Here is a 40,458-nt window from a genome sequence, read left to right on the forward strand (position 1 = left end):
GGCGAGCGCCGAAAACGGCGATGCTGCCGTAACCGCGGCGGCAAGACAGGCGCTGAGAAGCAGGAAACGACGCATGGAAACCTCTGGCTGGCGAATCAGTGCGGCTATTTTGTCGCTCCGCAGCGGAAATGAAAGCCCCGCTCTCATTCCAGTCGAGTGCGGCGAAAATGGGACCCGAAGACGGTTTCGTCCTGCCGCGGATAGGAGTAAAAGGCGCCCGCGTGCTGCTTCCGCCGCAGGGTGGAGGGAGCGCAAAAATGCCGCACGGGCATGTCGGGGCAGATATTGCGGCGGCCGGAAAACTGTGATTGAAGCAGGATTATATACCTTGGATTCTGCGTTCGATTGATCGAGATCAAACGCATGGGGAGAAAATAGCGATGAACAGAGCTTATGCAGTGATGACGGGGCTCATCTGTCTGCTCTTTGCGTCCGCCGCAGCGGCGGACAAGCCTGTGGACTGGCAGATGGGTCTGCAGCAGGCGGCGACGCCGATCATGCGGGAAATCCGCTGGTTCGAGCAATATACGCTCTGGTTCATCGTTCCCGTCACCTTGCTGGTCCTCGCGCTGCTTATCTACGTGGTGCTGAAGTTCCGCGCGAGCGCCAACCCGGTTCCCTCGCGCACGAGCCACAACACGATGATCGAGATCGTCTGGACCATCGGTCCGGTCCTGATTCTCTTCTTTCTCGCCATTCCTTCCTTCAACCTTCTCAACGCCCAGCTTCAGATCCCGCAGAATCCCGATCTGACGATCAAGGCGACCGCGACCCAGTGGCTCTGGAGCTACGAGTACGAAGGTGGCGAAAATCCGGTCTCCTTCGATTCCTATCTGCTGAAGGACGAAGACCGCGCCGCCGCCGGCAAGGAGGACCGCTCCGCCTATCCGCGCCTTCTCGCCGTCGACAACGAAATGGTCGTGCCGGTCAACAAGACGGTCCGCCTGCTCGTGACCGCGGCTCCGACCGATGTCATTCACGCTTTCGCGATGCCGGCCTTCGGCCTCAAGATCGACGCCGTTCCCGGCCGTCTGAACGAGACCTGGTTCCATGCCGAGAAGGAAGGCCTCTACTACGGCCAGTGTTCCGAACTCTGCGGCAAAGACCATGCCTTCATGCCGATCGCGATCCGCGTCGTTTCGGATGAGCAGTATGCGACCTGGCTCGCGACGGCTGCATCCGACGTGCCTGCCGCGAACCGCGCTCTGATGGCTTCGGTCGACGGCGGCAAGCCGGCCGTTCTCGTCGCCGAAACCGAATCCAAGTAATAAGAGGAGTGAGGACAATGGCTGGACATTCCGCTCACGACGATCACGCTCATGCCCGCACCTCTCACGATGATGCGCATGCCCATGACCACCACGATCACAAGCTGAGCTTTTTCGATCGCTGGTTCAAGTCGACAAACCATAAGGACATTGGCACGCTCTATCTGATGTTCGCCATCATGGCCGGCATCGTCGGCGGCCTCATGTCGGTCGCCATGCGCATGGAGTTGCAGGAGCCCGGCATCCAGATCTTCCATGGTCTGGCGGCGATGGTCTACGGCTTCCAGGGTGACGCCGCGATCGACGGCGGCAAGCACATGTTCAACGTCTTCACCACCGCGCACGCGCTGGTGATGATCTTCTTCATGGTCATGCCGGCTCTCATCGGCGGTTTCGCCAACTGGATGATCCCGATCATGATCGGCGCGCCGGACATGGCTTTCCCGCGCCTCAACAACATTTCGTTCTGGCTCCTGCCGCCCGCGTTCCTGCTGCTGATCCTCTCGATGTTCGTCGAAGGTCCGGCGGGCGCTTACGGTGTCGGCGGTGGTTGGACGCTCTATCCGCCGTTCTCGTCGACCGGCATGCCGGGTCCCGCGGTGGATCTGGCGATCTTCGCACTGCACGTTTCGGGTGCTTCCTCGATCCTCGGCGCGATCAACTTCATCACCACGATCCTGAACATGCGCGCTCCGGGCATGACGCTGCACAAGATGCCGCTCTTCGCCTGGTCCGTGCTGGTCACCGCCTTCCTGCTCCTGCTCTCGCTGCCGGTGCTTGCAGGCGCCATCACCATGCTTCTGACCGACCGCAACTTCGGCACGACCTTCTTCGCGCCGGAAGGCGGCGGCGACCCGATCCTCTACCAGCACCTGTTCTGGTTCTTCGGTCACCCGGAAGTCTACATTCTGATCCTGCCGGGCTTCGGCATCGTCAGCCACATCGTATCGACCTTCTCGAGGAAGCCGGTCTTCGGCTATCTCGGCATGGCCTATGCCATGGTCGCGATCGGCGCCGTCGGCTTCATCGTCTGGGCCCACCACATGTACACGGTCGGCCTGTCGCTCGATGCGCAGCGCTATTTCGTCTTCGCCACGATGGTCATCGCCGTTCCGACCGGCATCAAGATCTTCTCGTGGATCGCGACGATGTGGGGCGGTTCGCTCTCCTTCCGCACCCCGATGATCTGGGCGATCGGCTTCATCTTCCTGTTCACCGTCGGCGGCGTCACGGGCGTTCAGCTCGCCAATGCCGGCCTCGACCGCTCGCTGCATGACACCTACTACGTGGTGGCTCACTTCCACTACGTTCTGTCGCTCGGCGCGGTCTTCGCCATCTTCGCGGCCTGGTACTACTGGTTCCCGAAGATGAGCGGCTACATGTATTCCGAAACCCTCGGCAACCTGCATTTCTGGGTGATGTTCATCGGCGTGAACCTCGTGTTCTTCCCGCAGCACTTCCTCGGCCTTGCCGGCATGCCGCGCCGCTACATCGACTACCCGGATGCATTCGCCGGCTGGAACTACGTGTCCTCCATCGGCTCCTACATCTCCTTCGTCGGCGTCCTGATCTTCCTCTACTGTGTGTGGGAAGCTTTCGCCAAGAAGCGCGTCGCGGGCGACAATCCGTGGGGCGAGGGTGCGAGTACGCTGGAATGGCAGCTTTCTTCGCCGCCGCCGTTCCACCAGTGGGAACAACTGCCGCGCATCAAGTAAGCGGCGGTTCATCGAAAGAGGGCGTCGCGGCACCCGCGATGCCCTGAAGCAATTCCAGGAAAAGTGGGAACCGGTTTTCCGTCCGGAATTGCTTAAAAAAAGAGATAGAGCATTTCAGGCGACCGTTTCACCGGAAATGCTCTAGGACGTGTAGCAGGATGGATCAATGACGGTCATCGACAATCACGAGGTACTCGGCACCGAAGCGGGTTCGCGCCTGTCGGAAGCCGGTGCGCGTGATTTCTTCGAGCTTTTGAAGCCGCGCGTGATGTCGCTCGTGGTCTTTACGGCGTTTGCCGGCCTGGTCCTGGCGCCCGGTCACATCAATCCGGTGCTCGGCTTCATCTCCATTCTCTGCATCGCGGTGGGGGCAGGGGCCTCCGGCGCGCTGAACATGTGGTATGACGCCGATATCGACGCCGTCATGAGCCGTACCGCCAAGCGCCCCATCCCGGCCGGCCGCATCCTGCCGCAGGAAGCGCTCGCCTTCGGCCTCACGCTCTCGGTCTTCTCGGTCGTCATTCTCGGCCTTGCGGTGAACTGGTTCGCAGCCGGCCTGCTAGCCTTCACCATCTTCTTCTATGCCGTCGTCTATACGATGTGGCTGAAGCGCTCGACGCCGCAGAACATCGTCATCGGCGGTGCTTCCGGCGCCTTTCCGCCAATGATCGGCTGGGCCTGCGTGACGGGCGGCGTCTCCTTCGACAGCGTGCTGCTGTTCCTCATCATCTTCCTGTGGACGCCCGCGCATTTCTGGGCGCTGGCGCTCTTCAAGATGCGCGATTACGGCTCGGTCGGCATTCCCATGATGCCGAACGTCGCCGGCGAGGCATCCACGAAGAACCAGATCCTCGCCTATGCGGTGCTGACCGCGCTGACCGCCGTCGCACCCGCCGTTACGGGGCTTGCGGGTTGGGCATACGGTGCTTTCGCCGCCGTGCTCGGCGCCATCTTCATCTACTGTTCCATCGCCGTCCGGCGCATGCCAGACGGCGACGAGAAGATGATCGCGGCAAAGAAGATGTTCGCCTATTCGGTCTTCTACCTGTTCGCGATCTTCTCCGCTCTTCTGGTCGATCGGCTGGCCGGAGGGCTTCTGAACCTCGCGGGAGGTACGCTATGATCGATACCGTCAAGCTCAACGACGCTCAGAGAAAGTCGCGGCGCAACCGCAATGTCGCGCTCGGCGTCGTGCTCGCGGCGCTCGTCGTGCTTTTCTATGTCATTACGCTGGTGAAGATCGGCGGGCTCGGGAACTGACGGGACAGGAGGCGGACATGGCGGAAATGGCTCAAGGCAACGGCAGAAAGCAGGTCGGCAACGGCGCGATCCTGGCGGCTTGCGTCGTCTTCGTGGCGGCCATGGTGGGTGCGGCCTATGCCGCCGTGCCGCTCTACCGGCTGTTCTGCCAGGTCACCGGCTATAACGGCACGACCCAGCGCGTCGAGCAGTTTTCCGATACGATCCTCGACCAGACCATGCGCGTCACCTTCGATGCGAACACGTCGAGTGGCCTGAACTGGGATTTCAAGGCGGCGCAGGCGATCGAGCCGAAGATCGGCGAGACTGTGCAGGTCAATTTCACCGCCACCAACCGCTCGCCCAATCCGACCACCGGCACGGCCGTCTTCAACGTGACGCCCATGGAAGCCGGCGCCTATTTCAACAAGGTGCAGTGCTTCTGCTTCACGGAAACGACGCTGCAGCCGGGCGAAACACTGGAAATGCCGGTGCTGTTCTTCGTGGACCCGGAGATCACCAAGGCGGAAGAGACGAAAAACATCAAGACGATCACGCTTTCCTATACCTTCTACCCCAGCGAGCCGTCCAAACCTGTGGCCGCGCTGCCGGAAAAGGGTAAGGGGGGAGACGGGAAACTTTAGAGTAGAGGGTTCGCCGGTTTCCGGCGGAGCAGGCATTCATCGGGGATTCTGACATGGCCGAAGCGCATCAGAAAAATCACGACTACCATATCATCGATCCGAGCCCGTGGCCGCTTCTGGCCTCGGTCGGCGCCTTCATCATCACCTTCGGCGGTGTCGGCTACATGCGCTACCTGCATGGCGGGCAGTTCAACCTGTTCGGCGTGAACATGGCCAATCCGTGGCTGTTCTACATGGGCCTGGCGATCATCCTCTACACGATGATCGGCTGGTGGACGGACACCATCAAGGAAGGCCGCGAGGGGCATCATACCCGCGTGGTATCGCTGCATCTGCGCTATGGCATGATCATGTTCATCGCCTCCGAGGTGATGTTCTTCGTCGCCTGGTTCTGGGCCTTCTTCGATGCGAGCCTCTTCACCAACGAGGCGATCCAGGCCTCGCGCGTTCAGGCGACCGGCGGCCAGTGGCCGCCTCAAGGCATCGAAGTGCTCGATCCCTGGCACCTGCCGCTCTACAACACCGTCATCCTGCTGCTTTCCGGCACCTGCGTGACCTGGGCTCACCACGCCCTGCTGCACAACGACCGCAAGGGCCTGGTCAACGGCCTTGCGCTCACCGTGGCTCTCGGCGTCCTGTTCTCCTTCGTGCAGGCTTACGAATATGCGCATGCGCCCTTCGAGTTCTCCAACTCGATCTATGGCGCGACCTTCTTCATGGCGACAGGCTTCCACGGCTTCCACGTGCTGATCGGCACGATCTTCCTGGCCGTCTGCCTGCTGCGCGCCATTCGCGGCGGCTTCACGCCGACCCATCACTTCGGCTTCGAGGCTGCCGCCTGGTACTGGCACTTCGTCGACGTGGTCTGGCTCTTCCTGTTCTTCTCCATCTACATCTGGGGTGGCTGGGGCGCTCCGATCGCCCACTGAACGGGAATTTAAAGGTATCGGGAGGGCGGCTTTGGGCCGCCCTTTCTGCTTTCGGGAATTGGGATGACGATATGGCCGTGAAGGATATGGCAAACGCAAAGGACGGCGGCGCGAGCGTGCCCGCGAGCCGGTGGAAATCCGTCGCGACGGTTGGCGTGGTCATCCTCGCGCTGGCGATCCTCCTTTCGCTCGGCACCTGGCAGGTGCAGCGCCTTCACTGGAAGGAGAGGCTGCTTGCCGATATCGCCGAGCGCCGCACCGCCCCGCCGGTCACGGTGGCGGAGATCGAGGAGATTGCCAAAGCCGGCGGAGATATCGAATATCGCACCGTTTCGGTGACCGGCAGTTTCGACCATTCGCGCGAGCGGCACTTCTTCGCCACGCATGAGGGCCGCACCGGCTTCTACGTCTACACCCCGATGACGCTCGCCGATGGCCGCGTGCTGTTCGTCAACCGCGGCTTCGTGCCCTATGAGATGAAGGAGCCTTCGACGCGTGCGGATGGCGAAGTCGCGGGTGAAGTGACCCTTACGGGATATGCGCGTGGGCGGCTTTCCGAAAAGCCGTCCTCGCTGGTTCCGGATAATGATACGGCCAAGAACATCTTCTACTGGAAGGATCTCGATCTCATGACATCGAGCGCCGGCCTCGGCGCCGGCAAGGTCCTGCCTTTCTTCGTGGATGCGGATGCCTCGGTGAAAAGCCCCGGCGGCTGGCCTGAGGGCGGTGTCACCCAGTTCGACCTGCCGAACAACCACCTTCAATATGCGGTGACCTGGTACGGGCTGGCGGCGGCGCTTCTCGCGGTCGTCTTCGGCGTCTGGTGGAAGCGCAGGCGCTCCGGCGGCGCGGAGCTTTGAGCAAACATTTTCCTTGGCGGGGCCGGATTGGCTCGCCTATATGGAGCCTGACGCATGTCGCGGAAAAGTGGGAACCGGTTTTCCGATCACGACATGCGCTAGGGAAAACGAAGCGTAACACGCTTCGGCGGTTAACGACGGAACGGGAATGAACATTCAGGTCACCAAACCGGCGCTCACGATAAGGCTTTGCGGCCCGCGGGGCTTCTGCGCAGGGGTCGATCGCGCCATCCAGATCGTCGTGCTGGCGCTGAAGGCCTATGGCGCCCCGGTCTATGTCCGCCATGAGATCGTCCACAACCGCTATGTGGTCGAAGGGCTGGAGGCCAAGGGCGCGATCTTCGTCGAGGAGCTCGATGAAATTCCGGACGAACACCGGGAGCAGCCGGTCGTGTTCTCTGCCCATGGCGTGCCGAAATCCGTGCCCGAGGATGCGCAGACCCGCAATCTCTTCTATCTCGATGCCACATGCCCGCTGGTCTCCAAGGTCCACAAGCAGGCCATGCGCCACCAGCGGCTCGGCCGCCACGTCGTTCTGATCGGCCATGCCGGTCATCCGGAGGTGATAGGCACGATGGGGCAGTTGCCGGAAGGCGCGGTCTCGCTGGTCGAGACCGTCGAGGATGCCGAGGCCTACCAGCCGGCCGATCCGGACACTCTCGGCTTCGTCACCCAGACGACCCTTTCGGTCGATGATACCGCTGGCGTCATTGCCAAGCTGCAGGAGCGGTTTCCGAATATCCAGGCGCCGGCCGCCGATTCGATCTGCTATGCGACGACGAACCGCCAGGAGGCGGTGAAGGCGGCTGCTCCCGGCTGCGATCTCTTCATCGTCGTCGGCGCTCCGAATTCTTCCAATTCCAAGCGGCTGGTGGAGGTCGCGTTGCGCGCCGGCGCCAAGCGGTCGCTTCTCGTGCAGCGCGCTTCCGAGCTCGATTGGAACGAGATCGGCGATATCGGCACGCTCGGCATATCCGCCGGAGCCTCCGCGCCGGAAGTGATCGTCGACGAGATCATCGACGCCTTCCGCGAGTGCTTCGATGCGCGGGTGGAGCTGGCGATCACGGCCGAGGAGAACGAGAACTTCCTGGTCAACCGGGAACTTCGCGGCGTTCCGCTGACCCGGGAAGACATGGCCTGGGTCAATGGGTGAGGGTGAGGAGCGGTCCGGCGAAGCCGGAGAAATCGATCCAGTGAATCGATTTCAGCGACGAACGCCCGGAGCTATAGCGAAGGGCCGGACGAGGCGGCGAAGGTAGCGGAGCAATTCGGAAACACTCCGAAGGACGAACGCCCGGAGCCATAGCGCAGGGCCGGGCGACGCTTCCGAATTCTACCTTTGAAATTTAAGAGAATAACGTGGCCGTTTACACCGATATCACCGAAGACGACCTCAAGCGCTTCCTCACCGAATACGATGTCGGTGAGCTTACCTCCTATAAGGGAATTGCCGAGGGCGTTGAGAACTCCAACTTCCTGCTGCACACCACCCGCGATCCGCTGATCCTGACGCTTTACGAGAAGCGCGTGGAGAAGGCGGATCTGCCGTTCTTCCTCGGTCTGATGCAGCACCTTGCCTCGAAGGGCCTTTCCTGTCCGCTGCCTCTGCCGCGCCGGGATGGGGCGCTTCTCGGTGAGCTTTCCGGTCGTCCGGCGGCGCTCATCTCCTTCTTGGAAGGCATGTGGCTGAGGAAGCCGGAGGCGAAGCATTGCCGTGAGGTCGGCAAGGCGCTTGCCGGAATGCATCTCGCTGGCGCCGATTTCACGATCGAGCGGCCGAATGCGCTTTCGCTCGAGGGCTGGAAGGCGCTTTGGGCGAAGTCCGCCGAGCGGGCCGACGAGGTCGAGCCTGGTCTGCAGGAAGAGATCGCGGCCGAACTGGATTTTCTGGCGGCGAACTGGCCGAAGGATCTGCCGGCGGGCGTCATCCATGCCGATCTTTTCCAGGACAACGTCTTCTTCCTGGGCGACCGGCTCTCCGGCCTGATCGACTTCTACTTCGCCTGCAACGACCTGCTCGCCTATGACGTCTCGATCTGCCTGAATGCCTGGTGCTTCGAGAAGGACGGTTCCTACAACATCACCAAGGGCTCGGCCCTGCTGGAAGGCTATTGCAGCGTGCGGCCATTGTCCGAAGCCGAGATTGCCGCCCTTCCGGCACTCTCCCGTGGCTCGGCGCTGCGCTTCTTCTTGACCCGCCTCTATGACTGGCTGACGACGCCCGCCGGCGCGCTGGTGGTCAAGAAGGACCCGCTGGAATATCTGCGCAAGCTGCGCTTTCACCGCCAGATCGCGTCCAGCGCGGAATACGGGCTGGCGCCGGAGATGGCCGGATCATGAAGCATGTCGAGATTTTCACCGACGGCGCCTGCTCCGGCAATCCCGGCCCCGGCGGCTGGGGCGCCATCCTGCGCTATGGCGAGGCGGAGAAGGAGATGTTCGGCGGCGAGGCTGAAACGACCAACAACCGCATGGAGCTGATGGCGGCGATCCAGGCGCTGAACGCGCTCAAAGCCGCTTGCGAGGTCGATCTCTATACGGACAGCGCTTACGTGAAGGACGGCATATCCAAATGGATCTTCGGCTGGAAGAAGAACGGCTGGAAGACGGCCGACAAGAAGCCGGTGAAGAATGCCGAACTCTGGCAGCAGCTCGAGGAAGCGCGTAATAAGCACAAGGTGACCCTGCATTGGGTCAAGGGCCATGCCGGACATCCGGAAAACGAGCGGGCCGACGAGCTTGCCCGCCTCGGCATGGCGCCGTTCAAGAAAAGGTAAGCGATCAAGGGAGCAGAAGAACATGGCGCAGAATATCTACGACAAGCCGGAATTCTTCGAAGGCTATAGCCAGCTTCCCCGCTCGGTGCATGGGCTGGCGGGTGCGCCGGAATGGCCTTCCATCCAGGCGCAACTGCCCGCGCTGAAGGGCCTGCGCGTCCTCGACCTCGGCTGCGGTTTCGGCTGGTTCTGCCGGTTCGCGGCAGGCGAGGGAGCCGCCTCCGTGCTCGGCCTTGATCTCTCGCAGAACATGATCGACAGGGCGCGGGCGGAAACCAGCGATCCCGCGGTTCGTTACGAGATCGCCGATCTGGAGCATGTCGAGCTGCCCGGGGCCGCCTTCGACCTCGTCTACAGCTCGCTCGCCTTCCACTATCTGGAGGATTTCGGGCGCATGGTTCGGAAGGTTGAGCGCGCGCTGGTGCCCGGCGGAAGCTTCGTCTTCACCATCGAGCATCCGATCTACATGGCGCCCACCCAGCCGGGTTTCCGGACGGACGAGGCCGGCCGCAGGATCTGGCCGGTCGATGGCTATTCCGTGGAAGGCAAGCGCACCACCGATTGGCTCGCCAAAGGCGTCATCAAATATCATCGCACGCTCGGCACCACGATCAATACGCTGATCGATGCCGGCTTCGTGCTTGATAGGCTGGTGGAATGGCATCCTTCGCCGGAGCAGCTTGCCGCAAATCCCGCCTTTGAGGAGGAGATGGATCGGCCGATGATGATGATCCTCTCCGCGCACCTGCCGGATTAGCACCGATGTCGTTCCGCATCCTCTCCCTGAACGCCTGGGGCGGCCGCGTCCACGAGCCGCTGATGCGCTATCTGCCGAAGGTCGATGCGGATGTGATCTGCCTGCAGGAGGTGACGCGCACCCCGTCGCGCGGGGCCGAATGGCTCGCCTATCGCGACGGATCGCTGGTGCTGCCGCAGCGCGCCAATCTGTTCGAGGAGGTGCGGGCGGCGCTTCCCGATTACGAAGCCTTCTTCGCGCCGGTCGCCCGTGGCGATCTTTTCGACGGCGACGAGGTGGTTGCCTCCGAATTCGGGCTCGCCACCTTCGTCAGGAAATCGCATTCGGTCATCGGCCAGGCGCTCGGCTTCATCCACGGCGCGTTCTCGGCGGATGGCTGGGGAGATCACCCCCGCTCGCGCAATGCCCACGGCGTCCGCGTCTTCAGCTATGGGCTGAACAGGGCGATGACAGTCGTCCAGCTTCATGGCCTGCGCGATCCCGCCGGCAAGGGCGATACTCCGGCGCGTCTTGCTCAGGCGCGTGCGCTGGTGAAGCTCGTCCGGCAGGTCTGGCAGCCGGGCGAGGGCCTGGTCGTCTGCGGCGATTTCAATGTGCTGCCGGATAGCGAAACGTTTCCGATCCTCGGCGAGCTCGGCCTAACGGAACTCGTCACCACGCGCGGCTTCACCGATACGCGCACCTCCTGGTATGCGAAGGACGGCCGGTATGCGGATTACCTGCTGACCACGCCCGATATCGGGATTGCCTGCTTCGAGGTGGTCGCCGAACCCGAGGTCTCGGATCACCGCGCACTGCTTCTGGAAATCGCCTGATCCCCAGTTGCGCTTGCGCCGTCAGCCACTATTCTGCCGCCAAAAGATCGGGAGGCTGGGACTATGATCCTTCATTGCGTGTTTCTTCGCTTCAAGGCATCCATGCAGGCGGCCGACAAGCAGGCTCTCTACGATGCCGTCGCGGCCTTGAAACAGGTCGTTCCCGGCATGCTCGACGTGAAATACGGACCGAATATCTCACCGGAAGGGTTGAACGGCGGTTTCGTGGATGGATTCGTGGTGACCTTCGAGAGCCCGGAGGCCCGTGACGCCTATCTGGAGCATCCGGATCATATGGCGGTCGGAGAGCGCATCGTCAGCGCGACCGACGGAGGGCTCGCCGGCCTGCTGGTTTTCGATCTGGCGGTGTGACGGCGGAGCCTCGCGGCCCCGCCCGAATGTCGGATCAGATCTGCTCCAGCATCGTGGCGGCGCTGGAGACGGTCGCCTGGCCGGGGCTTTCCTCGATGTTGAGCGACTTCACCACACCGTCTTCCACCAGCATAGAATAGCGCTTGGAGCGAACGCCGAGCCCGCCGCCGGAAAGATCCGTATCGAGACCGACCGCCTTGGTGAAGGCACCGTCGGAATCGGCGAGGAAATGGATCTTGCCGAAGCCGCCGGTATGCTCGGCCCAGGCGCCCATCACGTGCCAGTCGTTGACGGCGATCACTGCGATGTCGTCGACGCCGCGGGCGAGAATGGTGTCGCGGTTTTCGAGGTAGCCGGGCAGGTGGTTCAGCGTACAGGTGGGCGTGAATGCGCCCGGCACGGCGAACAGCACCACGCGCTTGCCCTTGAAGAGCTGTTCCGTGGTGACCTCGACCGGACCTTCGGCGGTCTTTTCCTTGAATTTGGCTTCGGGCAGCTTGTCGCCGACGGCAATGGTCATGGTGCTCTCCTTCGTTCGGGCAAGTTGGGATGGCCCGCCCCTTCGCGGCGCACTATAGACCCAGCCGGATTGATGGCAAGGAAAGATGGCCGCAGAAAACGGGCCGTCATTCGAAGGTGAGCGAGGTCTCCATGGCGCGGTTTCCGGCGATCACCAGAATGCCCCAGCGCTGGCCCTTCATCTCGTAATCTTCCGGCAGCTTTCCGATGGGCATGTCGAGGGAATAGCTGTTGCCTTTCCGCTCGCCGTTGAGGCTGTCGAAGAGCACGTGTCCCTCCGGCCCGGTGACGAAGACTTGGGGCGCTTTCTCAACATCGGCCGGCAGTTCCAGGGTGAGCTTGAGGAGATCGCGGCTTTGCGTCACGGCGTAATGGGTGACCGAAAAATCGTCGGAAGGGGCCTCCGGCAGCGTCAGGGCTGCTTGGGAGAGGATCATCGCCTCTTCCACCGGCGTGCCCTTGACCGAGCCGAGCGCCAGCGTGAATTCCGCCTGGAAGGGAATGCAGATGTTGCGGCACAGCCCGATGAATGCGGAGGCGCCGAGACTGACGGGCGTTTCCGGATCGCTCACCGTGAGCTCGAAGGGAAAGGTCACGGCCTGATCGTAGCCGATGTCGCGCAGCTTGCCGCTGTCGATGCGTTTCGGCACGGGGTAGGAGATGCTGTCGAGCGTCACGCCGCCGGCCTTCGAGAAGACCATTTTGGGCGGGATTCCAGCGTCGCCAGGCTCGCGCCAATAGGTGATCCAGCCCGCCTTCGGCTCGATCTGCAGCGCCCCGCGCACCTTGCCGTTAGGCTCCGGCGGCAGCGCTATGATGCGCATCCGCCCGCCTTCGTTCTGCGCCCATGGCGTCATCTCGGCATTGGCCGTTGGGACGTGGTAGAGCAGCCCGCCAGCGGCCAGGGCGCCGGCAAGCGTCAGCGAGCGCCATCGGGAAGATAGGCGATTGGTTAAAATTCTTCTCATGCCGGCAATGCATTTAGCCGATCCGGCCGTCGCGGGCCAGTCACGAGCCCGAGAAGGCGATCATTTTCGGTTGATTGCGAAGGCACTCTGCCCCATCTTCATTTTATTGTTGTTCTGAAGCCTTCCGCCCGAGCCGGGTGGAAGAGCGGACTGGAGGCGCGATGGCCTTGTCGAGCTTGAAGGATACGGACGAGCGCGGCTTCCTGGATGGCCAATTCCTGATTGCCATGCCCGGCATGCAGGACGGCGATTTCGCTCGCGCTGTCGTCTATATCTGTGCTCACTCGCTCGCCGGCGCCATGGGTTTCATCATCAACCGGCCCCAGAACATCTCGTTCACGGATGTCCTGCTGCATCTCAAGCTCTGCGATCAGACCGAAGCCATCATGCTGCCGGATCAAACCCGCGATTTTCCGATCCTCTCAGGGGGGCCCGTGGAAACCGGCCGCGGTTTCGTCCTGCATTCGGATGATTTCCTCTCCGAATCCTCCATTCCCGTCAGCGAGGAGATTTCGCTGACCGCCACGCTCGACATTGTGCGCGCCATCGGTGAGGGCAGGGGGCCTGCCCGCGCCACCATGCTTCTCGGCTATGCCGGCTGGGGGCCAGGCCAGCTCGAGACGGAAATTGTCGGCAACGGATGGCTCACTTGCCCGGCTACGGAAGAGCTCATCTTTGACCGTGTGCTGGAGGGCAAGTACGAGCGGGCCCTGGCGCTCCTCGGCATCGCGCCGGAAATGCTGTCCAGCGAAGCCGGCCACGCCTGAGCGCGCAATCCGGCTGGAACCGAACAGCACGCCCCGCGTTTCCTGCGCTCCGGACGATGAGCGTCCGCAAACAGGGAGATGTGAAATGGGCAGCACCAAGGACAAACTGGCCGGCAAGGCCAATGAAGTGACCGGCAAGGCGAAGCAGGCTGCGGGCGCTGCGACGGGCAAGGACAGCCTTCGCGCCAAGGGCGCAACCCAGGAGGCTAAGGGACATGCGCAGCAGGCCAAGGGCAAGGTCAAGGATGCCGCCAAGAGCACGCTCGACCGTCTCTGACAGCCTCTCATCTTTTTGACGTAAAGACCTGCTCCGAGGGCCGCCGGGGCGGGTCTTCTTGTGTTAACGTTCAATGGAATTGTGCATGCGTCTTTACGATTGCGACCACTGCGGTCGACCCGTCCACTTCGATAACCGCTCCTGCGTGAGCTGCGGCCATCGTCTTGCCTTCGTGCCGGAGCGGCTGGCCATGCATGCTCTGCGGGAGGATGGGGACGGGACCTGGCATCTGGTCGCTCAGCCGGACTACAGGGTTCGGCTTTGCGCCAACGCAGCCATGGATATCTGCAATTGGACGGTCGCGGCGGAAGATCCGCATGCCTATTGCTCGTCCTGCCGGCACAACCGGCTGGTTCCCGATGCCTCCACGGAAGCCGGGCTCAACCAGTGGCGCCGCATCGGCCAGGCCCAGCGGCACCTCTTCTACTCGCTCCTGCGTTGGAACCTGCCCCTGACCGATCGGGAGGAAGATCCGCAAGGCGGTCTCGTCTTCGATTTCCTGGTGGATGAGATCGGGGCGGACGGCGTCGTCATCCCCGCCAGAACCGGCCATGAAAATGGGGTGATCGCCATCCGGGCGGCGGAGGCGGACGACCTCACGCGCGAAGAGGTGCGGGTCTCGATGAAGGAGCCCTATCGAACCCTGCTCGGCCATTTCCGTCACGAGATCGGTCACTACATCTGGAACAAGCTGGTGCGCGACGCCGATCGGCTGGAGCCCTTCCGGCTGGCGTTCGGCGACGAGCGCGAGGATTACGGTGCAGCGCTCAGGCGCCACTATGAGAACGGCCCGCCGGCGGGCTGGCAGGAAAACTGGATCAGCGCCTATGCGAGCGCTCATCCCTGGGAGGATTTCGCCGAATGCTTTGCCCATTACGTGCATATCGTCGATACGCTGGAGACCGCGCGGTCCTACGGCATGGCGATCGAGCCGCGCGGGCATGAGGATCTGGCCGCCGTCGTCGTCTTCAATCCCTATGCCGCCCGCGATGCCGAGCAGCTCGTCGCAGCCTGGATACCCTTCAGCCTGGCCCTGAACGGTATCCATCGCTCGATGGGCGTGCCGGATTTCTATCCCTTCATCCTCACGCCGACCGTGGTGGCGAAGCTCGAATTCATCCATGCCCTTATCCGGGCGCGGCATAGATGATGCCGCAGCTCCCCGGGGAGCTGCGGCGGATGCGGAGGCGCGAGACGTCAGAACGTCGTCTTCGTATCTAGCCCGAGTGCGATCCGGCCGGCAAAGTCGCTTTGCGGGCCGGTCCTCATCGGATGGTAGCGTGCGCCCTGCACATCCCGGAAACGGCGTTCCAGACCCTTGTCCCGATAGAAGGCGCAGCCGCCTGCCGTTTCCATGGCGAGTTCGGTTGCCGAAATCGCGTGGCGTGCCACAAGCCCGCGGCCGATCATGATTTCGTTGGTCGTCTCCGGCGAGGGATTGCCGCGCTCGGCAGTCGCAATCATGGCGGCATGGGCGTATTGCGCTGCCCGGAGCTCCGTTTCCATCTGACCGGCAAGCGCTATGACATGCGGGTCCGGCGCCCGCTGCTTAGCAATGGCAACCGCAATGTCGCGGGCGCTTTCCGCCACGCCCAGGTAGGCGGCGTAGATCAACGGGAAGGCGAGCATCGAGACGATGTGGAAGAGCATGTGCCATTCGCCTTGATTGCGTTTCAGTGCCACCGCCTCCTCGGGAACCACGTGCCCTTCCACGATCACGTCGTTGGAGCCGGTGCCGCGCATGCCGATCGCCTTCCATGTGGGGGCTACCCGCACATGCGGCGATTTCATCGGCAGGCCGAAGTGCAGGACCTTCGCTCCGTCCGGCTCCTCGATAACCGCGCCAGTCATCAGGATGTCGCCGGCGGGCGAACCGGAGGTGAAGATCTTCTGCGCCGTGATCCGATAGCCGCCTTCGACCTTCTCGGCCTTGCCGGAGCCCCTGATCCAATCGGAACCGCCGCTGGAAAGCAGGACCAGCCTTTCGGCGGCCACCCGCTTGAGAAGCGGCATGACAGGTGCCGCCTGCTGGTGCGTCCAGCGCCAGGCGGGAATGGCGACCTGATGGGTATGCATGGAGAAGGCAAGCGCAGTGGAGCCGCAATGATGAGCCAGCTCCTTGATCATCGCGCAAAGCTCTGCGATCTCGATGCCCCCGCCGCCGAGATCGGCCGGAACACCGGCTTCTACAAGGCCGGATTCCTTGAGCATCTGATAGTTTTCCGCGACGAAGGCATCGCCGTCATCCGCCGCCTCGGCCCGCGCCGCAAAGCTCGGCCCCAGCGACCGGGCGATGGCGACGACGCCGAGCGCCGCCGGACCGGTATTAAGTTCACTGACTGCTGACATGGTCATGTTCCTCCCATTGAGACGGAGGCGATTGTCGGCGGGGGTGGGATACTCCTCAAGTACAGGAAGTGTACTTCGGCCGCGTCTGCTATTGCCACTATTGGTGGCGGAGGTTTGCGGGCTGGAAGGTACATAAAGTGTATTTTGCAGGCGGGCCGGAGGGTCTATATTTCTTCTTTGGCCAATGAGGAGGGTGCCGTCATGGAAATGACTGCAAGCTACGGCCAGTTCTGTCCCGTCGCGATGGCTGCCGAGGTGTTCTGCACCCGGTGGACGCCGCTTGTCCTGAGAGAGCTTCTCTGCGGCAGCCGCCGCTTCAATGATCTGAGGCGCGGCGTGCCGCGCATGTCGCCGACGCTTTTGTCGAAACGCCTCAAGGAGCTTACCCAGGCGGGCATCATAGAAAGCCGCAGAAGCGCGGACGGAAGTATGGAATATCACCTGACGCCCGCGGGAGAGGAACTGCGCGAAGTGGTGATGGCGCTGGGTTTCTGGGGACAGCATTGGGTCGAAAGCGATCTCGCGCTGAGGAAGCTCGATCCTTCGCTTCTGATGTGGGATATGCGCCGGCACCTCGATCCGGACCCCATGGTCGCGGGGCGCTGCACGATCCTGTTCCTTTATCCGGACCTGCCTTCCGCCCGGCAGAGATACTGGCTGGTCGTGGAGGGGCGCGACGTGGATGTCTGCTCGACCGATCCCGGTTTCGAGGTGGATCTCTATGTCGAGTGTTCGCTGCGCACCATGACGGCCATCTGGATGGGGCTCGCTACCGTGCGAAGCGAGGTGGAGGAGGGGCGTCTGGAAATTGACGGCGATCCCGTGCTTGCGGCCTCCATGCAGCAATGGCTTGGGTTGAGCCCCTTCGCCCGCGAAGGGAAGGCGGCAAGCACGGCGGCCTGAGCTCTTGCGCTCAGGCCCGTTTGGTCAGCGGAAAACGCTCTTTCAGCAAACGCAGCACCGCATCGGCCGGCGCAGGCGGGCTGAAGAGGAAGCTCTGGGCGAAATGGCAGCCCATCTTGGCGAGCTCGGCCGCATCCTCGTCGGTTTCCACGCCCTCCGCCACCACGGTCATCTCCAGCGCGCGGGCCATGGCGATCACCGAGCGCAGCAGCACGGCCCGTTTATCGGAGGTATCGCCGACGAGCGCCTTGTCGAGCTTGATCGTGTCGAAGGGGAACTGCGTCAGATAGGCGAGTGAGGAATAGCCGGTGCCGAAATCGTCGAGCGCGAGGCTGAGCCCCGTCTCTTTCAGCCGCGCGAGCACGAGGCGCGCCTGTTCCGGGTTTTCCATCATCACCGATTCGGTGAGTTCCAGCTTGAGCTGCGCGGGATTGACCTGCGTCTTGGCGAGCAGCGTGCGCACGTCGTTGTAGAGCTCGGCGTTGAGAAGCTGGGCGCTGGAAAGGTTGGCGGAAACGAAGATCGGCAGCTCTCCCGTATGCTGCTGCCAGTCCATCAGGTCGTTCGCCGCGCGGTCGAGCGCGAACATGCCGAGTTCCCCGATGAGGTCCGACATTTCCGCGATCGGGATGAATTCGGAGGGCGGAATGCTGCCGCGTTTGGGATGCTCCCAGCGCAGCAGCGCCTCGAAGCCGGCGATCTCGCCGTCCTTCAGCTGGATGATCGGCTGATAGGCCAGCGAAAGTTCCTTGCGCTCGATCGCCCGGCGAAGGTCCGTCTCGATCTGCAGCCGGTCGGTTCCGGAGGAGCGGAAGGCCGGCCGGAACGGCTCGACCCGGTTGCCGCCCGCGCGCTTGGCCCGGTACATGGCGAGCTCCGCGTCGGCGAGCAGGCTGGCGGCGCTTTCCTGCTGGTCCACCCAGGAGGCGAGCCCGATCGAGGCCGTCAGGATGATCTCGCGGCCCGCGAAATTGATCGGCACCATGATCGCCTTGGAAACCGCATCGGCAAAATCGGCCACCTTCACCGGATCGCGTTCGGAAACCAGGATGAGGCCGAACTGGTCGCCGTTGAGGCGGGCGAGCGTATCCTGCGGCTTGAGGAGACGCCTGAGCCGGCGCGTCAGCGCGATCAGGATGTTGTCGCCCGCCGCGATCCCGAGCGAATCGTTCACTTGCTTGTAGCGGTCGATGTCGATCGACAGCACGGTCGGCCGCACGGTGTCGCCGCCCGGCGCCAGCGTCAGCACGGCCTGCAGCCGATCGAGGAAGACCTGGCGGTTCGGCAGGCCCGTGAGGTTGTCGTGCACCGCATCCTGCAGCAGGCGTTCGACGGAGTTCTTCTGCTCGGTGATGTCGACGACGGTGCCGACGCAACGGATGATCTCGCCGTCGGAGCCGAGCACCGGCCGCGCGCGAATCTGCAGCCAGTGGAAATGCCCGTCCTCGGCGCGAATGCGGAATTCGTGGTTCAGTCGGCCACGCCGGTGTTCGAGCAGCACATCGAGCGTGGCGCGGAAGCGGTCGCGATCGTCTGGATGAAGGCGCGGCAGCCAGTTGCGGACCGGTCCGTGCATGGAGCCCGGCGAAAGCCCGAGGCGCGTGGATATGTCGGGCGTGGTGACGACGCGGTCGCGCGCCACGTCCCAATCCCACACGGTGTCGCCGCTGCCGGTCAGCGCCAACGACTGGCGCTCGAGATCGGAGAACAGGCCCTGCTGGTAGGCGCCGCCGGCAAAGGCGTGCTGCATCACCGTGAAGCCGATCAGGAGCACGATCAGCACCAGGCCGCCGCCGAGCGCCGGCTGGATGATGTCGTTGTCGAGGCGGCCCGTCACCGTCAGCCAGGCGCCGAACAGCCAGACCAGGATCAACCCCCAGGTCGGCACCAGCAGGATGGCGCGGTCATAGCGGTTGAAGCCGAGATAGACGATGAGCAGGATGCCCGCCGTCGAGGTGAGCGCGAAGGAAAGCCGCGCGATGCCGGAAGCGATGGAGGGATCGTAGATCGCCACGCCGAAGAGCAGCACCAGACCCACTATCCAGGCAAGCGTGGCATAGCCGAGATGCACGTGCCAGCGGTTGAGGTTGAGATAGGTGAAGAGGAAAATCACCAGTGAGGAGGCGAGCGCCACTTCCGCGCAGGCGCGCCATATTCGCTGGTCGCTGGAGGTGATGGTGATGAGCTTGTCGAGGAAGCCGAAATCCACGCAGATATAGGCGAGCACCGCCCAGGCGAGCGCGGCCGCGGCTGGCAACATGGAGGTGCCCTTCACCACGAAAAGGATGGTCAGGAACACCGCAAGCAGGCCGGCGATGCCGAGCACGATACCGCGATAGAGCGTGAACGCGTTGACCGTGTCCTTGTAGGCTTCCGGCTCCCACAGATAGATCTGCGGCAGTTGCGGGGTTGCGAGTTCCGCAACGAAGGTGATGACCGAGCCCGGATTGAGCGTGATGCGGAACACGTCCGCATCGGGGCTCGGCTCGCGGTCGAGCGCGAAGCCTTCGGAAGGCGTGATGGCGATGATGCGCTGCGAGCCGAGGTCAGGCCAGAAAAGCTGTGAATTCACGAGCCGGAAATGCGGCGCCACGATCACGCGTTCGAGCTGTTCTTCGGAAACGTTGGCAAGCGCGAAGACGGCCCAGTCGCCCTGATGCCGGGGAGAACTCGCCCGTACCTCGATGCGGCGGCGGATGCCGTCGGCGCCGGCGGCCGTCGAAACCTGAAAGGCCTCTCCCTGGTTGGTGTAGATGTCGGTCGTCTCGGTGAGATCGAGCGCCGTATCGTCACGGGAAATCTTCACCGGCTCGGCCGCCCGTGCGGGGTGCGCCCCGAGCACGGCCGTCACCGTCATCAGGGCAAGAAGCGCTGCGAGCCAGCGGAGCGGAAGGACAAGACCTAGGCGGCGGGTACTCATGATTTCAGCATCTTCCCGAATTCGCCATCCTCCGGCAGCCGGGAATACATCACGTGATCGCGCCACTCGCCGTTAATCTTCAGATATTTCCGCAAAAGACCTTCCCGCACGAAACCGGCCTTCTCAAGAAGCCGCACACTTTTCCAGTTCTCCGGAATACAGGCTGCCTCAATCCGGTGCAACTGAAGTTCGCCGTAGATGTAGGGGATGGCCAGATTGAGGCCGGAAAGCATGTGGCCTTGCCCGGCGTGACGCTCTCCCATCCAATAGCCGATCATGCAGCTTTGCGCCGCCCCCCGGCGGATATAGCCGATGGTGAGACCGCCCAGCAGTTCCATGTCCTGGCGGCGGAAGAGGAGAAGGGGAACGGCAAGCCCGGAATTGAATTCCTGCCCGCAGCGTATCACGCGGGCGCGGAACGAGCTTTCGGTCAGGTCGTCGCTGCGCCAGACCGGCTCCCAGGGCTGCAGAAAGGCACGGCTCTCGTAGCGGAGCGCATGCCACTGCCTGTAATCCGAATAGCGGGGCAGGCGCAGCATGTGGTTCTCGCCGTAAAGCTCTGGTGTGTCCGGCTGCCGCGACAAGAACCGAAACACCGATTTTGCCATGCCCTTGCTCCAGGCGCCCTTTAACTTGCGGCTTTCTGCGTCCTTGCCCCGGGCGAGGAAAGCGCAGCGGAGATTTCCGACATGGGTGCCAGCCTTTCGATGGGGCCCACGGCCGACAATGTCGGAACTGTATCGAAAAACAGCCGGCCGGCAAGATCGGTCAGGCGTTCTGTCGTAATTCCCTCGAGGCGCTCCATCATTTCCTGGTTGGGGATGATGCGCCCGTAAAGGATCATCTGCCGGGCCATCTGGCCGGCGCGTGCCGCCGGGCTTTCCTGCCCCATCAGCAATTGCGCCCTGATCTGGGCGCGGGCGCGGTCGATCTCCTGATTGTCGATCCTGTCGGAAGCCTTGCGCAATTCGTCAATGACGACCGGCACCAGGTTCGGCAGCTCGTCGCCGCTCGTTGCCGCATGAACGCCGAAGATGCCGGTGTCCGAAAAGCCCCAATGGAAGGCGTAGACCGAATAACAGAGGCCGCGATGCTCGCGCACCTCCTGAAAGAGGCGGGAGGACATGCCGCCGCCCAGGATATTGGCGAGAATCTGCGAGCAATAGAAGTCGCGCATATGGTAGGCCTTGCCCTCGAAGCCGAGGAGGAGCTGGGCATCCATAAGGTCGCGGCTTTCCCTTGCGTCACCGCCGATATAGCGGGCCGCATCGAAGACCGGAGGCGCGCTCGCACTTTGCGGCAGCTTTGCAAAGCCCTGCTCCACCTGGCGGCAGAAGGTCTCGTGATCGACAGCCCCGGCGCCGACGACGAACATGCGATCGGTCGTGTAATTGCGAGAGAGATAGCCGCGGATCTGGTCCGGCGTGAAGCTTTTCACCTTTTCCGGCGTGCCGAGAATGGGCCGGCCGATCGTCTGGCCGCGATAGGCGACCTCCGAGAAACGGTCGAAAACCACGTCATCCGGCGTGTCGTTGGCGGCGCCGATCTCCTGCAGGATGACGTGTTTCTCACGCCGTAGCTCTTCCTCGTCGAAGACCGATTCCGTCAGGATGTCGGCGAGGATGTCGACCGCGAGCGGGACATGATCCTTCAGCACACGGGCATAATAGGAGGTGGTTTCGGTGGAGGTGGCGGCATTCAGCTCGCCGCCGACATTCTCGATCTCCTCGGCGATATCGCGGGCGCTTCGCCGGGTGGTGCCCTTGAAGGCCATGTGCTCGAGGAGGTGGGCGATACCGTGTTCTTCTTCGGTCTCGTTGCGAGACCCCGATTTGATCCAAACCCCGAGCGCCACGCTCTCCAGATGGGGCATCGTCTCGGTCACTACCGTCAGCCCGGAGGAAAGCCGGGTGATTTGTACATTCATAGTCTGTCTTTCCGGGCGCCGCCGATACTCAGTTCCTTGCCCGCGCATGCTCGCCGATGAATTTTTCGACGGCCTTGAGGTCCGGTTCCAAGACGTTGAAGCGCTCCTCCCTGTCCATCAGATCGGCGAGCCATGATGGAAGCGCGGGATCAATTCCGCAAGCGGATTTTACCGCGGCGGGGAATTTGGCCGGGTGCGCGGTTGCCAGCGTGACCATCGGACTGGACGGTCTTGAGTTCTTTTTCGCGACGAAAACGCCGGTCGCGGTATGCGGATCGATGAGGTAGCCGGTCGCCTCAAGCGTCTCCCGGATCGTCGCCGCCACCTGGCGTTCGGTGGCGCGTCCGGCGCGGAATTCGCGCTTGATGGCTTTCAGCGCCGGCGGCTGGATTTCGAAGGCTCCGGACTGCTTGAGGCCCGCCATGGCGGAGCGGATGGAGGAGGCGTCGCGCCCATAGGCCTCGAACAGCAGCCGTTCGAAATTGGAGGAAATCTGGATGTCCATGGAAGGCGATGTGGTCGCCTTGACGCCCTTCATCTCGTACCGTCCACTCTTCAGCGTCCGGGCGAGGATGTCGTTGTCGTTGGTGGCGATCACCAGTCGGTCGATCGGCAGCCCCATCTTCTTGGCGACGTATCCGGCGAAGATATCGCCGAAATTGCCGGTGGGCACGGTGAACGAGATTTTCCGGTCCGGTGCGCCGAGCGAAACCGCGGCGGTGAAGTAATAGACAACCTGCGCCATGATGCGCGCCCAGTTGATCGAGTTCACGCCGGAAAGCTTCAGCCGGTCGCGGAAGGCGGTGTCGTTGAACATCTCCTTCACGAGGTTCTGGCAGTCGTCGAAATTGCCCCTGACCGCAAGCGCATGCACGTTGGTGGCGTTCGAGGTGGTCATCTGCCGCTGCTGGACGGGGGAGACCTTGCCGTGCGGGAAGAGGATGAAGATATCGGTGCGGTCCCGCCCGGCGAAGGCATCGATCGCAGCGCCGCCGGTATCGCCGGAGGTTGCTCCGACGATGGTCGCGCGTTCGCCGCGTTCGGCAAGCACGTAATCCATTAGCCGGGCGAGCAGTTGCATCGCCACGTCCTTGAAGGCGAGCGTCGTGCCGTGAAAGAGTTCCAGCACGAAATCGTTGGACCCCGTCTGGACGAGTGGCACCACCGCCGGATGGCGGAACGTGGCATAGGCCTCGTCGATCATCGCCTTCAGCTTGTCGGCGGGGATCTCGTCGCCCACGAAATGTTTCAGGATCTCGAAGGCCACGTCCTGATAGGGTTTTCCCCGCAGCGCCCTGATCTCGCGCTTCGTCAGTGCCGGCCATTCGCGGGGCACGTAAAGGCCGCCGTCGCGAGCGAGTCCAGCCAGCAGCGCGTCACGGAAGCCGAGCGCGGGCGCTTCGCCCCGGGTAGAAATGTAGTCCACGACCTTCAATCCCCAATCGATTTTTCTTCGCGCCGCTGGTATAGACCAGGAAAATTGGCCATGAAAGGCCACAAAACGTGATCGCAGACCGGTTGCTGCGGAACAACGGGAAGAGGTGAAGAGAGTTGAGTAAGGTGTTCGGCAAGATATCGCGCGCGCTTGTCTCCATATCGCTCCTGGCTGTCGCGGCCGGCTGCAATTCTTCCTCGGAAGGTGGAGGGCTGGGGCTCGGCCAGCAGGCTTCCGCGGAGGCGCAACAGCCGGCGACGCCGGTGGTTCAGGCTTTCTGCCCGCCCGTGGTGATGCGTGAGGAGGCGGCTTTCCATCGTGTCTATGCACGCGGTGGCCAGGACGATCCGGAGAAGCTCCTCTATCAGGCGTCGCTTGCGGACGCGACCCGCGCCTGCACCGCAAACGAAACGACCCTGACCATCAACGTGGTCGCCCAGGGACGGCTCGTCACCGGCGCGGCCGGGGCTTCGGGCCCGGTCTCCCTACCGATTCGGGTGGAAGTGATCGATGGCGACAACGTCCTCTATTCGCAGGTCGTCAATTTCAGGGTCGACCTGCCGCCGGGCGCGCCTTCGACCCAGTTCGTCTTCAACAAACCGGATGTCTCCATTCCGAACGGACAAGGCGGTGCCTCGCGCTTCACGCGTGTTCGCCTCGGCTTCGAGACGGGACCGGCGAAGAAGGCCCGGTCCTGATAGCGGATGTTTAGACCGCGCCCGCCCATTCGGTGAGCGCGGCGACCACCGCCGGCAGATCGACCATGCGCGAAATCACGGTTTCAGCGCCGGCATCCGTCAGCCGGTCGGAATGGCTCGCATAGGTGTGCGAGGCGCCGGTGAAGCCGACGACGCGCATGCCGGCCGCGCGTGCGCCATGGATGCCGTGGACCGAATCTTCGATCACCAGCACCTTGGACGGCGAGACGTTGAATTGCTCGGCTGCGTGCAGGAAAATGTCCGGCTTCGGCTTTGCCCGATCGGGGCCGAGATCCTTGGCCGAGAAGATGTGGGGCGCGAAATAGGGCTTCAGCCCGACCTTGGTCAGCATCATGTCGAGCCGGTGAGAGCTCGAATTGGAGCAGATGCAGCGCTGCGTGGTGAGGCGCGCAAGGGCGAACTTCACGCCATCGATGATCTTCACTTCGCGCGCGAGCTTGGCGTCGAGCAGCTTTTCCGATTTGTCGAGCAGCGAGGCGGAGAAGGGGATGTCCGCTTCTTTCTCGACCGCCAGCAGAATGTCCTTCCAGGTCAAGCCTGCGAAGCGCTCGCCCATTTCCTCGACGCTGATCGGATAGCCGGCCTCGGTGAGCAGCCGTGATTCCACCTGTGCCGCGATGATCTCGGAATCGACCAGAACGCCGTCGCAATCGAAAATGATGAGGTCGAATCCACTCATGATGAAACGCCTTGTTGGGGGAGGTACGGGGCCTTTTATACGAGGCGCGCGGCAAGCTCAACCGATGCGGCTGCATGGCAGGGGTGCAGCCCTCGACAACCCCAGGCAGGCCGTCTAATGAACGCACATGGGCAAGGAGCCGGAAGACACAATCGCCAGCCGCATCAGCAGGGAGCTTGCCGATCGCATCGTGCGCGGCGAACTGGCGCCGGGCGCCCGCCTCCGCCAGGATCACATAGCCGAGGAATTCCAGACCAGCCACGTGCCGGTGCGTGAGGCCTTCCGCCGGCTGGAGGCGCAGGGGCTGGCGATCAGCGAGCCGCGCCGTGGCGTGCGGGTCGCTTCCTTCGATCTGGCCGAAGTCCGCGAAGTGGCGGAAATGCGCGCCGCCCTCGAAGTGCTGGCATTGCGCCATGCGGCGCGCCACCTGACGCCCGCGATCCTTGAAGCCGCGGAAGAGGCGACCCGCGAGGGCGATGCCGCAGCCGACGTGCGGGCCTGGGAGGAGGCGAATCGCCGCTTTCACCGGCTCATCCTGACCCCCTGCGGCATGAACCGCCTGCTCGCCTCGATCGACGATCTGCACGCCGCGAGCGCCCGCTTCCTCTTCTCCGCCTGGCAGTCCGGCTGGGAAAAACGTACCGACCACGACCACCGGGCCATTCTGCTGGCGCTTCGTCAGGGGCGGACGGAGGAGGCCTGCGGCATCCTCGAAAAGCACGTGCAGTGGATCGGCCGCGCACCCCAGAGCGTGAAATCCGGCGCTGCACGCGAAGCCTTCGCCATCGTCGGTTGACGATTTCTCAAAAATTATAGATTTTTTTAAATCTGCATTTTCCCTGGAAAATTCAGAGGTTTTTGGCTCTTCTTTGCCTCGAAGTTTCGGCATCTTTCGGAACGGCGCTTGCCTTTGGGAAAAATCGTCGGCATGAAAATATATGGGAATCGAATTTTATCTATAATTTAAAAAAGGAGAGGCAAATGTCCCTGACCAATTCCTATGAGACCCTCGTATTCGACCCTCTGCGGCTGGCCGACCGCTCGCTCGCGACGAAGGCGGTTTTCGTCCTCGCCGGCACGCTCGTGCTGGCGCTCGCCTCGCGCATTTCGGTGCCTATGTATCCGGTGCCGATCACCATGCAGACCTTTGCGATCACCATGATCGGCGCGCTTTACGGCTGGCGGCTCGGTGGCCTCACGGTGCTTGCATGGCTTGGCGAAGCAGCGCTGGGCGCGCCGGTTCTCGCCAACGGATCAGGCGGGCTTGCTCCTTTCGTCGGTCCAACCGCGGGCTATCTCGCGTCTTTCCCGATCATCGCCGCACTTGTGGGCTGGCTTGCCGAGCGTGGCTGGACCGGCGAAAAGATGGTGCGGAGCTTTTTCGCGCATTTCAGTGCCAATCTGCTCTGCCTGGCGATCGGCGGTGCTTATCTCTCGTGGCTGATGGGAATTGAGAAGGGCTGGCTCCTGGGCGTCGCTCCCTTCATTCTCGGGGCCTTCCTGAAGTCCGCTTTGGCGGCTGCCGTGCTCAAGGGCGTGCGGGCCTATAGCGGTCGCACCGATCTCAATTGACGATCCGGCTTCGGGCCCATCATCTCCTCTGCATGCTGACATTCGTCGGTGAAGGCTATAGTCCGGCCTTCACCGCGAATTACCGCCGCATCGCCGAGCGGCTGTCGGCGGGGGAGGAGATCGAGATCGTCCATGGTCCGGACGATATCTGCGCTCCGCTCCTGGCCGATGCCGACGCGCATTGCTTCCGACAGAGCGTCGAAACGAGAGATCAACTCGCCGCGAGTGATGTCGGCGCGCTGCTCGGCATGGCGATAGTGGAGGGGTTGGTGATCCGGCCCGATGCGGCATTCCTGGCGAAGCTTCGCGAGGGATTTTCAAAGCATTCCGTTCGCGGGGCCTGTAGCGGCTGCGAATGGAGCTCCTTGTGTGATCGCATCGCGACCGAAGGCTTCGACGGCGTTCTGGTCGGTCCGGCCCGTCTCACTCGGCCGGAAACAGCGAGAGAAACTTCCGCTCGCCGGATGGGGTGAAGAGGATCGCGCGGCTATCCTCACTCCGCCGCGCCCAGCCGTTTTGGAGGAAGTGCGAAAGCAATGCCTTGCCGAGCGTGCCGGCAAGGTGCGAACGGCGCTCGCTCCAGTCGAGACAGGATTTGCAGAGCGGCCGCCTGCTCGAAGCGAGCGTATCGAGATCGATGCCGATTTCGGAAAGCCGGGCGCGGCCCTGATCCGTGAGCCGGAGGTTTTCGCCCTCCGCATCGATCGCCCCGCTCTGCACGAAGCTGTCGAGCATCCGCACCCCGTAATCTCCGGCAAGATGGTCGTAGCAGACGCGCGCTTTGCGCAGCGCGGGGTCTTTCGGTCCTGGCCGATGGCGCAGATGCCCGCGGCTTGCGGCAAAAACCATGATGCCTTCCAGAAGCGAAGCCGTTGCAGTATCCGCGAGCGCATAATAGCGGTGCCGGCCCTGCTTCCGCTGTGAGATGATGCCGCCGTCTTCGAGCTTGGAAAGATGAGAGCTTGCCGTCTGCAGCGTCACGCCGGCGGCCTGGGCAAGTTCGGTCGCCGTCAGCGCTCGGCCGCCCGTCAGCGCAGTCAGCATGTTGGCGCGTGCCGGATCGCCGATCAGCGTGCCTATGCGGGCTATGTCGGGACCTTCCTTCATACTTCGATCATAACCGAAGCATCTCCGTCGCACAACGTGTCAAAGTCATCCCATGAAAAACGGAGAGACAACATGATTACCTGCTTCATCCGCTACGAGATCGACCCTTTCAAGAAGGAGAAATTTGCGGATTATGCCCGCGCCTGGGGCCAGGCTATCCCACGTTGCGGAGCAGACCTGATCGGCTATTTCGGCCCGCACGAGGGCTCGGCCACCACTGCCTACGGCCTCTATAACATCGAGAACCTCGCGGCCTACGAGGCCTATCGCGCGCGTCTGGCGGAAGACCCGCTGGGCCGCGAGAACTACGAGTTCGCCAAGCGCGAGCGCTTCATCCTGAAGGAAGACCGCATTTTCCTGAAGAACATGTCCCTGCCGCACGGAGCTTTCGTAAAGCCATGATCGCCGTCATCTTCGAAGTGCTGCCCTATATGGGCGAACGCCACAGATATCTCGACCTTGCGGGCGAGCTTCGCTCCGAACTCGAAAAGATCGATGGCTTCATCTCCATCGAGCGGTTCGAGAGCCTGACGCTGCGCGGCAAGATCCTGTCGCTCTCCTTCTGGAGGGATGAGGAGGCCGTGCGGCAATGGCGCAATCTCGAGAGCCACCGCGCGGCCCAGCGCGCCGGCCGCAACGGCATCTTCGCCGATTACCGCCTGCGGATAGGCCATGTGGTGCGCGACTACGGCATGACCGAGCGCGCCGAGGCACCGGAGGATAGCCGGGAAGCGCATGCGGCTTAGTAGGACTGGTCCACCTGCTTTTGAATGGCCTCAATCGCGATCCGAAGTCTGGGAAGCTCATCGATGATAACGCCCCAGATGATCTTGTCGGACAGGCCATGATATTCGTGTCTCAACACGTTTCCGATGCCCTTGACCCGCGGCCAAGGTATTTCCGGCCGCGTATTCTTGAGCTCGGCCGGAATACTGCGACTGGCCTCCGAGATTATCTCGACGGCACGCTCCAGCCCGAGTTTTAGAATTGGGTCATTCTGGTAATCAGTGAATGACTTCCCTGCAATCGCCGTCTCGACGATAGCGATCGATTGAAGAATGTCATTGAGAAAATGCCGGATTTCACGCGCCATTAAAAGACCTGCACGGCGGAGTTTTCGATCTTGTCCTTCAGCATCGGATGCAGGCTGTCTCGCGTGGTTACATCGACCGGCAGATGCAACTCGTCTTCCAAAAAGAGTTTGATGCCAACGAGGTCGAACGCGTTGAAGCGGCTCTGCGGATCGTAATCGATGAACAGGTCGAGGTCGCTCGTTTCCGCGGCCTCGTCCCTTGCAACCGAGCCGAAGAGATAAAGCGAGGTCGCGCCGAGTGCCCGGATGGCATCGGCATTCCGTCTCAGTCTTTCGATCGCTTCGTCCTTTTTCATGGGCATCATTCTAGCGCATGGGCTCACGTCTTTCCATGTGTCCGGATTTTTTCTCGAAATCGCTCATGCGCTTCAGGTTTTGGTAACCAACTTGGGTAACCATAACAGCCAGTAAAGAGTATTAGCGTAGCGAGTATCCCATGGCGTCTGTCCTGCCGCTCGCCGACCTGAAAGTTCAGGCTCGGCCAGCCTCCTGGCTTAATTCCATCATCAAGGGCGATTGCGTGGCCGCGCTGGAAGCGCTGCCGGATCAGTCCGTCGACGCGATCTTCGCCGATCCTCCCTACAATCTCCAGCTCGGCGGCACGCTGCACCGGCCGGATCACTCGGTGGTGGATGCCGTCGATGACGAGTGGGATCAGTTCGCCTCCTTCGAGGTCTATGATGCCTTCACCCGCGCCTGGCTGCTCGCCTGCCGGCGCGTTCTGAAGCCGAACGGCACGATCTGGGTCATCGGCTCCTATCACAACATCTTCCGCGTCGGCACGATGCTGCAGGACCTCAACTTCTGGATCCTGAACGATATCGTCTGGCGCAAGACGAACCCCATGCCGAACTTCAAGGGCCGTCGCTTCCAGAACGCGCATGAGACAATGATCTGGGCCAGCCGTGATCCGAAGGCCAAGGGCTATACCTTCAATTACGATGCGCTGAAGGCCTCCAACGACGACGTTCAGATGCGCTCGGACTGGCTCTTCCCGATATGCTCTGGCCACGAGCGGCTGAAGGGCGAGGACGGCAAGAAGGTTCATCCGACCCAGAAGCCGGAGGCGCTGCTCGCCCGTGTCATCATGGCTTCCACCAAGCCCGGTGATGTCGTGCTCGATCCCTTCTTCGGTTCCGGCACCACCGGCGCCGTCGCCAAGCGCCTCGGCCGAAACTTCGTCGGCATCGAACGCGAGCAGGACTATATCGATGCCGCCACCGCCCGCATCGCCGCCGTCGAGCCTCTCGGCAAAGCCGAGCTGACGGTCATGACCGGCAAGAAGGCCGAGCCGCGCGTCGCCTTCAACACGCTGATCGAAAGCGGGCTGGTCAAGCCCGGACAGGTGCTGACGGACGCCAAGCGTCGCTACAGCGCCATCATCCGCGCCGATGGCACGGTTGCTTCGGGCGGCGACGCCGGCTCCATTCATCGTCTCGGCGCCAAGGTCCAGGGGCTCGATGCCTGCAACGGATGGACCTTCTGGCACTTCGACGACGGACAATCCCTGCGTCCGATCGACGACCTGCGCGCGGTTATCCGCAGTGGTCTTGCGAAACTGGACTGATCCACCGGTCCTCAAGCCCGATCTCGAAATTCCTTCTCTCGGTTTCACCTCTAGTCCCGAAGAAGGATAATTGACGCCCGGGGAGGCTGACCCCGGGCGTCAATAGTCTGCCGCCGTCCGCTTAGGGCGCGCGGCATCCGATGAGGTCAGGCCGCTTCCAGAGCGCTCATCGCCAGCCGGCGCGCGATCTCGCGAGCCTGCGCTTCGGCAAGTTCTACGGATACTCTGTGCCGGTCGTCCTTGAATTCCTGGTATTCGATCGCGACGGTTTCGATTGCGTCCGCTGAGACGCCGAAATAGTGGGCGCAGGCGGCAATCGCCGGGTCGAGCGCGTTCATATGCGCGCGCAACCCGCCCGGCGCGAAGCCGAATTCCCCGCGCGACGACAACACGACGAGCCGCTTGCCCGAAAGTATCGGCGCGATGGGTATGTCGCCCCGTGAAAGATCGAACGAGAAGGTGCGGCCGATTCGGGCGACATGGTCGATCCATGCCTTCAACGTGGATGGAATGCCGTAATTGTACATGGGCACGCCCATGACAAGGATATCCGCCTCAATGACCTCGTCGATAAGCCGGTCGGAAAGCGCCAGCTTTTCGGTCATCCAGCTTTCGCGCGTCTCCGGTGGGGTAAACGCGGCATGAATGAAGCGGTGATCTATCGGTGGAACCGGAAAACGCCCCACATCCCGCGTGACGATACGGGCCGAGGGAGCCTGCCGCCGATACTCCTCGATGAAGAGATTGGTCAGGCGGCGGGTCAGCGAGCGGTCTTCGAGTTGGGCGCTCGAATCGATGCGCAGCAGGGTGGTCATGGTATCTCCTTGTCTCTGGTCGCGGGCAAAAGCCCGCTTCGGGGCCAAGAGCTACCAGCGGCCGAAAGGCTTGGCGAAAGCGAATATTTCAGAGATAAGGTGAATGAGATTCATCTTCCGAGCTCCCGAAAAGAGATCGACATGCGCCGATTGCCGCCTTTGCACGCGCTCAGGGCCTTCGAAGCCGCCGCCCGGCATCTCCACTTCTCCAAGGCGGCGGAAGAGCTCAACCTGACGCCGACGGCGGTCAGCCACCAGGTTCGCCATCTCGAAGACATTCTGGGCGTCACGCTCTTCCACCGCTATCCTCGTCCGGTTCGTCTGTCGCCGGAAGGCGAGACGCTCTATCCGGTGCTGAGAGAAGCGCTCGATCGCGTTGCCGCGGCGGTCGAGGATATCTCGGCCGTGCGTCTGGATCGGCCGCTGACCGTCTCCGTCACGATGGCTTTTGCAAGCCGATGGCTGACGCCGCGCCTGCCAAGCCTGCGGGCCGAAACCGGCCTTGCTTTCGCGATCGAAGCGGAGGATCGGCCGGTGGATCTGCATGCCTCCGATGTCGATATCGCGATCCGCTATTCGGAAGCGCCGGGGCAGGGGGCGGAGTGGGTCCGCCTTTTCGACGACCGCATCGTGCCGGTCTGCGCGCCGCCGCTTCTGCAAGGGCGTTCCCCTGACCTGGACCCCGGAGAAATAGCCGGGCTGCCGCTGATACACTATCGCTGGAAGTCGAAATCGAAAGATGCCCCGTCATGGGAGCGCTGGTTCGCGCGTGCGGCCCAAGGCCTGCCGGGAAAGCCTGCGGTTCAAACTTTCTCGGAAGAGGTCCATGCGATCGACGCAGCCGTCGCGGGGCAGGGCGTGGTGCTGGCCTCCGAGGTGCTTGTTTCGGATTTGCTCGCGCGCGGCGAGCTTATCCGGGTATCGCAGATTACCCTTCCCGGACTGGCCTTCTGGGGCGTGTTCCTGAGTTCCAATCCACGAGCCGGCGAGTTGAAATTGTTCATGGATTGGATGCGAAAGCAGAAATAGGCCCATTCGCAGAAGCTGACGTCGGGCGTTACTCTTTCGGGGAATATTTTATCCCGCCATCAAGCCTCTTTATTTAAGTTTTGATTCATATATTACTGAAGATCAAGAATCTTCGATGCTTTTCAGCATATCTTGAACAGGCGCATACCTCAGGACCAATCGATATTCAGTTTCGGGCGCGGCGGATGATCGAGCATATACCGGAAGAGGAATTCGTAGAGACGATCTATGCCTGTCTCCTCGGCGAGCTGCCATGGCCGAGCCTGATGACGCGCATCGATGCGCTGCTGCCGAATGCGATCAGCAATTTCGTGATGGTGGAAAGCCGCGGCTCGCGTGCCAATGTCGAGCTCAGCACCAATTGCCCGGCCGATGCCATAGAAAGCTACAACAGCTATTATCATCGCGTGCATCCGTGGATGTCCAAGGCTTTCATGCAGCCTATCGGCATGGGCATGATCTCGGATCAGCTGATGCCGAGAAGCCAATCCATGCGGACGGAATATTATAACGACTTCATGCGGCCGCTGGGGGTAACATGCGGCGTCGGCGTCGTTCCGGTCCGCAATAGCGAGGGTGTCCTGCTTCTCAGCACGCTCAATGCAAGCGCGGAACCGGAAGAGATGCTCGCGGTTGCCGATCTTCTCACCCGTCTCTCTCCGCACCTGCAGCGCGCCTTTCACTTTTACCGGCGCCGCGCCGCAGCCGAAGCCGCCGAAAAAGAGGCCATGCTGACCGCGATAGGCGTGGGTACCGTGCTCGTCCGGCAGGGGCGCTTCGTCCGTTCCACGAGCGATAAGGCTCGGATAATGATCGAGGAAGGATGCGGCATCAGCATTTCGCCAACAGGCCGCGCCATGTTTTCCGATGACGAAGCGAGTGGACGGCTCGACCTGATGCTGAAGCGCGATTTCACCGGAAATTCCGTTTTCTCCACCATGGCCGAGCGGAACGGCAAGCGGTTCCGCTATACTCTCCTGCGCCTGGCTTCCGATTACATCAGCGAATTTCTCGAGGGGCCGACCGTCGCGGTCCTGATCGAACGAAACGAGCAGGATAGGGCCCGCCAGCAGGACGCGCTGCTTGCCGCCTATGGTCTCACACCGGCCGAAGCAAGGGTTGCCGCGCGGCTGGTGAAGGGGGAAACCGTGGACGAAGTCGCCTTCGCCCACGGTGTTTCGCGCGAGACGGTCCGCACCCAGATCAAGAGCATCTACGCCAAGCTCGGCGTGAGCCGTCAGGTGGACCTGCTGCGTCTGCTGCTTTGAAGCATGTCGCGCCAAACCGTGCTGTGGTTTTGCGATAACGACACGCGCAAGCGCTTAAACCTCGACGCCGTGGGCGGCGAGGTCCTTCTTTAGATTTTCGGCATCCGTGAAGTGGATGGCCTGCCAGCCGGCAGCCCTGGCGCCTTCCACATTGGGGTAGGAATCGTCGATGAAGATCGTGGCGTCCGGCTTCAGCCCGAAATCGCGGCTATGCTTCTCATAGATCGCCACATCCGGCTTGATGAGCCCGATCTCGCCCGACACGGTGACCCCGCGCGGCTTGTTGAGGAAGGGGAAGAGCTCGCGGGCATGGGTGAAGGTATCGGCCGCGAAATTGGTCAGCATCGTCACGTCGCGGCCCTTCTCGATCAGCCCTTCCATGATGGCGACGCTGCCCTCATAGGCGTGGGGCACCATCTCGTGCCAGTATTTACGGAAGGCGCGAATCTGCTCCTCGCGCTCCGGATGCTTCTCGATCAGCAGGCTTTCGGCGTCTTCCCATTTGCGGCCACGGTCCTGCTCCAGGTTCCATTCATGGGTGCAGACATTGAGGAAGAACCAGCGGCGTTCCTCTTCGTCCGGAATGATGCGGCTATAGGGAATGTTGGGATCGTAATGGATCAGAACCTTGCCGATGTCGAAAACGATGTGGTCGATCTTTGCCGCCATGAATGCCTTGGCTCCCTTGGATTAACTAAACCCGTGAATCAATTGGGTTGGAACGCCCGTGGAATAGCCTGGACGATCGCTTTTTTCATGACGGTCGGCAGCGCCTGGGCATCAAGATTTGTGACCGGCTCCCACCAACCGTCATCATGCACGACCTTTTCGGTCAGTGCCCGGAAGATGGATAATCTGAGTTCGAAATGCGTGAAGACATGGGTAACCGCGCCGCAGGCCTCCCACTTTGCGGGGAAGGGCGCATGGCCCGCGGTGGAGCCACCGTCGATCCGCGAGGTCCAGCCGGTGGTGGGCACTTCGGTCATGCCGCCGAGCAGCCCGCTCTCGGCACGCCGTCTGAGCAGGACCTCGCCCCCCGGCGTCACCGCTATGAAGGCGGCGCCCACGCGGATCGGTTTCTCCTTCTTCGCCGCCTTCACCGGAAACCTCTCCGGATCGTGTTCGGCGAAGGCGAGACAGTCTTCACGCAACGGACAGAGAATGCAGCTCGGCCGCTTCGGCGTGCAGATCGTCGCGCCGAGATCCATCATTGCCTGCGCGAAATCGCCGGGCCGGTCGGTCGGCGTCAATGCCGCCACCTGTCGCTTCATCAGCGGCTTGGCGCCCGGCAGTGGCGCATCGATCGCATGAAGGCGCGAGATCACCCGCTCGACATTGCCGTCCATGACGGTGGCGGGGCGGTTGAAGGCGATCGCCGCGACGGCGGCGGCCGTATAGTCGCCGATGCCGGGAAGCTGCCGCAGGCCTTCCTCGGTACCGGGAAATACCCCGCCATGCTCGCCGGCCACCGCCTCGGCGCATTTCTTGAGATTTCGGGCGCGGGCGTAATAGCCGAGCCCAGCCCAGGCGGCCATGACGTCCTCGACAGGCGCGGCGGCAAGGTCCGTCACCTTCGGCCAGAGCGTCAGAAACTTGGTGAAATAGGGTTTGACCGCCTGCACCGTGGTCTGCTGCAGCATCACTTCCGAAAGCCAGATGTGGTAGGGATCGGCCCTTTTGCCGGCTTTCGCCGCGGCCGGGCTCACCCGCCAGGGCAGCTCCCGGTGGTGCCGGTCGTACCAGGTGAGGAGTGTATCTGCCGGATTGCGCGCGGTGACAGGTTGCGTTGTTGGCTGAGGGGTCATTCTGAGCTATATGAGCTTGAAGTTTCACGATGTCGAGATATCGCATGACGGCTGGGGAAGCACTTCGTTGGGTTTTCCGCGCCGCGCTTGCTCTAATGGTCGTGACTGCATTCGCAATTGTGGTGGTGGTGCTGAATTTTTCCAGCGGCTGGTGTCCCCACGGAGATTTTGATCAATATCCGGCAGATCATCCTGCCTGCCCGACCTCCGTTTCGAGTACGAAGCCTTGAAGAAACCATTTACGCCGAAGCGCGAACTGCAAATCTCGGAAGTGGCGAACGGGATCATCGATCCCGTGCTCGCCCGCCGCGCCGGCATTTCCACGGCCCTTCTCGGCTCCTGGGATGATATCGCCGGCGAGGAATTTGCCGATTGCACGCGTCCGGAAAAGATCGCCTGGCCTCGGCGTGACGCGGCCGGCGAGGCCGAAGGTTACCAATCCGGCGTGCTGACGATTGCTTGCGAAGGCGCGCGTGCGCTCTTCCTCACCCATGCGCAGGGCGAGCTGATCTCCCGCATCAACAGCTTCTTCGGCTTTCCGGCGGTGCGTCAGATCCGCATCGTACAGAAGCCGGTATCGGCCACCTTCCGCCATCCGCGCAAGCCGCCGCCCTTGAAGGGAGAGGCCGCGCGCAAGCTTCAGGAGATGACGGCGGGCATCGAGAGCGAGGTCTTGAAAAAGGCCGTCGAGCGCCTCGGCACGGCGGTTCTCCAGAAGAAGCGGTAAGTAGGTCGCACAAAAGTGTGCCGCGGTTTTGCGATAACGACATGCGTAACCGAAGGCGTGAGGGCGAACCCGGAAGTTCGCGGCGCTTCACCCGTACAGCTTCCGTTCAGCTCCGGCCTGTCACACATCTTTGAAGAGATTTCCCTATCGACGGCTTGTTAGTGCCTTGGGGCCGCGATACGGAAATGACGAAGAATTCAGCTTTCTTGAACAAGGGTGTTCCATGCAGCTTACCGAAACCACCATCACCCGGCGTGCTCTTCTCGGCAGCGCCGCCGTCGCGGCTCTCTGCCTGGCTCCCCCGCTCGGCGTTTCGCAGGCGCTGGCGCAGGAGCTTCCCAAATCCGAGGGCGACGATGTGGATATGGCCGAAGTGCTGAAGCCCGGCCCGCTGCCGGAAATGGCGCTCGGACCGGAAAATGCGCCGGTCCAGATCGTCGAATACATGTCGATGACCTGCCCGCATTGCGCCAACTTCCACAACAACACCTTCGCTGCGATCAAGACGAAGTATGTGGATACTGGCAAGGTCCGCTTCATCGTGCGCGAATTCCCGTTCGATCCGCGTGCTGCTGCCGCCTTCATGCTGGCCCGCTGCAATCCTTCCAATCCGGAGGAGCGCACCACGCCGGAACAGTACGAAGCGATGGTCTCCATGCTCTTCAAACAGCAGCAGACCTGGGCTGCGGCCGAAGATGGCCGCGCCGCGCTGCTGCAGATGTCGAAACTTGCGGGTTTCTCACAGGAGAGTTTCAACGCCTGCTTGACGAACCAGCAGCTTCTCGATGATGTGAACGCAACCATGCAGCGGGGTGCGAACGACTTCGGCGTCAATTCCACGCCGACCTTCCTGATCAATGGGAAGAAGTACACTGGAGACATGTCGGTTGAATCCATGTCGGCGCTCATCGACAGCCTGCTTTGATCGTTTCCCCCGAAGGGGGAAGGCGAGGGGCGCGGCATGAAGTTCACCAAGCTGCGCGTCGTCGGGTTCAAGTCCTTCGTGGAGCCGACGGAATTCGTCATCGAGCGCGGGCTGACCGGGGTGGTCGGCCCGAACGGCTGCGGCAAGTCCAATCTTGTCGAAGCGCTGCGCTGGGTGATGGGCGAGAATTCCTACAAGAACATGCGCGCGTCCGGCATGGACGACGTGATCTTTTCCGGCTCCGGCAACCGCCCGGCCCGCAACACCGCCGAGGTCGGCCTTCACCTCGACAATTCCGACCGCACCGCGCCCGCCGCCTTCAACGATAGCGACGAGATCCAGGTCTCCCGCCGTATCGAGCGGGAATCCGGCTCCATCTATCGCATCAACGGCAAGGAAGCGCGCGCCAAGGATGTCCAGCTTCTTTTCGCCGATGCCTCGACCGGCGCCCGCTCGCCTTCCATGGTGGGGCAGGGGCGCATCGGTGAGCTGATCCAGGCAAAGCCGCAGGCTCGCCGCCAGCTTCTGGAAGAGGCGGCCGGCATTTCCGGCCTGCATTCGCGTCGTCATGAGGCCGAGCTTCGCCTGCGCGCTGCCGAAGGCAATCTGGAGCGCCTGGAAGATGTCGTCACGCAGCTCGAAAGCCAGATCGAGAGCCTGAAGCGCCAGGCCCGCCAGGCGAACCGCTTCAAGTCGCTGTCCGCCGATATCCGCTCCCGCGAGGCCATGCTGCTGCATATCCGCTGGGTGCAGGCGAAGGAGGCCGAGGGAGAGGCCGAAAGCGCGCTCAACCAGGCGACCATCGTCGTCGCCGAAAAGGCGCAGGCGCAGATGGAGGCCGCCAAGGGGCAGGGCATCGCCAGCCTCAAGCTGCCGGAACTGCGCGAGGAGGAGGCGAAGGCGGGAGCAGCGCTCCAGCGCCTGCAGATCGCCCGCGGCCAGCTCGAGGAGGAGGTTAACCGGCTCCTGAAACGCCGCGACGAACTCACCCGCCGCCTTGCGCAGCTCGCCGAGGATATCCGGCGCGAGGAGCGCTTGGTGGCGGATAACGCCGCCTTTCTCGCCAAGCTCGACCAGGAGGAGGCCGAACTCAATGAGCTCCTGGCCGATTCCGGCGTGGAGGCAGAGGATGTGCGGGTGGCCTTCGAGGCGGCTGCCGAAACCCTTGCGGCAAGCGAAAAGCTGTTTGCCGCCATCACTGCCGAGCGCGCCGAGGCCGCGGCGGCGCGCAACCAGCTCGAACGGCTGATCCGCGATCTTTCCGAGCGGCGCCAACGGCTCGACCGGCAGTTGGGAGAGGCGGAAGCGGAGCTTGCTTCGATCACCGAGCGGCTCTCCGGTCTCGATGATCCTTCCGAAAAGCGTGAGACTGTGGAAGCGGCCGAGTTCGCGGTCGAGGAAGCAGCGGCCATGGCCGAGGAGGTCGAGGCGGCGCTTGCCGAGGCGCGTTCGAACGAGACGCTTGCCCGCGCGCCCGTGGAAGCTGCCCGCGCAAGCTTAAACGGGCTCGAAACGGAAGCCCGGACGATCCGCAAGATGCTCGCTGCCGGCGATGCGTCGGGTGATTTCGCGCCGGTCGCGGAAATGATCCGCGTCGATCGCGGTTATGAAGCCGCACTCGGCGCGGCCCTGGGCGATGATCTCGAAAGCCCGGTCGATGCCTCCGCTCCGGCCCATTGGTCGCTCAACGGCGATGGCGCCGACGATCCGGCCTTGCCGCAGGGCGCCGAACCGCTCATCGATCGCGTGACGGCTCCCCCGGAACTCGCCCGCCGCCTGCGCCAGATCGGCGTGGTTGACTTGGCGGATGCCGTGAGGCTGGTGGCGCTGTTGAAGCCCGGCCAGCGCCTGGTGACGAAAGAAGGCGCGGTCTACCGTTGGGATGGCCATGTGAAGGGATCGGAGGCGCCGGGTGCCGCCGCCCTTCGGCTCGCCCAGAAGAACCGGCTTTCTGAGCTGGAAGCGGAAATCGACGAGGCGCGCATCCTGCTCTCCGAGGCGGAAGATGTGGCCGCCGCCGCCGCCGGCGAAATCGCCGCGCAGGAGCGGCGTCTTGCTGATGCGCGCGATCGCAGCAGGCTTGCCGCGCGCCAGCTCGCCGAAGCCCGCGATGTGCTGGCCGCCGCCGAACGCGCCGCCGGCGACCTGATGCGCCGCCGCGATGTGGTGGCGGAGGCTGTGAGCCAGGTGAAGGCGCAGCTCGAGGATCTCGGCCTTCAGGAGGAGAATGCCCGGGTCGAACTGGAAGACGCGCCGGATATTTCGGATATGGATGAGCGGCTGCGCGACCAGCAGATGGCGGTTGCGACCGATCGCGGCCTGCTCGCCGAAGCGCGCGCGCGTCACGAAGGGCTGAACCGCGAGATCGAGGCACGCCGCCGCCGGCTGTGCGCGATCGCCCAGGAACGCACCTCGTGGCAGGCCCGGGCCGCGAGCGCCGAGGATCATGTGGCGACCTTGCGGGAACGCGAGGAGGAGGCGCGCGAAGAGATCGTCGATCTCGAAGCCGCGCCGGAGGAATTCGACGACAAGCGCCGCGCCCTGATCGACGAGCTGCAGAAGGCGGAGGAAGCGCGCCGCATGGCCTCCGACCGGCTGGCCGAGGCCGAAACCCGCCAACGCGAGGCGGACCAGATAGCCGCCACCGCGCTTTTGGAGCTTGCCGAGGCGCGTGAAAAACGCGGCCGGGCCGAGGAGCGCCTGGTTTCGGCCGCCGAAAAGCGTCATGAAAGCGAACAGCGCATCCGCGAGGCGCTCGGCGTCGCGCCGCACGAGGTGTTGCGTCTCGCCGGTCTCCAGGCGGGGGGTGCGCCTCCCGATCCGCGCGATATCGAGCGTGAGGTGGACCGGTTGAAGATGGAGCGTGAGCGGCTCGGTGCCGTCAATCTGCGCGCCGACGAGGAACAGCAGGAGCTTGCCGAAAAGCTCGCGACGCTGGTGCGCGAACGGGATGACGTGATCGAGGCTATCCGCAAGCTGCGCGGCGCGATCCAGAGCCTCAATCGCGAAGGGCGCGAGCGGCTGATCGCCGCCTTCGACGTGGTCAACACGGAGTTCCAGCGCCTCTTCACCCATCTTTTCGGCGGCGGCACGGCCGAGCTGCAGCTCATCGAATCGGATGATCCGCTGGAGGCCGGGCTGGAAATCCTGGCGCGTCCGCCGGGCAAGAAGCCGCAGACGATGACGCTGCTTTCGGGCGGCGAACAGGCATTGACGGCGATGGCGCTGATCTTCGCGGTCTTCCTCACCAATCCGGCGCCGATCTGCGTGCTGGACGAGGTGGACGCGCCGCTCGACGACCACAATGTCGAGCGCTACTGCAACCTGATGGACGAGATGGCCGCCTCCACCGAGACGCGGTTCGTCATCATCACGCACAACCCCATCACCATGGCGCGCATGAACCGGCTGTTCGGCGTCACCATGGCCGAACAGGGGGTCTCGCAGCTCGTTTCCGTCGATCTGCAGACCGCCGAGCTGATGCGCGAAGCAAGCTGACGGCCGGCTTCCGACCCCGATATTTCATCCCCGAAAATTCGATTCAAATGCGTTAAATCACCCATATGGGTGATGTTCGAAATGGGCTATACATGCCTTTATCCCGTCACAATTCTTAACCCGCGTTAGGGTTTCGACGGTCCAACAGTTTCATGTACCCCCCGTCCGGGTCTCCTGTCCTGGACGGAAAGCTTTGCGGGGCCGCTTGTGATC

General features: G+C 62.7%; 43 protein-coding genes. 29 read left to right on the forward strand and 14 right to left on the reverse strand.

The annotated features are described in order from the left end of the window. Nucleotides 1–380: 380 nt before the first annotated feature. From coxB to ACE04I_RS09390, 13 genes are all read left to right on the forward strand, one after another. A complete protein-coding gene (gene coxB / locus ACE04I_RS09330) occupies nt 381–1,268 on the forward strand; it encodes a cytochrome c oxidase subunit II (RefSeq protein WP_137326666.1) in 888 nt (295 codons plus the stop codon). Between the two features lie 17 nt (nt 1,269–1,285). After that, nucleotides 1,286–2,983, forward strand: coding sequence for a cytochrome c oxidase subunit I (gene ctaD, locus ACE04I_RS09335; protein ID WP_046795946.1), 1,698 nt, complete (start codon nt 1,286–1,288; stop codon nt 2,981–2,983). A gap of 166 nt (nt 2,984–3,149) precedes the next feature. Continuing rightward, nucleotides 3,150–4,106: a heme o synthase gene (locus tag ACE04I_RS09340; protein WP_046795945.1), complete on the forward strand. Its 957-nt coding sequence runs from the start codon at nt 3,150–3,152 to the stop codon at nt 4,104–4,106. Then, nucleotides 4,103–4,243, forward strand: a complete 141-nt coding sequence (locus ACE04I_RS09345) for a hypothetical protein (RefSeq protein ID WP_156176988.1) — start codon at nt 4,103–4,105, stop codon at nt 4,241–4,243. The genes ACE04I_RS09340 and ACE04I_RS09345 overlap by 4 nt, the downstream gene beginning before the upstream one ends. A 17-nt stretch (nt 4,244–4,260) precedes the next feature. Next, nucleotides 4,261–4,866, forward strand: coding sequence for a cytochrome c oxidase assembly protein (locus ACE04I_RS09350; protein WP_046795944.1), 606 nt, complete (start codon nt 4,261–4,263; stop codon nt 4,864–4,866). Between the two features lie 53 nt (nt 4,867–4,919). Further along, nucleotides 4,920–5,795 carry a cytochrome c oxidase subunit 3 gene (locus ACE04I_RS09355; protein WP_046795943.1) on the forward strand — a complete coding sequence of 292 codons (876 nt, stop codon included), beginning with the start codon at nt 4,920–4,922 and terminating at the stop codon, nt 5,793–5,795. A 71-nt stretch (nt 5,796–5,866) separates the two neighbouring features. Further along, nucleotides 5,867–6,655 carry an SURF1 family protein gene (locus ACE04I_RS09360; RefSeq protein WP_046795942.1) on the forward strand — a complete coding sequence of 263 codons (789 nt, stop codon included), beginning with the start codon at nt 5,867–5,869 and terminating at the stop codon, nt 6,653–6,655. A gap of 148 nt (nt 6,656–6,803) precedes the next feature. Next, entirely contained in the window at nt 6,804–7,808 is a 1,005-nt protein-coding gene (gene ispH / locus ACE04I_RS09365; protein ID WP_046795941.1) for a 4-hydroxy-3-methylbut-2-enyl diphosphate reductase, read from the forward strand. A 206-nt stretch (nt 7,809–8,014) separates the two neighbouring features. Further along, a complete protein-coding gene (locus tag ACE04I_RS09370) occupies nt 8,015–8,995 on the forward strand; it encodes a homoserine kinase (protein WP_046795940.1) in 981 nt (326 codons plus the stop codon). Beyond that, a complete protein-coding gene (rnhA, locus tag ACE04I_RS09375; RefSeq protein ID WP_046795939.1) occupies nt 8,992–9,432 on the forward strand; it encodes a ribonuclease HI in 441 nt (146 codons plus the stop codon). Before ACE04I_RS09370 ends, rnhA begins: the two co-directional genes overlap by 4 nt. A gap of 22 nt (nt 9,433–9,454) precedes the next feature. Then, nucleotides 9,455–10,189 carry a class I SAM-dependent methyltransferase gene (locus tag ACE04I_RS09380; RefSeq protein ID WP_046795938.1) on the forward strand — a complete coding sequence of 245 codons (735 nt, stop codon included), beginning with the start codon at nt 9,455–9,457 and terminating at the stop codon, nt 10,187–10,189. 5 nt (nt 10,190–10,194) lie between these two features. Continuing rightward, entirely contained in the window at nt 10,195–11,004 is an 810-nt protein-coding gene (locus tag ACE04I_RS09385; protein ID WP_046795937.1) for an endonuclease/exonuclease/phosphatase family protein, read from the forward strand. Between the two features lie 63 nt (nt 11,005–11,067). After that, nucleotides 11,068–11,376, forward strand: coding sequence for a Dabb family protein (locus ACE04I_RS09390; protein WP_046795936.1), 309 nt, complete (start codon nt 11,068–11,070; stop codon nt 11,374–11,376). A gap of 34 nt (nt 11,377–11,410) precedes the next feature. Here the strand turns inward: ACE04I_RS09390 and ACE04I_RS09395 are convergent, their stop codons facing one another. Next, on the reverse strand, nt 11,411–11,896 hold the full coding sequence (locus ACE04I_RS09395) for a peroxiredoxin (protein WP_046795935.1): 486 nt from the start codon (nt 11,894–11,896) through the stop codon (nt 11,411–11,413). 106 nt (nt 11,897–12,002) lie between these two features. Beyond that, nucleotides 12,003–12,863: a protein-disulfide reductase DsbD domain-containing protein gene (locus ACE04I_RS09400; protein ID WP_245282137.1), complete on the reverse strand. Its 861-nt coding sequence runs from the start codon at nt 12,861–12,863 to the stop codon at nt 12,003–12,005. Between the two features lie 161 nt (nt 12,864–13,024). On the opposite strand from ACE04I_RS09400, the gene ACE04I_RS09405 reads away from it, so the two are divergent. From ACE04I_RS09405 to ACE04I_RS09415, 3 genes are all read left to right on the forward strand, one after another. Continuing rightward, nucleotides 13,025–13,630 carry a YqgE/AlgH family protein gene (locus ACE04I_RS09405; protein ID WP_046795934.1) on the forward strand — a complete coding sequence of 202 codons (606 nt, stop codon included), beginning with the start codon at nt 13,025–13,027 and terminating at the stop codon, nt 13,628–13,630. An 85-nt stretch (nt 13,631–13,715) separates the two neighbouring features. Then, nucleotides 13,716–13,907: a CsbD family protein gene (locus ACE04I_RS09410; RefSeq protein WP_046795933.1), complete on the forward strand. Its 192-nt coding sequence runs from the start codon at nt 13,716–13,718 to the stop codon at nt 13,905–13,907. Nucleotides 13,908–13,992: 85 nt separating this feature from the next. Continuing rightward, entirely contained in the window at nt 13,993–15,057 is a 1,065-nt protein-coding gene (locus tag ACE04I_RS09415; protein ID WP_046795932.1) for a zinc-binding metallopeptidase family protein, read from the forward strand. 47 nt (nt 15,058–15,104) lie between these two features. Here the strand turns inward: ACE04I_RS09415 and ACE04I_RS09420 are convergent, their stop codons facing one another. Further along, the gene (locus ACE04I_RS09420) at nt 15,105–16,256 is read right to left on the reverse strand and encodes an acyl-CoA dehydrogenase family protein (RefSeq protein WP_046795931.1); all 1,152 of its coding nucleotides are present in this window, start codon (nt 16,254–16,256) and stop codon (nt 15,105–15,107) included. A gap of 201 nt (nt 16,257–16,457) precedes the next feature. Here ACE04I_RS09420 and ACE04I_RS09425 point away from each other — a divergent pair, with 201 nt between their 5' ends. Continuing rightward, nucleotides 16,458–17,159 carry a winged helix-turn-helix transcriptional regulator gene (locus ACE04I_RS09425; RefSeq protein ID WP_046795930.1) on the forward strand — a complete coding sequence of 234 codons (702 nt, stop codon included), beginning with the start codon at nt 16,458–16,460 and terminating at the stop codon, nt 17,157–17,159. A gap of 10 nt (nt 17,160–17,169) precedes the next feature. Here the strand turns inward: ACE04I_RS09425 and ACE04I_RS09430 are convergent, their stop codons facing one another. Genes ACE04I_RS09430 through thrC form a run of 4 tightly spaced genes read right to left on the reverse strand, consistent with a single transcriptional unit; the run spans nt 17,170 to nt 23,441 of the window. Further along, nucleotides 17,170–20,016: an EAL domain-containing protein gene (locus ACE04I_RS09430; RefSeq protein WP_245282141.1), complete on the reverse strand. Its 2,847-nt coding sequence runs from the start codon at nt 20,014–20,016 to the stop codon at nt 17,170–17,172. A gap of 59 nt (nt 20,017–20,075) precedes the next feature. Next, nucleotides 20,076–20,687: a GNAT family N-acetyltransferase gene (locus tag ACE04I_RS09435; RefSeq protein ID WP_046795928.1), complete on the reverse strand. Its 612-nt coding sequence runs from the start codon at nt 20,685–20,687 to the stop codon at nt 20,076–20,078. A gap of 20 nt (nt 20,688–20,707) precedes the next feature. Next, nucleotides 20,708–22,006: a M16 family metallopeptidase gene (locus ACE04I_RS09440; RefSeq protein WP_046795927.1), complete on the reverse strand. Its 1,299-nt coding sequence runs from the start codon at nt 22,004–22,006 to the stop codon at nt 20,708–20,710. A 28-nt stretch (nt 22,007–22,034) separates the two neighbouring features. After that, complete coding sequence (thrC, locus tag ACE04I_RS09445; protein ID WP_170986309.1) at nt 22,035–23,441, reverse strand: threonine synthase; 1,407 nt, start codon at nt 23,439–23,441, stop codon at nt 22,035–22,037. Between the two features lie 125 nt (nt 23,442–23,566). Between thrC and ACE04I_RS09450 the strand changes: the two genes are divergently transcribed. Further along, nucleotides 23,567–24,139, forward strand: coding sequence for a PilZ domain-containing protein (locus ACE04I_RS09450; protein WP_137326674.1), 573 nt, complete (start codon nt 23,567–23,569; stop codon nt 24,137–24,139). A gap of 10 nt (nt 24,140–24,149) precedes the next feature. On the opposite strand, the gene ACE04I_RS09455 is transcribed toward ACE04I_RS09450, so the two are convergent. After that, complete coding sequence (locus tag ACE04I_RS09455; protein WP_046795926.1) at nt 24,150–24,839, reverse strand: HAD family hydrolase; 690 nt, start codon at nt 24,837–24,839, stop codon at nt 24,150–24,152. Between the two features lie 127 nt (nt 24,840–24,966). Here ACE04I_RS09455 and ACE04I_RS09460 point away from each other — a divergent pair, with 127 nt between their 5' ends. The 3 genes from ACE04I_RS09460 (at nt 24,967) to ACE04I_RS09470 (ending at nt 26,884) form a co-directional block, all read left to right on the forward strand. Beyond that, complete coding sequence (locus tag ACE04I_RS09460; RefSeq protein ID WP_046795925.1) at nt 24,967–25,635, forward strand: GntR family transcriptional regulator; 669 nt, start codon at nt 24,967–24,969, stop codon at nt 25,633–25,635. A 185-nt stretch (nt 25,636–25,820) separates the two neighbouring features. Then, on the forward strand, nt 25,821–26,411 hold the full coding sequence (locus ACE04I_RS09465) for a biotin transporter BioY (RefSeq protein ID WP_046796075.1): 591 nt from the start codon (nt 25,821–25,823) through the stop codon (nt 26,409–26,411). Next, nucleotides 26,408–26,884, forward strand: coding sequence for a DUF1284 domain-containing protein (locus ACE04I_RS09470; protein WP_046795924.1), 477 nt, complete (start codon nt 26,408–26,410; stop codon nt 26,882–26,884). The genes ACE04I_RS09465 and ACE04I_RS09470 overlap by 4 nt, the downstream gene beginning before the upstream one ends. On the opposite strand, the gene ACE04I_RS09475 is transcribed toward ACE04I_RS09470, so the two are convergent. Next, a complete protein-coding gene (locus ACE04I_RS09475) occupies nt 26,835–27,518 on the reverse strand; it encodes an ArsR/SmtB family transcription factor (protein ID WP_487207000.1) in 684 nt (227 codons plus the stop codon). The two genes, ACE04I_RS09470 and ACE04I_RS09475, sit on opposite strands and share 50 nt — an antisense overlap. 72 nt (nt 27,519–27,590) lie before the next feature. Here ACE04I_RS09475 and ACE04I_RS09480 point away from each other — a divergent pair, with 72 nt between their 5' ends. Together ACE04I_RS09480 and ACE04I_RS09485 are read left to right on the forward strand one after the other, a co-directional pair. Continuing rightward, nucleotides 27,591–27,920, forward strand: a complete 330-nt coding sequence (locus tag ACE04I_RS09480) for an NIPSNAP family protein (protein WP_046795922.1) — start codon at nt 27,591–27,593, stop codon at nt 27,918–27,920. After that, a complete protein-coding gene (locus ACE04I_RS09485) occupies nt 27,917–28,264 on the forward strand; it encodes an antibiotic biosynthesis monooxygenase family protein (protein WP_046795921.1) in 348 nt (115 codons plus the stop codon). The genes ACE04I_RS09480 and ACE04I_RS09485 overlap by 4 nt, the downstream gene beginning before the upstream one ends. On the opposite strand, the gene ACE04I_RS09490 is transcribed toward ACE04I_RS09485, so the two are convergent. Together ACE04I_RS09490 and ACE04I_RS09495 are read right to left on the reverse strand one after the other, a co-directional pair. Continuing rightward, on the reverse strand, nt 28,261–28,611 hold the full coding sequence (locus tag ACE04I_RS09490) for a HepT-like ribonuclease domain-containing protein (protein ID WP_046795920.1): 351 nt from the start codon (nt 28,609–28,611) through the stop codon (nt 28,261–28,263). The two genes, ACE04I_RS09485 and ACE04I_RS09490, sit on opposite strands and share 4 nt — an antisense overlap. Further along, nucleotides 28,611–28,907 (reverse strand): nucleotidyltransferase family protein, encoded by a 297-nt coding sequence (locus tag ACE04I_RS09495; RefSeq protein WP_046796074.1) that lies wholly within the window; start codon nt 28,905–28,907, stop codon nt 28,611–28,613. Before ACE04I_RS09495 ends, ACE04I_RS09490 begins: the two co-directional genes overlap by 1 nt. A gap of 140 nt (nt 28,908–29,047) precedes the next feature. On the opposite strand from ACE04I_RS09495, the gene ACE04I_RS09500 reads away from it, so the two are divergent. Beyond that, nucleotides 29,048–30,178, forward strand: a complete 1,131-nt coding sequence (locus ACE04I_RS09500) for a site-specific DNA-methyltransferase (RefSeq protein WP_046795919.1) — start codon at nt 29,048–29,050, stop codon at nt 30,176–30,178. 146 nt (nt 30,179–30,324) lie between these two features. On the opposite strand, the gene ACE04I_RS09505 is transcribed toward ACE04I_RS09500, so the two are convergent. After that, on the reverse strand, nt 30,325–30,993 hold the full coding sequence (locus tag ACE04I_RS09505) for an FMN-dependent NADH-azoreductase (RefSeq protein ID WP_046795918.1): 669 nt from the start codon (nt 30,991–30,993) through the stop codon (nt 30,325–30,327). Nucleotides 30,994–31,134: 141 nt separating this feature from the next. On the opposite strand from ACE04I_RS09505, the gene ACE04I_RS09510 reads away from it, so the two are divergent. Beyond that, nucleotides 31,135–32,022: a LysR substrate-binding domain-containing protein gene (locus ACE04I_RS09510; protein WP_046796073.1), complete on the forward strand. Its 888-nt coding sequence runs from the start codon at nt 31,135–31,137 to the stop codon at nt 32,020–32,022. Nucleotides 32,023–32,207: 185 nt separating this feature from the next. Then, nucleotides 32,208–33,290, forward strand: coding sequence for a helix-turn-helix transcriptional regulator (locus tag ACE04I_RS09515; protein ID WP_046795917.1), 1,083 nt, complete (start codon nt 32,208–32,210; stop codon nt 33,288–33,290). 54 nt (nt 33,291–33,344) lie between these two features. Here ACE04I_RS09515 and ACE04I_RS09520 read toward each other — a convergent pair whose 3' ends face one another. Continuing rightward, nucleotides 33,345–33,959, reverse strand: a complete 615-nt coding sequence (locus ACE04I_RS09520; RefSeq protein WP_046795916.1) for an HAD family hydrolase — start codon at nt 33,957–33,959, stop codon at nt 33,345–33,347. A gap of 38 nt (nt 33,960–33,997) precedes the next feature. After that, nucleotides 33,998–35,095 carry an A/G-specific adenine glycosylase gene (gene mutY / locus ACE04I_RS09525; protein ID WP_046795915.1) on the reverse strand — a complete coding sequence of 366 codons (1,098 nt, stop codon included), beginning with the start codon at nt 35,093–35,095 and terminating at the stop codon, nt 33,998–34,000. Nucleotides 35,096–35,321: 226 nt separating this feature from the next. Here mutY and ACE04I_RS09530 point away from each other — a divergent pair, with 226 nt between their 5' ends. The 3 genes from ACE04I_RS09530 to ACE04I_RS09540 all read left to right on the forward strand — a co-directional run bounded on the left by ACE04I_RS09530 (nt 35,322) and on the right by ACE04I_RS09540 (nt 40,245). Further along, nucleotides 35,322–35,822, forward strand: coding sequence for a DUF721 domain-containing protein (locus tag ACE04I_RS09530; RefSeq protein ID WP_046795914.1), 501 nt, complete (start codon nt 35,322–35,324; stop codon nt 35,820–35,822). A gap of 223 nt (nt 35,823–36,045) precedes the next feature. Continuing rightward, nucleotides 36,046–36,747 carry a DsbA family protein gene (locus ACE04I_RS09535; protein ID WP_046795913.1) on the forward strand — a complete coding sequence of 234 codons (702 nt, stop codon included), beginning with the start codon at nt 36,046–36,048 and terminating at the stop codon, nt 36,745–36,747. A 36-nt stretch (nt 36,748–36,783) separates the two neighbouring features. Then, the gene (locus ACE04I_RS09540; protein WP_046795912.1) at nt 36,784–40,245 is read left to right on the forward strand and encodes a chromosome segregation SMC family protein; all 3,462 of its coding nucleotides are present in this window, start codon (nt 36,784–36,786) and stop codon (nt 40,243–40,245) included. Nucleotides 40,246–40,458 lie beyond the last annotated feature (213 nt).

Source organism: Rhizobium moroccans (assembly GCF_057559155.1).

Bases quoted from the DNA above. Each gene is read 5' to 3' on its own strand.
- coxB (WP_137326666.1), top strand. From the start codon at position 381: ATGAACAGAGCTTATGCAGTGATGACGGGGCTCATCTGTCTGCTCTTT.
- ctaD (WP_046795946.1), top strand. From the start codon at position 1,286: ATGGCTGGACATTCCGCTCACGACGATCACGCTCATGCCCGCACCTCT.
- ACE04I_RS09340 (WP_046795945.1), top strand. From the start codon at position 3,150: ATGACGGTCATCGACAATCACGAGGTACTCGGCACCGAAGCGGGTTCG.
- ACE04I_RS09345 (WP_156176988.1), top strand. From the start codon at position 4,103: ATGATCGATACCGTCAAGCTCAACGACGCTCAGAGAAAGTCGCGGCGC.
- ACE04I_RS09350 (WP_046795944.1), top strand. From the start codon at position 4,261: ATGGCGGAAATGGCTCAAGGCAACGGCAGAAAGCAGGTCGGCAACGGC.
- ACE04I_RS09355 (WP_046795943.1), top strand. From the start codon at position 4,920: ATGGCCGAAGCGCATCAGAAAAATCACGACTACCATATCATCGATCCG.
- ACE04I_RS09360 (WP_046795942.1), top strand. From the start codon at position 5,867: ATGGCCGTGAAGGATATGGCAAACGCAAAGGACGGCGGCGCGAGCGTG.
- ispH (WP_046795941.1), top strand. From the start codon at position 6,804: ATGAACATTCAGGTCACCAAACCGGCGCTCACGATAAGGCTTTGCGGC.
- rnhA (WP_046795939.1), top strand. From the start codon at position 8,992: ATGAAGCATGTCGAGATTTTCACCGACGGCGCCTGCTCCGGCAATCCC.
- ACE04I_RS09380 (WP_046795938.1), top strand. From the start codon at position 9,455: ATGGCGCAGAATATCTACGACAAGCCGGAATTCTTCGAAGGCTATAGC.
- ACE04I_RS09385 (WP_046795937.1), top strand. From the start codon at position 10,195: ATGTCGTTCCGCATCCTCTCCCTGAACGCCTGGGGCGGCCGCGTCCAC.
- ACE04I_RS09390 (WP_046795936.1), top strand. From the start codon at position 11,068: ATGATCCTTCATTGCGTGTTTCTTCGCTTCAAGGCATCCATGCAGGCG.
- ACE04I_RS09395 (WP_046795935.1), bottom strand. From the start codon at position 11,896: ATGACCATTGCCGTCGGCGACAAGCTGCCCGAAGCCAAATTCAAGGAA.
- ACE04I_RS09400 (WP_245282137.1), bottom strand. From the start codon at position 12,863: ATGAGAAGAATTTTAACCAATCGCCTATCTTCCCGATGGCGCTCGCTG.
- ACE04I_RS09405 (WP_046795934.1), top strand. From the start codon at position 13,025: ATGGCCTTGTCGAGCTTGAAGGATACGGACGAGCGCGGCTTCCTGGAT.
- ACE04I_RS09410 (WP_046795933.1), top strand. From the start codon at position 13,716: ATGGGCAGCACCAAGGACAAACTGGCCGGCAAGGCCAATGAAGTGACC.
- ACE04I_RS09415 (WP_046795932.1), top strand. From the start codon at position 13,993: ATGCGTCTTTACGATTGCGACCACTGCGGTCGACCCGTCCACTTCGAT.
- ACE04I_RS09420 (WP_046795931.1), bottom strand. From the start codon at position 16,256: ATGTCAGCAGTCAGTGAACTTAATACCGGTCCGGCGGCGCTCGGCGTC.
- ACE04I_RS09425 (WP_046795930.1), top strand. From the start codon at position 16,458: ATGGAAATGACTGCAAGCTACGGCCAGTTCTGTCCCGTCGCGATGGCT.
- ACE04I_RS09430 (WP_245282141.1), bottom strand. From the start codon at position 20,016: ATGACGGTGACGGCCGTGCTCGGGGCGCACCCCGCACGGGCGGCCGAG.
- ACE04I_RS09435 (WP_046795928.1), bottom strand. From the start codon at position 20,687: ATGGCAAAATCGGTGTTTCGGTTCTTGTCGCGGCAGCCGGACACACCA.
- ACE04I_RS09440 (WP_046795927.1), bottom strand. From the start codon at position 22,006: ATGAATGTACAAATCACCCGGCTTTCCTCCGGGCTGACGGTAGTGACC.
- ACE04I_RS09455 (WP_046795926.1), bottom strand. From the start codon at position 24,839: ATGAGTGGATTCGACCTCATCATTTTCGATTGCGACGGCGTTCTGGTC.
- ACE04I_RS09460 (WP_046795925.1), top strand. From the start codon at position 24,967: ATGGGCAAGGAGCCGGAAGACACAATCGCCAGCCGCATCAGCAGGGAG.
- ACE04I_RS09465 (WP_046796075.1), top strand. From the start codon at position 25,821: ATGTCCCTGACCAATTCCTATGAGACCCTCGTATTCGACCCTCTGCGG.
- ACE04I_RS09475 (WP_487207000.1), bottom strand. From the start codon at position 27,518: ATGAAGGAAGGTCCCGACATAGCCCGCATAGGCACGCTGATCGGCGAT.
- ACE04I_RS09480 (WP_046795922.1), top strand. From the start codon at position 27,591: ATGATTACCTGCTTCATCCGCTACGAGATCGACCCTTTCAAGAAGGAG.
- ACE04I_RS09485 (WP_046795921.1), top strand. From the start codon at position 27,917: ATGATCGCCGTCATCTTCGAAGTGCTGCCCTATATGGGCGAACGCCAC.
- ACE04I_RS09490 (WP_046795920.1), bottom strand. From the start codon at position 28,611: ATGGCGCGTGAAATCCGGCATTTTCTCAATGACATTCTTCAATCGATC.
- ACE04I_RS09495 (WP_046796074.1), bottom strand. From the start codon at position 28,907: ATGAAAAAGGACGAAGCGATCGAAAGACTGAGACGGAATGCCGATGCC.
- ACE04I_RS09500 (WP_046795919.1), top strand. From the start codon at position 29,048: ATGGCGTCTGTCCTGCCGCTCGCCGACCTGAAAGTTCAGGCTCGGCCA.
- ACE04I_RS09505 (WP_046795918.1), bottom strand. From the start codon at position 30,993: ATGACCACCCTGCTGCGCATCGATTCGAGCGCCCAACTCGAAGACCGC.
- ACE04I_RS09510 (WP_046796073.1), top strand. From the start codon at position 31,135: ATGCGCCGATTGCCGCCTTTGCACGCGCTCAGGGCCTTCGAAGCCGCC.
- ACE04I_RS09515 (WP_046795917.1), top strand. From the start codon at position 32,208: ATGATCGAGCATATACCGGAAGAGGAATTCGTAGAGACGATCTATGCC.
- ACE04I_RS09520 (WP_046795916.1), bottom strand. From the start codon at position 33,959: ATGGCGGCAAAGATCGACCACATCGTTTTCGACATCGGCAAGGTTCTG.
- mutY (WP_046795915.1), bottom strand. From the start codon at position 35,095: ATGACCCCTCAGCCAACAACGCAACCTGTCACCGCGCGCAATCCGGCA.
- ACE04I_RS09535 (WP_046795913.1), top strand. From the start codon at position 36,046: ATGCAGCTTACCGAAACCACCATCACCCGGCGTGCTCTTCTCGGCAGC.
- ACE04I_RS09540 (WP_046795912.1), top strand. From the start codon at position 36,784: ATGAAGTTCACCAAGCTGCGCGTCGTCGGGTTCAAGTCCTTCGTGGAG.